Raw genomic sequence first — 56,263 nt, forward strand, 5'->3', positions numbered from 1 at the left:
AAACAGAAGACGGAAAACTAGAAGCACAACAGTCACAAGATTTGAATCTTAAATTAAACATCACAAAAAAAATATTCAGTTGGAAACCGCCATGACCACGACCACCATGACCATGATCCAGGCCCTGCGCTCGGCCATGGATGTGATGCTTGAGCGTGACGACAATGTGGTGGTGTTCGGTCAGGACGTCGGTTACTTCGGCGGCGTGTTCCGTTGCACCGAAGGTCTGCAAACCAAATACGGCACTTCGCGGGTGTTCGACGCACCGATCTCCGAGAGCGGCATCGTCGGCGTTGCCGTCGGCATGGGCGCTTACGGTCTGCGCCCGGTAGCGGAAATCCAGTTCGCCGACTACGTCTACCCTGCTTCCGACCAGATCATTTCCGAAGCCGCCCGCCTGCGTTATCGCTCGGCCGGCGAGTTCACCGCACCGATGACGTTGCGCATGCCTTGCGGTGGCGGCATCTACGGTGGCCAGACCCACAGCCAGAGTATCGAGGCGATGTTCACTCAGGTCTGTGGCCTGCGCACCGTCATGCCCTCCAACCCGTACGATGCCAAAGGCCTGCTGATCGCCTCCATCGAAAACGATGACCCGGTGATCTTTCTTGAGCCAAAACGCCTGTACAACGGCCCGTTCGACGGCCACCACGACCGCCCGGTAACCCCGTGGTCGAAACACCCGCAAGCCCAGGTCCCGGATGGTTACTACACCGTACCGCTGGACGTCGCGGCGATCACTCGTCCGGGTAAAGACGTGACCGTGCTGACTTACGGCACCACCGTGTACGTCTCGCAAGTTGCCGCCGAAGAGTCCGGCGTCGATGCTGAAGTCATCGACCTGCGCAGCCTGTGGCCGCTGGATCTGGAAACCATCGTCAAATCGGTGAAGAAAACCGGCCGTTGCGTGGTGGTTCACGAAGCCACCCGCACCTGCGGTTTCGGCGCCGAACTGGTGTCGCTGGTGCAAGAGCATTGCTTCCATCACCTGGAAGCGCCGATCGAACGCGTCACCGGTTGGGACACCCCCTACCCGCACGCGCAAGAGTGGGCGTATTTCCCTGGGCCGTCCCGAGTGGGCGCGGCGGAAACGGGTCATGGAGGTCTGAATGGGCACGCACGTTATCAAGATGCCGGACATCGGCGAAGGCATCGCAGAAGTAGAACTGTCGCAGTGGCACGTCAAGGTTGGCGATCTGGTCGTGGAAGATCAGGTATTGGCGGACGTGATGACGGATAAGGCGATGGTCGATATTCCGTCGCCCGTGCACGGTAAAGTCATTGCCCTCGGCGGTCAGCCGGGCGAAGTGATGGCGGTCGGCAGTGTACTGATCAGTATTGAAGTGGAAGGCGCGGGCAATCTGAAGGAGTCCGACAAACCGGCTCCAGTTGCGGCGAAAGAACCTGTTGCACCGAAAGTCGAAACCGTCGTCGAGAACAAACCTGCTCCAGCCGCCGCACCGCGTCCGGCTGCTGTTTGCCAAGGTCCGATGGTGGCTCGCGAAGCAGACGAACGCCCATTGGCCTCGCCGGCAGTGCGCAAGCATGCGCTGGATCTGGGCATCCAATTGCGTCTGGTCCGTGGTTCCGGCCCGGCCGGTCGCGTGCTGCACGAAGACCTCGACGCCTATCTGGCGCAAGGTCAGTCGAATGCATCGGCACCTGCATCTGCCGCTTACGCCGAGCGCAACGATGAAGAACAGATCCAAGTGATCGGCATGCGCCGCAAGATCGCCCAACGCATGCAGGACGCCACCCAGCGTGCAGCACACTTCAGCTACGTCGAAGAAATCGACGTCACCGCGATCGAAGAACTGCGCGCGCACCTCAACGAAAAACACGGCGTCAGCCGTGGCAAGTTGACCTTGTTGCCGTTCCTCGTACGTGCATTGGTCGTTGCCCTGCGTGACTTCCCGCAAATGAACGCTCGCTACGACGACGAAGCCCAGGTCATCACCCGCCTCGGCGCGGTGCATGTTGGCGTCGCTACACAAAGCGATGTCGGCCTGATGGTGCCGGTGGTGCGTCACGCCGAGGCGCGCAGCCTGTGGGACAACGCGGCGGAGATCTCGCGTCTGGCCAATGCCGCACGCAATGGCAAGGCCAGCCGTGATGAACTGTCGGGCTCGACCATCACCCTTACCAGCCTCGGTGCACTGGGCGGCATCGTCAGCACGCCGGTGCTGAACCTGCCGGAAGTGGCGATCGTCGGCGTGAACAAAATCGTCGAGCGCCCGATGGTCGTCAAAGGCCAGGTGGTGATTCGCAAGATGATGAACCTCTCCAGCTCCTTCGATCACCGGGTGGTCGACGGCATGGACGCGGCGCTGTTCATTCAGGCCATTCGCGGTTTGCTCGAACAACCCGCCACTTTGTTTGTGGAGTAAGGCACCCATGCAATCCTTGAACACCACGCTGCTGATTATCGGCGGCGGCCCCGGCGGTTACGTCACAGCTATTCGCGCCGGACAACTGGGCATTCCGACGATTCTGGTCGAAGGCCAATCGCTGGGTGGCACTTGCCTGAACATCGGCTGCATCCCGTCGAAAGCGCTGATTCATGTGGCCGAGCAGTTTCACCAGACTCAACACCACAACCAGCATTCGGCGCTGGGTATCAGTGTTTCCGCCCCTACTCTCGACATTACTAAAAGCGTCGAATGGAAGGATGGCATTGTTGATCGCCTGACTACTGGCGTCGCCGCACTGCTGAAAAAGAACAAAGTCCAGGTCATCAATGGCTGGGCCAAAATTATCGATGGCAAAACCGTCGAAGTCGGCGAAACCCGTATCCAGTGCGAGCATCTGGTGCTGGCCACCGGGTCCACCAGCGTCAACCTGCCGATCCTGCCGATTGGCGGGCCGATCATCTCCTCCACCGAAGCACTGGCACCGAAGTCGGTACCCAAACGCCTGGTGGTGGTCGGCGGTGGTTATATCGGTCTGGAGTTGGGCATTGCCTATCGCAAGCTGGGTGCCGAGGTCAGTGTGGTCGAGGCCCAGGATCGCATCCTGCCGGCCTATGACGCGGAACTGACACAACCGGTGCATGACGCGCTGAAGCAACTGGGTGTAAAGCTGTATCTCAAGCACAGCGTTTTAGGCTTCGACGGCACGTTGCAAGTGCGCGATCCGAATGGCGATACCCTGAACCTGCAAACCGATCAGGTGCTGGTTGCCGTCGGGCGCAAACCTAATACTCAGGGCTGGAACCTCGAGGCGCTTAATCTTGAGATGAACGGCTCGGCAATCAAGATCGACAGCCGCTGCCAGACCAGTATGCGCAACGTCTACGCCATCGGCGACCTCTCCGGCGAGCCGATGCTGGCTCACCGTGCAATGGCTCAAGGCGAAATGGTTGCCGAGTTGATCAGCGGCAAAACCCGCGAATTCAATCCGACCGCCATTGCCGCCGTGTGCTTCACCGACCCGGAACTGGTGGTGGTCGGCAAGACTCCGGACGAGGCCAAGGCTGCCGGACTGGACTGCATCGTTTCCAGTTTCCCGTTCGCCGCCAATGGCCGGGCGATGACCCTGGAATCGAAAAGCGGTTTCGTGCGGGTGGTCGCTCGTCGCGACAATCATCTGGTTGTCGGCTGGCAAGCGGTGGGCGTTGGGGTTTCGGAATTGTCCACGGCGTTTGCGCAAAGCCTGGAAATGGGTGCGCGACTGGAAGACATCGGCGGCACCATTCATGCGCACCCGACTTTGGGTGAGGCGGTGCAGGAAGCGGCGCTGCGTGCTTTGGGGCATGCGTTGCACCTGTGACACAAAAACCTGTGGCGAGGGAGCTTGCTCCCGCTGGGCTGCGAAGCGGCCCCAAACCCCGCCACCACCGTGCATCTGATGCACCGCAGTGTCCGGTTTTGCCAGTGCTGCGCACTGGAGCGGGAGCAAGCTCCCTCGCCACAAAAGAGCTGGGGCATGCAGGAATGATGGGGATTTAGTAAGCAAGCTAATATTTTTGCCAATCCCTCCATCGTCCGGGCTGCGAAACCGCGCAAGAATGAAGTATTGTTGTGCCCATCCAAAAAACGTCAGAAGCCTTGAACCGTTTCGACGGTTGTTCAGTGATAGAGGGTGTCATGGGTAACGAAAGCATCAATTGGGACAAGCTGGGTTTTGACTACATCAAGACCGACAAACGCTATCTGTCGTACTTTCGCGATGGCGAGTGGGACAAAGGCACCCTGACCGAAGATAACGTGCTGCACATCAGCGAAGGCTCGACTGCCCTTCACTATGGCCAGCAGTGCTTCGAAGGCATGAAGGCCTATCGTTGCAAGGACGGCTCGATCAACCTGTTCCGCCCAGACCAGAACGCCCTGCGCATGCAACGCAGCTGTGCGCGTCTGCTGATGCCGACGGTCGACACCGAGCAGTTCATCGAAGCCTGTAAAGCCGTGGTTCGTGCCAACGAGCGCTTCATTCCGCCCTACGGCACCGGCGGCGCGCTGTACCTGCGTCCGTTCGTGATCGGCGTGGGTGACAACATCGGCGTGCGCACCGCTCCCGAGTTCATCTTCTCGATCTTCTGCATTCCGGTCGGTGCCTACTTCAAGGGTGGCCTGACTCCTCACAACTTCCAGATCTCCAGCTACGACCGCGCGGCCCCACAAGGCACCGGCGCAGCCAAGGTCGGTGGCAACTACGCCGCCAGCCTGATGCCGGGCTCGAAAGCGAAAAAAGCCAACTTCGCCGACGCGATCTATCTCGATCCGATGACCCACACCAAAATCGAGGAAGTCGGTTCGGCCAACTTCTTCGGGATCACCCACGACAACAAGTTCGTCACCCCGAACTCGCCGTCGGTACTGCCGGGTATCACCCGTCTGTCGCTGATTGAACTGGCGAAATCACGTCTGGGCCTGGAAGTGGTTGAAGGCGACGTGCTGATCGACAAACTGTCGGACTTCAAGGAAGCCGGCGCCTGCGGTACCGCTGCGGTCATCACCCCGATCGGCGGTATCAGCTACAACGATCACCTGCACGTTTTCCACAGCGAAACTGAAGTCGGCCCTGTTACCCAGAAGCTCTACAAAGAGCTGACTGGCGTGCAGACCGGCGACATCGAAGCGCCAGCGGGCTGGATCGTCAAGGTTTGATCTGACGACTGCTGATGCACAAAAGCCCCCATCGAGTGATCGCTGGGGGCTTTTTCATGGCCGCTGTTTGTGCAACCACTCGATGAACACGTTGCTGTACGCAGACGCTTGCGGCGCCACACCGTAGTAATAGCGCGGCAGTGGCATGCGCAAGTCCGGCAACGGGCAGATCAACCGACCGCTCGACAAATGCGTGCCAAGCAATGTGGTCGGACACAGCGCCAGCCCATCGCCCGCCACCGCTGCCTCCAGCACCCGGTGCATGTAATCGAATTGCCGGATCACCTGCGTGGTGCTTTGACTTTGCCCGAAATGCATGGCCCAGTGGTGCCAGTCCTCGCGACGCGCCCTGACGGTCAACAAGGTATGTGCGCTGAGGCCTGCGAGGTTCGCCAGCGGCAGTCGCTCAATCAATCCAGGCGCCGCGACCAGAACCAACTCATCCTCGAACAATGCGTGCGCCTCGAGCGCCGGCGCCCAGTCGTCGCGGCCACGACGGATGACAATGTCGAAATCATCGCGGGCCGGATCCGGCGATTGCGTCTGCGTGACGACTTGGGCGTCGATATGCGGATGCTGCGCCGCGAAGTCCGCCAACCGAGGCGTCAGCCATAACAGCGCGAAGGACGGCCGGACATTTATCTTGATCGTCGGTCGCGCCGCCTGCTGTTTCAATTCGGCAGCGGCGTCGGCAATCTGCGCCAGACCAGCGCTGACTTGCTGATAAAAACGCTGACCGGCCGGCGTCAGCAGCGACTGCCTGACACGCCTTTCAAACAGCAGAACACCCAAATGTTCTTCCAGCAGTTTGACGTGGCGGCTGACCGCACTGTGACTGACATGCAGTTCATCGGCCGCCAGGCTGAAGCTCTGGTGACGCGCGGCCACAGCGAAGGCACGAACCGCGTTTAGCGGGGGAAGTGGATTTTTCATGCGTCTAATTTAGTTACATGTAGGCTGCATTTAAAGCGTTTGTCAGCATTTTGTCGTCACGCCAATCTGCCTGCACGCAGACATGCGATTCGACGGAGCACCACCATGCACAGCTACGGACTCTTTGTCCTGTTCGCCACCCTGATCATCCTAAGCCCCGGTCCGGGTGTGATCCTGACGCTTTCCAATGCCGTGCGCCTGGGCTGGACCGGCGCAGTGCCGGGGATTCTGGGGATCGCCTCGGGGGCTTTTGTGGTTGCAGCTCTCAGTGCTACCAGCCTCGGCCTGATCCTCAGCGCCTCGGCGACGGCCTTCAGTGTGCTGAAATACGCTGGGGCTGCCTACCTGTTGTACCTCGGTTTCAAGAGCTGGCGTTCGGACCGTTTCCGTACCCTGCAAGCGGTTCGCCCTTCTCGTGCGGGCTACCGCTTTCTGGAAGCAGCGTCTTTGCAGTTTCTCAATCCCAAAGCCATCTTCTTCTTTCTGGCGGTGTTCCCGCAGTTCATCGACACGGAACAGGCCTTTTACGCGGTACTGGTGATTGTGGTGCATGGCAGCTACGCCCTGCTTGCCAATGCCGCCAAAGGTTGGCTGTCGAGCCCGAAAGGATCGTGGCTCGCGGCGAAAGTCTCGGGCGTGACCTTTGCCGGTTTTGGTCTGCTGATGGCTTTGGCAACTCGCTGAGCTGACGACTGCATCCAGACTATTTCAATGCGATGCGCTTGCCCGCCCGCGAGGCGATTCCGCTGGCCTGCCCGTTCTGTTGCTTGCCCATCCGCGCCTGGGTGATCAATCCGGGAATCAACTCTCCCTCCGGCAGGTTCTTCCAGAACCGCACCGGCAAATGCCCCTGCATGACCTTCGGGTTCAACCGCGCCGGGTTGAAGATGTGGCTGTAATAGGTCAACCACAATTCGCCGTGGGGATCGTCGACGTTCTGCGCCATTTGCTGCCATTCAACCGGGCAGTGGCGCTGATGAATCAGTTGTTCGCCATCGTAGTAAACGCCATCGCGTGGTGTCGCAATCAGCCAGCGGTGCCGTCCCATACGTGCAACGAAATGCTCACTGGCGCTGTGCAGGATGTCGTGAGCAGGTTCGTGCCAGGCGACATATTGTGGGCCTGGTAAATCTTTCGGGCGTTCGATGAAACGCACGAACGCATGCAAATGATGGGCTTCACGGCTCACTTGCTTGATCCGTCTCTGCAACTCGCTACCAAGTTTGTCACCGGCCATCATTGCCGTACGATCACCGTGGCTGACTCGCCACAGCACTTCATACAGCAGGCTCCAGCGTTGATCGCCCCGGTATTGCGCGGCCTGTTCCAGTGTGTCGAGCAGCGTACGCGGAATCCGTGCCTGAAATGGCCCCTGGCCCTCAGGCACGTGATCATCACTGGCAAACAGATCGGCCACGCCTTCCGAGGCCCAACTCACCACGCTCGGATCGATTTCATGACTGAGCAGCCAGCGCGCCTGCTGGCGCCAGGTGTCGAACAGGTCATCGCAATCGAGATTGATCATCCCCACAACCCCATCTGCTGTGGCATTGGCCGGTCGCGCAATTGCTGGTAGAGCAAATGGCTGGTGACCTCGCCCTGCTGCGGGTGGTAATCGCTGGTGATCATGAACGGCTTGGCCTTCGCCAGCACGCAGCGCATGCGCGCCACATCCTCGTAGCGGATCCGCCGCTGACGACGCAACTCCACCAGCCGTTCGGTGGTGCGCAGGCCAATGCCGGGAATGCGCGCGATCAACGCTGGCTCGGCACGGTTCAGGTCCAGTGGGAACACCTCGCGGTTCTGCAACGCCCACGCCAGTTTCGGATCGATGTCCAACGCAAGATTACCCGGACCGTCGAGCAACTCCCCGGCGCTGTAGCCGTAGCTGCGCAAGAGAAAATCCGCCTGATACAAACGATGCTCGCGCATCAATGGCGGCGCGGCCAGCGGCACGCTTTTCGGGCTGTCGGGGATCGGACTGAACGCCGAGTAATAAACCCGGCGCAGACGGAAGTTGCCGTATAGAGCCTGAGCGCCGTGAAGAATTGTGCTGTCGTCCGTGTCATCGGCGCCGACAATCAACTGCGTGCTTTGCCCCGCCGGAGCAAATTTTGGCGCGCGAGGTTCGTTGAGTACAGTCTGCTCACCGGTGTAGATGGTTTGCATCGCCTGCTTGATCGACCCGATGTTTTTCTCCGGCGCCAGGGTTTGCAGGCTGGCATCGGTGGGCAATTCGATATTGACGCTCAAGCGATCGGCGTAGCGCCCGGCCTCGGCGATCAGCGCTGGGTCGGCATCGGGAATGGTCTTGAGATGAATGTACCCGCGAAATTCGTGCTCTTCACGCAGCAGCTTCGCCACGCGGACAAGCTGCTCCATGGTGTAGTCCGCCGAGCGGATGATGCCGGAACTGAGAAACAGCCCGCTGACGCAGTTTCGCCGGTAGAAATCCATGGTCAGCGCCACGACTTCTTCGGGCGTGAAGCGAGCACGCGGTACATCGCTGGAACGGCGATTGACGCAGTATTGGCAGTCGTAGAGACAGAAATTGGTCAGCAGAATTTTCAACAGCGAGACACAGCGCCCGTCCGGCGTGTAGCTGTGGCAAATGCCCATGCCATCGGTCGAGCCCAGGCCGCTCTTGCCTTCGGAACTGCGCTTGGGCGCACCGCTGCTCGCGCAGGAGGCGTCGTACTTGGCGGCGTCGGCGAGGATGCTGAGCTTGTCGATGATTTGCATGGCTACGACTCAATACTGGTTATGCGTACAGTATCGAGTCTGATGAGTGAGTTCAAGGTGCAAGACCAGATCAAAAGATCACAGCCTTCAGCAGCACCTACACGATTCAGGTATATGCAGTCCCTGCAGCAGCTGCCGCAGGTTGCGATCTTTTGATCTTCGCCTCGACCGGCAACTCGACACCGAATCGCGCGCGGATTTCCCTGCGCCCCACCGCCGTCAGCGCCAACGCCCGACTGTCCAGATCCTGTGTCAGCCATTTGCGCTTCAACGCCATCTGCAACACCGCAGCCCCCAGCGAACCCCCGAGATGCGGCCGGCGCATGCTCCAGTCCAGACATGGGCAGGCGAATTTGCGACGCATCGTCGACAGGTCGCCGACCTCAATACCCAACCCGGCAAAAAACCCTTCGCCACTGGCGCTCAAGCGGTACGCCTGCTCATCGGTTGCCACCAGCCACCCCGCGTCAATAAAGCGGTCATGCAGCAGCACCGCCAGCGTCCCGGCCATGTGGTCGTAACAGGTGCGAGCAAATTGCAGGCGATCCGGCGTGTGCGGCTTGAAGGCCGGCGTGGCGTTCTGGCCGATCACCATCAACGCTTCCAAAGCCTGAGCAACACGTTTGTCGGCCAAGCTGTAATAACGATGGCGCCCCTGGATATGCAGACGCACCAGCGCCAGCTCCTTGAGTTTGGCCAAGTGCGCGCTGGCGGTGGACGCGCCAACTTCAGCGATGGCCGCCAGCTCGGTGGCCGTGCGGGCGTGGCCGTCCATCAACGAGCAGAGGATTTTCGTGCGCGCCGGCTCGGCGATGGCGGCGGCCACCTGCGAGACGCCGATGTCTTGATGTTCTGCATGCATGGTTCGCTCCCGGACGAATCATCGCCGTTAAGGAGTGGAGATAGTAGCAACACTTTTCCCCACGACAAGGCTGCGAACCATGGACCCGATCATCGCTGCGACTCATGCCGATCCTTATCCCTACTACGCCTCACTGCGCGCCGAAGGTGGGCTGACGTTTCACCCCGGCCTGAAATTGTGGGTCGCCAGCAGCGCTCGCGCCGTTTGCGCCGTACTGGCACATGCCGAGTGCCGGGTGCGTCCAGCGCTGGAACCCGTGCCCAAGGCGATCGTCGAGGGCATGGCCGGCAATGTCTTCGGCCAGTTAATGCGGATGAGCGACGGCGAACGCCAGCGCTGCCCGCGTTCGGCCTTCGAGCCTGCTTTGGAGTGGATCGATCACGACGAGGTCCGCGCAAGAGTGAGCGCACGCCTGATCAGCACAGACGCCGACGGTCTCTACAAAGCCATGTTCCGTGGCCCGGTGTGCGTGGTCGCGGCATTACTCGGCTTCAACCCGGCGCAGGGTCGGGCAATCAGTGACCTGACTGCCGACTTCGCCGCCTGTCTGTCGCCGTTGAGCAATGACCTGCAACTGGCGGCGGCCCACCGCGCGGCGGAACAGCTGCGGGGTTACTTCATCGAGTTGCTGGCCGAATCTGAAGGGAACAGCGCTTTGCTTGCGCGAATCCGGCAGCGTTTCAATGGCGATGAAGAAACCCTGATCGCCAACCTGATCGGCCTCTGCTCGCAGACGTTTGAAGCCACCGCCGGACTGATCGGCAATGCGCTGGTGGCGTTGCGGCGCAATCCTCAGCTATGCACTTACCCCGTCGAAGCCCTGCTGAGCGAAGTCCAGCGCTTCGACCCTTCAGTACAGAACACCCGGCGCTTTGTCGCGGCATCCTGCGAAATCGATGGCGTACGCCTGGAGGCTGGCGATGTGATTCTGGTGCTGCTGGCCTCGGCTAATCGCGATCCGGCGCTGAACGAAAACCCTGACCTGTTTCTGCCGGATCGAGCAAACCGCCGCAGTTTCAGTTTTGGCAGCGGTCGGCATCAGTGTCCGGGGCAAGCGTTGGCGATGGGCATTGCCAGTGCGACGCTGAGGCAGATTCTCGATCATGGCGTGGAACTGGATCGCCTGAGCTGGCATTACCGGCCTTCGCTCAATGGGCGTATTCCATTGTTCGGTTCTGTCGGCGCCTGAACGGACGTCTTCGCGAGCAAGCTCGCCCCCACAGGGAATTGCATTCCAGAGGTGGGAGTGGGCTTGCTCACGAAGACGTCAGGTCAGTCACCACACAATTGACGGTCAGACCGCCAATTGCAGAATCAACCAGCTATTGGCCCCGCTGATCAGCACAAATAACCCCCACGCCAGCACGCGGGTCGGCCAGCGGTTCACAAACGGCCCCATGAGCTGCTTGTCATTGGTCATGCGGATCAAGGGGTACAAGGCAAACGGCAGTTGCAGGCTCAACACCACCTGGCTCATCACCAGCAACTTGCCCACCGCGTTATCGCCCATCAGCCACACACCGATAAACGCCGGGATCAACGCCAGGCCTCGGGTGATCAGACGCCGTTGCCAGCAGGGAATCCGCAGGTTCAGATAGCCCTCCATGATCACCTGCCCGGCGATGGTGCCGGTGAAGGTCGAACTCTGGCCGGACGCGAGCAGCGCCACGCCAAACAACACACTGGCGAGCGCGCCGCCAACCAACGGATCGAGCAAGTGATAGGCATCCTGAATGTCCACCACGTCGGTGTGCCCGGACTGGTGAAACGCCGCCGCAGCGAGAATCAGGATCGCCGCGTTGACCAGCAGCGCCAGCGCCAGCGAGCCAATCGTGTCGATGCGTGCCAGTTTTACCGCGTCCTGTTTGCTCACCAGATCCTTGCCGATCATCCGCGTCTGCACGATGGAGGTATGCAGATAGAGGTTATGCGGCATCACCGTGGCGCCGAGAATGCCGATCGCCAGGTACAACGGCGCTGCATCGCTGATGGCCGACAAGGACGGTTTGAAACCCTGAAAGACATCCGGCCAGTACGGTTTGATCAGCACCAGTTCAACGAAGAAACACACACCAATGGTGGCGACCAGCACCAGCATGATCGCTTCCAGTCGGCGGAACCCACGGTTCTGCAAGGCCAGCACCAACAGCGTATCGAACGCGGTCAGGGCAATGCCGAAGGTCAGCGAACAACCGAGCAGCAAATGAAACGCCAGCGCGCAGCCGAGGACTTCGGCGAGGTCGGTGGCGATGATCGAGATCTCCGCCAACACCCATTGCAGGCGCGCCGTCGGCGTGCTGTAGCGCTCGCGGGACAATTGCGCCAGATCGCGCCCGGTGGCGATACCCAGCCGCGAACACAGGCACTGCACGACCATGCCCGCCAGACTCGCCAGCAACACCACGAACAGCAGGCTGTAGCCAAAGCGCGATCCGGCTTCGATGGCCGTCGCCCAGTTGCCCGGATCCATATAGCCGATCGACACCAGCAAACCGGGGCCGGCGAAGCGCAGCACCCGCTTGAAAAACGCGGCATTGGGATCAACCGTGACGCTGCCGGCCACTTCCGGCGGGCAAAACGGCGCGGTGGCGATTTTAGGCAAACTGAATTTCACGCACACATCCAGAAACAAGTCGAAAGACGCAGCTTAGACGTTTCGGGCTGCGCCATGAAGAGCAAAAGATCGCAGCCTTCGGCAGCTCCTACCGATTTACCGAGTCATCCCCAGCAACTGCTGACGCAGCTCGGGGCTGCGCGTTCGCGGATCCAGCCAGATATCAAAAAATGCCCGGGCAAACTGCGGATCATCAATCTCATGTTGCAACTGCTGCCCGACAAAAAACCGCGCGCCCTGCCCCGGCAGATAAACCCCGGTAATGCGCGTGCCGGCCTGTACATCGACAAACGACTGCTGCATCTGCATCTGCCAGCCTGCAAGTTGCGCGGCGCTGATGTTGCTGCCAGCCAGACGTTTGATTTCATCGACACTGGCTTTCACCAGGTCGTCACGAGAGATGGTGCGGCGGTAGATCAGTTCCAGAGCAAACGGTTGGTCCGGCGCCAACGGTCGCGCGGCGCTCCACAAGCGAGCGTTGTACACATCAAAACCCCATACGCTGAAGTCGCCGGTGCCAATAATCTGCGCGCCCGGCACCGCGTCCTGCCAATTGGCCCAGGTCGGGGTCAGCAGCAAAGCCCACAAACCGATGCCGCAGCATCCACGCAACACCTTTGGTGTTCTGTTCATCGCGGCATCGACTCCGGCAAAACCCTGATAATCAGAGCATAGCCACGAATCGCCAACGCAACTTTGTATACAGTTTCTGTATAACAATGCAGCAATCCATCAGCGCCAATGCTAACGTGGCCCACTCTCACCCGATGGAGACACCTGCGTGCTGATCCTCAAACTGCTGCTGATTCCCGGTTTTCTGCTGCTGATTTCGCTGGCCGGCAAGCGTTGGGGGCCAAGCGTGGCCGGGTGGCTGTCGGGCTTGCCGGTGGTGGTCGGGCCGATTCTGTTTTTCCTCGCCATTGAACAAGGGCCGCAGTTTGCCGCGCATTCGGCGGTGGCTGCGTTGTCGGCGATGTTCGCGATGATTGCCTTCTGCATCACCTACGCGCAGGTCGCCCAACGCGCGAACTGGCCGTTAGCGCTGACGGTGTCGCTGTCGGTGTGGGCCGTGATTGCTTGGGTGTTGTCGCTGATCCCGGCGTCACTGCCGTTTTCAGTGGCAGCGGCGGCGGTTGCGTTGTTGGCATCGCCGTACCTGTTTCCTACGGTGCAACCGATGCTCAACGGCCCGGCGCCGAAGTCGGACAAACTGATCTGGCGGATGATCGCCGGCGCCGCGTTGACCCTTGTGGTGACGATGCTGGCCAGCACCGTCGGCGAACGCTGGAGCGGGCTGTTGGCAGTGTTTCCGGTGCTGGGCAGTGTCATGGCGGTGTTTTCCCAGCAGACGCGCGGCCCAGCGTTTACTGCGGCATTGTTACGGGCGACGGCGACCGGTATGTACTCGTTTTCGGCATTTTGCCTGGTCTCGGCGCTGACCTTGCCGAGCCTGGGTCTGAGTGGCTTTGCCATTGGCGTGGCCGTGTCGGTGGCCATGCTTGGCGTGACGCGCAAGTTGCTGGCCAAACCGGCGCCGGTGAGATCAACGCGAACGTCTGACGCCTGAAGCGCTTCTATCAATAAGTCCGGACGAGCCGGGCTGGAGTGCCAAGGCGCTGCGTGGGATGATCGCCCGCCTGGCACGACCACTTCCCGGAGATTCGAATGACATTGTTGAGCAAAAAAGCCGTCGTCCTGTTGCTGGCGGCAGTCGCCGGCCTCGGCGCCATCAACGCTCAAGCCGCCAAGGCCAAGGAAAAAGCCGACACCGAGAAGGTCTCGATGCTCAATGGCAAATTCACCTTCACGCTGCCAAAAGGCTTCGTTGCCGATCCGCTGCCGGCCAGTTCGACGGGCGCCAAGGGCACGATGTACACCAACCAAGCGACCAAAACCGTGGTGATTGCCGCCGAAAACCAGATTCCCGAAGGCAACAACGTCAAGGACAACGACAGTGAGTTCCTCGACGGCACCGTCGCTGATTTCATTGATGCCCAGCGCAAGGCGCTGCCGGACTTCAACAAGCTCAGCGAAAAAAGCCTGACCCAGAAAGGCACCGGCCTGGGTCTGCGTCAGGTCGACAGCACCGCCACTCAGGGCGGCGGGCAGACGCTCAACACGACGTTGATGGCCGGCTCCGGTACGCGTATGGCGCTGGTCCAGGTGATTTCCCGGGTCAGCGACAAGAAAGGTCACGACGCACTGGTGAAAACCATCCTCAAGGATTGAGCTGCTGCAACCAGGCGTTCAAGTCGCGCAATTCGGCAGCACTGATGCTGTGACCGACGCCGGGATAGGCGTGAAACTGCGGTTTATAGGCGAGTTTCTGCAACAGTTCGTTGGCCGCTGTGCCGTCGTGGTACGGCACACGATCATCGGCGGTGCCGTGACCGATGAAGATGCTCAGTGGCAGCGGTGGTTGCGCGGTCTTCAGTTCAGCTTTCAACACTGGCAATAAACGCCCGCTCAACGCCGCGATACCACCCACGACAACGGGCGGCCGCAGCCCCACCTCGTAGGTCATCATCGCGCCTTGGCTGAAGCCGATCAGGTACACCTTGTCCGGTGCGGCGTGATACTTCTTCGCCGCTTGCGCGATAAAGTCCCGTAACTTCTGGCCGCTGGCCTTCAGATCATCGGTCTCGCCGTTGTAGGCACCTTCGCCTTTCTTGCGAAACCATTGGAAACGCCCTTCGCCCAATGCCAACGGTGCCTGCACCGACAGGTAGTTGTATTGCGCCGGCAGCTGGAATTTCATGCCGATCAGATCGGCCTCATTGCTGCCGTAACCATGCAGGAAAATCACCAGCGGACGCGGATCGGCGTCGGCGTGGACCTGTTCGATGTACTTGAGCGGCAGATCGGATTGCAGGGTGGTTTGAGCGTGGACGGCGCTGGACGCCAGGAGGGTCAACAGGGCAAAGACCTTCAACATAGAGCCTTCCTTTCACAGAGTGTCGGGTTCGGGGGGAGCCTAACATCCCGGGTCAAGGATCCAAATGTCGGATGTTGCTGATGCCGCCATCGCTGGCAAGCCAGCTCCCACAGGATTTGTGTGAATCCAATATTTTTGAACACCTCCAATCACTGTGGAGATGGCTGTCAGCTCACAATAAATTTGTGTGAACACCTTCAACCACTGTGGGAGCTGGCTTGCCAGCGATGAGGCCATCAAATCCAATGAAGGGCTATGAATTGGGTGTTGTTGATGGCCCCTTCGCGAGCAGGCTCACTCCTACATTTGGAATGCGTTCCCCTGTAGGAGTGAGCCTGCTCGCGATGAGGCCTTTAGATGCGACTAAAATCCGTCAGTCGTTAGTCAGTTTGCCCGTACGAAACGGCACCCGTCCCGCCACTTTCGCCTGCCAGATTCCCGGCTCGGTGTAACGCCCGCGATCAATCGCGAACAACACGCCACTGGTCCCTGCACGCACAGTGCTCACGCGGTCCTGCAGCGGATCAACCACTTCAAACAACGCATCGCCCTCCTCCACCCACTCGCCCGCATTGCGCAGGAAACTCACCACGCCATGGTGCGGCGCAAACAGGTATTCGGTGCCCGCAAACGGCATCCCTTCGCAGCACTCGCTCGGCGCCGCCGGCCATTCGCCGTTGATAAAACCCTGTTCTGCCAGAAAACCGAGAATCGCCTCGCAGTTGGCCTGGGCCTGATCGACCCGGGTGTCGCCCATACTGCCCAGCTCCAGCGTGGTGGCGAGGTTGGCCGCTGGAATCGCCGCATTCGGGAAGGCTCGCGCCAGACGCAACCACGGCGTCGAGCAGGATTCATCGAACGAGCTGCCGCCGGAGTCTTCACACAGTAGCGCCACGCCAGCCTTCAGCCGCGCCGCCAGGGATTGCCACTGCGGCCAGTGTTGCGGCAACGCATACAGGTGAATCGCCGCCTCGAAATCGCAATGCAGATCGAGGGTGATGTCGGCGTCGCAGGCATGACGCAGCAGCAAGCGATGCAGTGCCTCCAGTTGCGACGCCGCTGGCGGCAGTTCATCGAAAACCTGGCCCATGGCCTGGCGGATCAGCGCAATGTTGGCTTCGGCATCAGCGCCCAATTGATCACCGATCAATGCCGCTACCGGTGCGCTGAGTTCAACGAAGGCCCGGTTGAAATTCTTGCCGCTGCCCAACTCGAAGCGGCCCATGTGATTGCCTTGCAGATGCTGGTCGAGCCCGATCGGGTTGGCGACCGGCACCAGTTCGATCACACCTTGCAAGCGGCCCTGCGCTTCCAGTTCGTTGAGGCGTTGCTTGAGTTCCCATGCGGTACGCATGCCCGGCAGTTCATCGGCATGCAGGCTGGCCTGGATGTACACCTTGCGAGTGCCCGCGCCATAGCGGAACACGCTGAGTGAACGTTCGCTGCCCAAGTGGCTCCAGGGCAGAACGTGGTCGATGCGTTGCATGGGTAACTCCTCAATATCTGGATCACAAAGATCCCCTGTAGGAGTGAGCCTGCTCGCGATAGCGGTTTAACATTCAACATCATCGTCGTCTGATACTCCGCTATCGCGAGCAGGCTCACTCCTACAACGGTCTCACCACAATTAGAGCGCAAAAAAAGTGGCCACCGCGCAAACGGGGCCACTTTTTTTACGGCGTATTAATGGCCGTACACGTCAAAGTCGAAGTACTTGTCTTGCACTTGTTTGTACTTGCCGTTGGCGCGGATTTCGGTGATGGCCTTGTTGAATTGCTCAGCCAGCACGGTATCGCCCTTGCGCACTGCAATGCCGGCGCCGCCGCCGAAGTATTTGGCGTCTTCATAGGTTGGGCCAACGAATTCGAAGCCTTTGCCAGCGTCGGTTTTCAGGAAGCCGTCACTGAGGTTGACCGAGTCGGCCAGCATCGCGTCGAGACGACCGGAGGTCATGTCAAGGTTGGCTTCCTGCTGCGAGCCGTAACGGACCAGATCGATCCCGGCCGGCACCAGCACTTCAGTGGCGAAACGGTCGTGGGTACTGGCACGCAGCACGCCGACTTTCTTGCCTTTGAGCTGGGTCAGCGGGTCAGTGATGTTGGAGCCGGCCTTCATCACGAAGCGCGCCGGGGTGTGGTAGTACTTGATGGTGAAGTCGACGTTTTTCTTGCGATCGTCGGTGATGGTCATCGAGGACAGAATGGCGTCGATTTTCTTCACTTTCAGCGCCGGGATCAGGCCATCGAATTCCTGCTCGACCCAGGTACATTTGACTTTCATCTGCTCACACAACGCATCGCCGATGTCCACGTCAAACCCGGCCAGTTTGCCGTCCGGGGTTTTCATCGAGAACGGCGGGTAACCGGCTTCGATACCGATGCGGATCGGCTTGGCGTCTTCGGCCACAGCGGTCAGGGACAACATCGACAGTGCCAGGGCACCGAACATCACTAGCTTCTTCATTTATTACTCCTGTGTGCGGAGGCTTTTATTGGCAGCTTTCGATTCAGCGTTCGGTCATGGCCAATTGGCTATAAAAACCGAAGTGGCCGGCAGTCTATGGCGGCGCGCACAGGGTAAATTGTGTTTAAGCGACAAATACTTACGAAAGATCGGCGCACCGATTGACCGGGGTCAACGGTGAGCCGTTGTGGTGCAAAGGCTGTAGGACAGAACCTTATTTCGCGCAGGAAATCTGCGATGAGTACTACCCTTTGTGGCGAGGGATCAGCATTCACAGCCGATTGCGGTTTTGCCGACTGGTTCAACACTCAGTTGAAAGCCTTCATCAAGCCATCCGGTAACCCCACCCATCATCTCTTTGACCGGGTAACCCAGCGCTGCCAGTTTCACCGCTGCCTTGTTCGCGCCATTGCAATGTGGGCCAGCGCAATAGACCACGAACAGCGTGGTTTTCGGGTAACCCGCCAGTTGCTCTGCCGTCAGCAGCCGGTTCGGGATATTGATCGCGCCAGGCACATGCCCGCGCTCAAAAGCCAGCGGGCCGCGCACGTCGACCAGAACAAAATCAATCTCGCCAGCCTCCTGGCTGCTGAACACGTCGGAACAATCGGTTTCGAAGGTCAGACGATTGCTGAAATGCATCAAGGCAATCGCCGATGGAGCGGCGGGAATTTCGCGAACCAGGCTGGTCATGCGTTTTTGCTCCTACATCTGAGTGGGTGTGAACAGACTTTATCGAGCCGCCGCTTACCGCTACAGTGGCGCACAAGACACTCACCGGGAATTTTCCGCCAAATGCCGACATCACCAGGTCTGGTCGCAATTCTGGCCTACGACGGCCTCTGTACTTTCGAGTTCGGTATAGCCGTGGAGATTTTCGGCCTGGCCCGGCCGGAGTTCGATTTCCCGTGGTACACCCACGCCATTGCGGCGGTTGATCAAGGCCCGATGCGTGCCTTGGGTGGCATTCAAGTATTGGCCGATGGCGGTCTGGAACTGCTCGCCGAGGCGCGCACCATCATCATTCCCGGTTGGCGCGATCGAAATGCCGAGGTGCCTCAAGCGCTACTCGATGCACTGCGTCAGGCCCATGCCCGTGGCGCACGGTTGTTGTCGATCTGCTCGGGTGTGTTTGTGCTGGCGGCCAGCGGCCTGCTCGACGGGCACCGCGCCACCACGCATTGGCGCTACGCCACGGAACTGGCGCAGCGCTTTCCGGCGATTGCGGTTGATGCGGATGTGCTTTACGTCGACGCCGGTCAGTTGATCACCTCGGCGGGCAGCGCGGCTGGGATAGACGCCTGCCTGCATCTGGTGGCGCGGGACTTCGGCACTCAGGTGGCCAACTCGGTGGCGCGGCGACTGGTGATGTCGCCACAGCGTACCGGCGGGCAGGCGCAGTTTATTCCGACGCCGGTCAGCCCGACGCCGCGCAACGATCTGTCACGGGTGATGCAGTGGGCGCGCGAGCGTTTGCATGAACCGCTGGAAGTGCGCGATCTGGCCAGTGAAGCGGCGATGAGCGAGCGTACGTTTTTGCGGCGGTTCACCGAGGCCAGTGGCCAGTCGCCCAAGGCGTGGCTGCAGCATGAACGGCTGGCGCGGGCGCGGGAGCTGCTTGAGAGCACGCCGCATAACACCGAACAGATTGCCGAGCGCTGCGGGTATCGCTCGGTGGAGAGTTTTCGCGTGGCGTTTCGCGGGGTGGTGGGGGTGCCGCCGTCGGTGTATCGGGAGCGGTTTGGGCGTGGGGTGAAGGTCAGTTCTTGAGTGAGTTTTGAAGGCCCCATCGCGAGCAGGCTCGCTCCTACAGTTTGGGATGCATTGCCCCTGTGGGAGCGAGCTTGCTCGCGAAGGCGTCAGGAAAAACGCAGCATCATTTAGACATCAGCCATGAGGCTACAGCGCCTTGCGCCTTTGCCTACAACTACGCCAGAATCCGCCGGCTTGTGCGGCTTGGGGGCTGCCGGTAACTTGGTTCGCGTCACTGAAGGGTCAGTGATCGGGTTTAGTCGCTCGGTGTTTTCTCAAGTTCGCAAGCTGTTATTCAGTCTGGCATTTCCATGCCTGCACTCAATGGCGGCTGTGCGCAGGGCGCTTTCGAGCGCGCCGGTAATGCTTGGGATGCCGGTCGACTAACCTGCGTATAGCTGCCACCTAATGTTTAGTCGCAGAACGGTGTCAGCCTCATTGAGGTTTCCCAGCATATGTTCAAAATTACTCCGAATCCGCCCGAAACAGGCGCAGAAATCGATCCAAATCCTACGTCCCCCTATTCCACGCCGGGCTCCAGAAAACTCCACGAAGCCGCCGAACGCGCCCTCGATCACTACCTGAAACCCACGCCTCCTTCGCCACCGCGCAGACCCAGCACGATGTTCCTCGTTGACCCGAACACCGGCACCGAAGACCTCATGGCCCACGCCTGCGAATCGATGGCCTCGGCCAGCATCATGCTCAGCGACTTCGCCGCCCTGCTCGACTCGCCCTACCGCAACACCGTGCTCGGCATTCAACAGGTCGTCATGCTCGGCGAACTCGCAGTCAACCGCGCCCTCGACAAACTCGACCCCGACCTGAGGCAATGACCATGACTCACAAAACAGATGCACAAGTCGTCGCGGCATTGGTGGCCATGGGCTTCAACGAACGGGACAGACGCTGGGCACAGAACACCTGCCTGGTGCTGTTCGAAAGCGAACGAGAAACCATCGTCGCCTCCGCCGTCACCGTCCTCGCCCAACTCGATGAACTGGAAATCGACGCCGTCCTGCCGGCGCTGCGCCGAGTCAGCCGCCGATTCCCTTCACTGCAAAGGACGGTGGCCGACACCTTGGCCGAGATGGCGCACGCAGCCTGATTGACCGAGTGACAGCTCTTCGCGAGCAGGCTCGCTCCCACACGGGATCTGCAGTGCACTCAAATCCCATGAGCCACCGCAATCACTGTAGGAGTGAGCCTGCTCGCGAAGCTTTCTTTCTGCTGACAAATATCTGAATGTTTAATCCCTGCTTGCTTTATATCTGTTCTGATATAACCTGTTTTCAAAGTCCTTTCCGCCATTCCTTGCAACACAACACCGCCTCACAATTTCATCTGGACGATTACGCTTTTCCTATCAACAAAGGAGAAGTCGATGCAAAGACACAAGGATGTGGTGTTTGTCGGGAATGCGCTTAAAGACCTGAAAGAGCTCCCACTCGATGCCCGCAGAGCAGCGGGATTTCAGTTGGATCTCTTGCAACAGGGCGACGAACCCTTTGATTGGCGTCCAATGAAAACAGTTGGACGGGGCGTCAATGAAATCAGAATCACCGAGGATTCAGGGGCGTTTCGAGTGTTCTACGTGGTCAACCGACCTGAGGCGATCTATGTGCTGCATGTCATGCACAAGACCACACGCAAAACTGAAACGCGAGATATCGAACTGGCACTCGCCAGATACCAGGAAATAAGGTAGGCCATGATGGATCATCAAAATATTTCCCAGCGCTACTCAAGTGTCTGGGATGCACTCGAAGACACGCCGCGGGACGCCGCCAATATGCGTCTGCGGGCCAAGCTGATGCGCACGCTTTGCGAGACCATCCGAGCTTGGGAGCTTCCTCAGCAAGAAGCAGCCAAACGCTTGGGTATCACCCAGCCGCGACTCAACGATGTGCTCAATGGCAAAATCAACAAGTTCTCTTTGGATGCGTTGGTCAATCTGTCAGCCGCAGCAAAACTGGAGGTAGACATCTGCTTCCCGCTGGGCCAACCGTTGCAATGGTCTTGAAAGAAAGCTGACCCGCCGCCAACCAACTGTCCAGACAAATGATGAGGGGCATCGCCCCTCTCACGCCCATAGCGATCGCCACCCACCTCAATCATCCCGCGTCAGCACTTCCAGCAACTCAATCTCAAACACCAGATTCGAATTCGGCGGGATCTTGCCCATCGTCCGCTCGCCATACCCCAGGTGCGCCGGCACCAGCAGTTTGCGTTTGCCGCCGACTTGCATGCCCATCAAGCCCTGATCCCAACCCTTGATCACCCGCCCCGTGCCAATCACGCACTGAAACGGTTTGCCGCGACTGTGGGAAGAATCGAATTCGCTGCCGTCTTCCAGCCAACCGGTGTAGTGGGTGGTGATCAGCGCGCCTTTGACAGCGGCTTTGCCCTCGCCCACCTGAAGATCAATTACCTGCAGTTCATCATTCATGACATTCACTCTATTGTTCAGCTGGCCGCCGTTTTCCCAGAATTGCCGGTCGATGGCAACCCGTAAGCGCAGATCAACGTGGTATCCGAAGCGAGTGCGGAACAATTAAGATAGCCAACCGCCATTACTTCTCGGATCGACTCGCCATGCTGGCAGCTCCTCAATGATTCAGCTCTGGATCAGCCTCGTCATCGGCGGGGCTTTGCTTGCTGTCATTATTCTGCTGAGCTGGCGTCAGCGCAGTTTGCGCAAGCAGCTTGCCGAATACCGTGAACTGCTGACCAGGGCCGCAGAGGGTCAGAACATTCATCAGGACGGCGACGTCGAGCGTTTCAAGCGCAGCCAGTATTTTGCGCGCATCGGCACCTGGGATTGGGAAGTTGACTCCGACCGGCTGTACTGGTCAGACGCGATTTACGGCATGTTCGGCTTCAGGATCGGCGAAATCACACCGTCCTATGCGCTGTTCTGTTCCTGCGTGCACCCGGACGATCGTGTCAGGGTGCGCGCCGGTGAACTGCGTTGTCTGGAAACCGGTGAAAATCACGATGAGGAATACCGCGTGGTCTGGCCCGACGGCACGATTCGCTGGCTGCGGGAAACCGGCAACGTGGTGCGCAATGACCACGACGCGGTGATCAAGATGATGGGCGTGGTGCGCGACATCACCGAAGAAAAAGCCTCGGCCAGCTACCTGCAACACCTCGCCCATTTCGATCCGCTGACCGGTCTGCCCAATCGTCTGGTGCTGGAACAAAAACTGTCAGAAGCACTGGATCACGCGCGGCAGACTGACACGCGCGTAGCCTTGGTATTTATCGACCTCAACGGCTTCAAAACCATCAACGACCACTACGGCCATGCCGCCGGCGACCGGGTGTTGATCACCACGGCCACGCGGCTGAAACGTATCCTGCGCGTCACCGACACCGTTGCGCGCATTGGCGGTGATGAGTTCGTGGTGATCCTGCAAGGCCTGGCACCGGGCCTCGACCTACAGGACGAAGCCCGCAGCATCTGCCAGAAAATCTTCATCGAACTGTCGCCCCCGATCAGCATCGGCAACGACCAGCGGCACATGGGTAGCAGCCTTGGGGTGGCGGTATTTCCGGATCATGCGACAGCCATGGACCGCCTGCTGCACATCGCCGACCTGGCGATGTATGAGGCCAAGCGCAGTGGTAATAATCAGTATCGGTTGGGCGGGGAAAGCCCTGCGCGCGTGCAGACGCAAGGCTTTTGAAACGCGGGCTTAACGCTCGACCGGTTGCATCTCGACGATCGTCCCGTTGGTGATCATCACCATTACGTACTTGTCGTTGATCTGCACCCACTGCGCCTGTTCGATCGGTGCTTTCAAGCCTTTCTGCTTCCAGTTTTTCAACGCTTTGTCGCTGCGCTGATAAACGTCCGGAGCACGGTCATTGACCTTCAATTCACGGTCGCTGACCGGAGATTGAACGGCGGGTTCGCTTGAGGTTTGCGCCGCTTGAACAAGGGGGCTGATCCCGGCAATGCCGGCGACGAGGGCCAGGCTGGCGATTAGGGTTTTGCTGTTCATCGGTGAACCTCCTGTGGTGTGTGATACCTGAACTCGGACTGCCAGGTACGGGAATCATTCCTTGTTTTTTGCTTGGGCTGGCCAGGGATTGTAGTTGCCGGTGAGGCCGCCATCGCTGGCAAGCCAGCTCCCACAGGTTTTTTGGTGTTTGCAAGAGCAGTGAGGACACTGCGCAAATTGTGGGAGCAGGCTGGCTGGGGGATTGTAGTTGCCTATAAGGCCGCTATCGCTGGCAAGCCAGCTCCCACAGTGGATCAGGTCGTTTACAAAGGTTGTGTACACCAAAGAAACCTGTGGGAGCTGGCTTGCCAGCGATAGGGCCAGCTCAGTCGACATCTTCATTGCCAGACTCACCGCTTTCGCGAGCAGGCTCGCTCCCACAGGGTCCAAGGGGTGTCCGACCCGGATTGATCCACTTTGCACATCAATCCATACCAACAATGCAATTAACAGATTGTTACATCTGCGCCACCATCCGCCTCAATAAAAACCGTGCGCCGCCCTCCCGTAGCGCACGTCATAAAAGCGGTGGAGTACTTTTCTATGACAGCCTCAATCCCACACGGCGGCTCGCGGGCCGGCGCCATTTTCCGGGTGACCTCGGGCAACTTCCTCGAACAGTTCGACTTCTTTCTGTTCGGCTTTTACGCCACGCAAATCGCGGCGGTGTTCTTTCCGGCGAGCAGTGAATTCGCCTCCCTGATGATGACCTTTGCCGTGTTCGGCGCAGGCTTTTTGATGCGTCCACTCGGGGCCATTGTGCTCGGTGCCTACATCGACGACGTCGGCCGGCGCAAAGGGCTGATCGTCACCCTGTCGATCATGGCCAGCGGCACGATATTGATTGTGCTGGTGCCCGGTTACGAATCCATCGGTCTGTTGGCCCCGGCGCTGGTGCTGATCGGGCGCTTGCTGCAAGGCTTCTCCGCCGGCGCGGAATTGGGTGGGGTGTCGGTGTATCTCTCGGAGATCGCCACGCCGGGCCGCAAAGGTTTCTTCACCGCCTGGCAGTCGGCCAGTCAGCAAGTGGCGATTATCGTCGCCGCCGCGTTGGGCTACGCCCTGAACGCGTGGATGGCGCCGGATGTGATTGCCGACTGGGGCTGGCGGATTCCGTTTTTCGTCGGTTGCATGATCGTGCCGTTCATCTTTTTCCTGCGGCGCAATCTGGCGGAAACCGAAGAGTTCGCCGCACGTAAACATCGCCCGAGCATGAAGGAAGTGTTCCGCACCCTTGGCCAGAACTGGGTGGTGGTGCTCGGCGGGATGTTGATGGTCGCCCTGACCACGACCGCGTTCTACCTGATCACCGTGTACGCGCCGACCTTCGGCAAAACCGTGCTGCACCTGAGCACTTCTGACGCGTTGCTGGTGACGCTGTTGGTCGGTGTGTCGAACTTCTTCTGGCTGCCGATTGGCGGCATGCTGTCCGACCGTATCGGGCGTCGTCCGGTACTGATCGCCATGTCGCTGCTGGCGTTGGCCACGACCTATCCGGCGCTGTCGTACCTGGTGCAGGCGCCGAGCTTCAGCCACATGTTGCTGTCGCTGTTGTGGCTGTCATTTATCTACGGCTTGTATAACGGCGCGATGATTCCAGCGCTCACCGAAATCATGCCGGTGGAGGTCCGGGTCGCCGGTTTCTCCCTCGCCTACAGCCTGGCCACGGCGATTTTTGGTGGTTTCACGCCGGCAATGTCGACCTTCCTGACCCAGTACACCGGCGACAAAGCTGCGCCGGGTTACTGGATGAGTGTCGGCGCGCTGTGTGCCTTGTGCGCCACTCTTTATCTGTACCGCCGTGCCGGTGGTCGTCTGCAACCTGTCGCGGCCTGAGGAAAACTCGCCATGAAAAAACTGTTTACTGTCACCGCCCTGCTCGCCGGTCTGGCGTTCAACCTTGCGGCCCAGGCCGAAGAATTGAGCGTGATGACCTCCGGGGGCTTCACTGCCGCCTACAAGATTCTCGGACCCAAATTCGCCGCCAGCACCGGCAACACACTGACTACCAGCCTCGGCCCGTCGATGGGCAAAGCCCCCGAAGCGATCCCCAATCGTCTCGCGCGCGGTGAACACGCCGACGTGGTGATCATGGTCGGCTACGCTCTCGATGACTTGATCAAACAGGGCAAGGTCGACCCGGCCTCGCGGGTTGAACTGGCAGATTCGCGGATCGGTCTGGTGGTGCGTGAAGGCGCACCGAAACCGGACATCAGCAACGTCGAAGCGCTCAAGCAAACCCTGCTCGGCGCGCAGTCGGTGGCCTACTCCGACAGCGCCAGCGGCGTGTACATCGAGCAGCAGTTGTTCAAGAAACTGGGGATCGAAGATCAGCTGAAACCGAAGGCCAAAATGATTCCGAAAATCCCGGTCGGCTCGGTGGTCGCCACGGGCGACTATCAGTTGGGCTTTCAGCAAGTCAGCGAGTTGTTGCCGGTGCCGGGGGTGAGTTTTGTCGCGAAGATTCCAGAGTCAGTGCAGTCGGTGACGCGGTTCGCGGCCGGGATTCCGGTGGGTGCGCAACATCCACAAGAAGCCAAGGCGCTGCTCGCTTACCTCGCGGCGCCTGCCGCCCAGACGGACGTGCAAGCCACCGGGCTGGATTCGGTCAAGCGCTAAGAGTCGGCGGCTGGACTTTCATGGCCACCACCAGCCGCTCCAGTTCCAATGCCGCCGGGGTCAACGTACGATCCCGGCGCTTGATGATGCCGACACTGCGCATCACCTGCGGGTCGGTCAACGGCACCCGCGTCAGGATCGGATGATCCGGCCCCGGCATTGCCATCAGTGGCACCGCTGCCACGCCCAACCCCGCCTCCACCAGACCGATCATCGTTGTGACGTGGCGGGTTTCGCAGATACTCGGACGCTGCGGCACCACACTGCTCAATGCCTGATCGAGCAGAAAACGGTTGCCGGAGGTCTTGTCCAGCGAGATGTAATCCTGCTGATAAAACTCGTCCCACGTCACGCTGCTACGCCCGGCCAGCGGATGATCACGGCGACAGGCGACCACGTAGCTTTCCTGCACCAGCGGTTCGAATTCGACTTTGGCTTCCTGAGTGCCCATGAAACTCAAGCCGAAATCGGCCTCACCATTGACCACCGCACTCAAGACGTCGTGGGCGCTGGAGTCGAGCACTTTGACTTTGATTCGTGGAAATTGCTGGTGATAACGCGCAACGACGCGAGGCATGAAGTAGTACGCGGCGGACGGCACGCAAGCGACGGTGACGTGGCCCAGACGGGTCGAGGCGACTTCGCTGATGCCGAGCAACGCCACGTCGAGGTCATCGAGCAGTCGTTCGACGCTGGGCATGAAAGCGCGTCCGGCCTGGGTCAGGCTGACTTTGCGCGTGGTGCGCTCGAACAGTTTCACGCCGAGGGCGTCTTCGAGCTTTTCGATGCGTCGGCTCAGCGCCGGTTGCGACAGGCGCACCGTGTCGGCGGCCTTGCGGAAACTGCCCTGCTCGACCACCGCGCGAAAGGCTTGCAGGTCGTTGAGGTCGAAGTTGATGGCCATGGGCGGACTCGGAGATTGATTCGCAGAGGTTATAAATGTAACCAATTGATGCAATTTGTTACAGCCTCGCCGCGCAGTAAAAACCCGCCACTAGGGCGGGTTTGGGTCATGCCGCGTCAGGCCATCAGCGACGGCGGAAACAGGCTCTGTCACTCCAGCCACTCACCGCCAGACAGTTGGGCTCGACCTGCAATTGCAGATCCTCGAACATCGCCGCCAGCTCTCCGGGACCGTGCTCGGCCTGCCACTGCACCTTCAGTAAACGCGTGTCAGGGGCGACGTCGAACCACTGAATTTCCTCAGCCGATCCATGCGTGCGCAGGCCAAGTTTCTGCAAGGGACTGGCGCCGGTATAAGGCAGCGTCAACCGCGCCTGACTCGAGTCGGTCCAGCTCTGCTGCCGAGTCGATCCATCGGCAAACTGCCAATACACGTCGACCGGTTTGATCGGCGGCGCGGGGATCGGATCGTAATGGAATAGCTCGATCAGGTAGTGATTCTGGATACGGCCTTGCTCATCCTCGGGTAAAAATCGTTGCGCATCGGCCAATCTATCTTCCTGCGGCGTGTCGACCACGATGGATTGAAGCTTGGGTTTTTTCCAGTTGAAGCTGAACAGACGCGTGTCGGGCGAGACCTCCAGCCATTGTTTGGGCGCGGTGTCTTTCAGGGCACTGAAGCCGATTTTGCGAATGGTTTTCTGTGGATCGTAGGCAGCCAGAGTCTGGCCGGGACGCCGGCTTCCAACGGCAAAGGACCGCTGACGCCATGGTCGAACTGAAAATAGACAAAACCCGGTTGGACCTTTGGCGCCTCACGCAAACGGGCATGGCGCATCTCTAAAAGATAGTGATCGCGCCATACACCAGCGCGCTCATCCGGATAGTGCGTGGCATTCTCTTCCAGCTGCGCCAGGCTGATTTCCCCGGGCTCTTCAAAAGCCAGCGCCTCGGCGGGTTGCGTACTGGCCTGGCTTTCCAGCGTCACGACGTCATCCTCGACGTACCACTTGCCGTTGGCCATGCCGCTGGCGGAACCATATTCGACGCCAGCCTTGAACGTGCCGTCTGCCTGCAACAGCAACTCGGCGCCCATTTCCATGACGCCGGACAGGTAGTAATGCCCGGGCAGTGTCGAGGATTCGGCGTTGGCGTCAATTGCGGTCATACATACAAGCCCGGCACACAGCAGGGTTCTAAAATCCATTCCGGAGAAGCTCCTTGTAACGTCACGAAGTATCGAGATGAACCTGACGCTTCGGCTGCACCTTGCGTCGGGGCCCGCACGATACCACCGGACGTGCGCCGCGTGATCAGTGCAACCCGTTCTGCGGCGGGATCTTCAGTGGATCTTGAATCGATTCAGCCCTTATCCTTGTCGCCCCCGCCGTACCGCTGTCAGGAGTCAATCCATGCCCCATGAAGGCAATCTGTTGCAAGCCGCTGTCGTGTTTCTGTTCGCCGCGGTGCTCACCGTGCCCTTGGCCAAACGTCTGCAATTGGGCGCGGTGCTGGGTTATCTGTTTGCCGGGGTGATCATCGGCCCGTCGGTGCTGGGCCTGATCGGCAATCCGCAAAGCGTCGCGCATATTTCCGAACTGGGCGTGGTGTTGCTGCTGTTTATCATCGGTCTGGAGCTGTCGCCGCGACGCTTGTGGGTGATGCGCAAATCGGTGTTCGGCGTCGGTCTGGCTCAGGTGTTGTTGACGGCTTCGGTAATTGGCGTGCTGGCGTTGTCGGTGTTCGGCCAGCCGCTGAACAGTGCGATCGTATTGGGGCTGGGTCTGGCGCTGTCGTCCACCGCGTTTGGCCTGCAAAGCCTTGCCGAGCGCAAGGAACTGACCAGCCCCCACGGGCGCCTGGCGTTCGCCATTCTGCTGTTTCAGGACATCGCCGCGATTCCGCTAATTGCATTGGTACCGATGCTTGCCGGCGGTGATCACACCACCAGCAATGCCGAGAGTCTGAATCACGGTTTGCAGGTACTCGGCGGGATCGCCGTGGTGGTGGTCGGCGGGCGTTATCTGTTGCGCCCGGTGTTCCGCGTGGTGGCGAAAACCGGCCTGCCGGAAGTGTCCACGGCCACGGCGTTGCTGGTGGTGATCGGCACGGCGTGGTTGATGGATCTGGTCGGTGTGTCGATGGCGCTGGGGGCGTTTCTTGCCGGCCTGCTGCTGGCGGACTCGGAATACCGCCATGAACTGGAAGCGCAGATCGAGCCGTTCAAGGGCCTGCTGCTGGGGTTGTTTTTCATCAGTGTCGGCATGGGTGCCAATCTGAGTCTGCTGCTCAGTGCACCGATCACCGTGTTGGGGCTGACGCTGCTGTTGATCGGCCTGAAACTGCCGCTGTTGTTTGTGGTGGGACGCCTGGCCGGCGGCTTGAACAGAATCAGCGCAATTCGCCTCGGCATCGTCCTCGCGGCGGGCGGTGAGTTTGCTTTTGTGGTGTTCAAGATCGGTCGCGATCAGGGTCTGTTCGAACCGCGCCTGTACGACTTGCTGGTGCTGACCATCACCCTGTCGATGGCGCTGACGCCGTTGTTGCTGTTGATTTGCGCACGGCTGGTCAGCCCCAAGGTACAGCCCGTGGAAGTGCCCGAGAAATTCCGCGAGATCGACACCGAAACCCCGCGTGTGGTGATCGCCGGCATGGGCCGGATGGGCCAGATCGTCGCGCGGATTCTGCGCGCGCAGAACATCAGGTTCGTCGCGCTGGACACCTCGGTGGAAACCATCGAACTGTCGCGCAGCTTCGGCGGGGTGCCGGTGTTCTATGGCGACCCGATGCGCCCGGAAATCCTCAATGCGGCCAAGGTTGGCGAAGCGGAATATTTCGTGATTGCCACGGATGACCCGGAGACCAACATCAAGACCGCCGAGGTGGTACGCAAGCTCTACCCGCGCATGAAAATCATCGCCCGGGCGCGCAACCGTCAACACGTCCACCGCTTGGTCGATGTCGGCGCGGAGGCGATTCGGGAAACCTATTATTCGAGCCTGGAAATGAGCCGACGCACGCTGGTCGGTCTCGGCTTGACCCAGGCGCAGGCCGATGCGCGGATCAAGCGCTTCAAGCACCACGACGAACAAGTGCTGGAGGCGCAACACGCGGTGTACGACGACGCCACCAAAGTCCTGCAAACCGCCCAGGAAGCCCGGGCGGAGCTGGCACGGTTGTTTGAATCGGATCAACTGGAAGAAGAATCGCGCAAAATCTGAGCCCTTCCCGGGCCAGCTCCATGTAAGAGCTGATGAAGGCTGCGATCTTTTAACCTTCGCTTTTTGGTAATGACCGTTCGTCGAAAAACCCTCCGCACCTGTCAGATCTGACAGGTGCGCATTCCGCCAATCCCACGTTCAATCACTCCGTCGCCCCCACCATCGACCGGAGCCCGCCGCCATGACCACGTCCCAACACCCGCTAGCCCTCAAACCGCTGTACTTTCCCGCGCTGGTCGCCTTGAATCCCGCCGAGCATTACAGCGGTGGCATTCCCATCCGGGCGGTGGAAGACGATCTGCAAGGCATCATTCCCGCCTGGTTCAACATGAACATTGGCGACAAGGCCGAGGTGTTCTGGGGCAATGCCAATTCGGCGATCTGGAGCAAGACCCTCGATCTCGATATCGAACTCAACAAAGACCTGTCGTTCACCATTCCCAAAGCCCACGTGCTCGACGGCGAGGCCAAGCCGGTGTTTTACCGGATCACCTACAAGAACCAGACGTCGGAAGATTCCAAACCCGAACTGATCCTGCTGGTCAAGCTCACGCGTCCCGGCGAATACGATGACATTCCCGGCGATGACGGCCACTCCGATCTGAAGTTTTCCCTCGACCATGACGAGGTCGATGAAACCCTGCCGGCCAAAGGCGTGACGATGCGCATCGTGCCCTACCGCAACCTCACCCGCTACGATCGCATCCTCGCCCGCTGGGGCAGTCAGCAGGTCACTCACGTTGTCACGCCGGAACAGGCCCTGGACCCGGCCCGCCATCCGATCGACGTGGTGTTCAGTCGCGCCGTGATCGAGACGGCGGGTGATGGCCCGGAAGTGGCGGTGGCTTATCAGGTCGTCGATCGCTGCGGCAACTACCCGGACGAGCGCGCGCCGTGGTCGGCCATTCGCAAAGTGCTGGTGGATCTGGGCGGCAATCGACTGAAGGAGCCCTTGGTGCTGGTCAAAGGCCAGCCGACCAACAGCATCAATCTCGACCAGCTCGGCGATGACGATGTGGTGGTTCTGGTCAATACCCCGGAGGCTGATTTCAAGGTCGGTGACAAGGTCTTCCTGACCTGGACAGGCACCCCGGCGCAAGGCTCGCAAATCATCGTCGGGCCACTTGAATCGCCCGTCAACTTCGTCGACCTCCCGCTCAAGTTTTCCATTCCCAATGCATCGGTCAGGGCCATCGCCAAGGGCAGCGCCTCGGTAGGCTACATCCGTCAGCGCAGCGGTGCAGCCGACCGTCCTTCGAAAAATGCCAGCGCCACGGTGATTGGTGACATCAGCCAACTGCGCGCCCCTACCGTGGACGAGGCCCCGGGTGGCAACTTGCCGCCGGAGACAACCTGGGCGACGGTGAACATTCCCTGGTATCCCGGTCGCAACAGCAGCGACCAGATCAATCTGATCTGGCAAGCCCAGGCACCGGGTGGTAGCACGGTCTATTACGAAGACCCGCGTCCGGTTGGCGACATCGCGGAAAACCAGCCCGTCCAACGCAACGTGAGCAATGCCGAAATCCGGCGCTTCAACGGCCTGAACGTCAAGGTTTTTTACATCGTCACCAACAGCGAAACCGCATTACTGAGCGTGCGCGAATCGCTGGTATTCCCGATGCAGGTCGGCGTGCCCTTGCCAACCTTTGACCGACCGGAAGTCGAAGGTGCAGACAATGATGCGCTTGATCCGGACAAGGTGCCGCCCACCGGTGCGACGCTGGTGGTGCCGTATTTGGGCACCCGCGACAAGGACCGCGTGACCTGGCGCTGGCGCGGTTCGGCCAGCGGCGGCAGCACCAGCGGCCATATCGACCTGATACCCGCCACCGCCGGCAAACCTGTGCGCATCACCGTAAACAAGCAATACGTGACGGCCAACCTCAACGGCACGGTGGTCGCCGATTACAGCATTCAGCGGGCGGGGGTGATGCTGGGGAATTCGCATGAATTGACGTTGCGTATTGGCGCGGCGCTGGATCTGGACGCGCCGAAGATCAAAGAGGCCAATGGCAGCACCAGCCTCAACCCGTTGGCGGCCAAGGACAGCCTGACTGCCATCGTCGACTACACCGGTATGGCCATCGGTGATGACATCATCGTCACCTGGACCGGTACGCCACCGAACGGCTCGGACACCTCCGCGAAAAAAACCGTGACCACGCTGGGACCACAATCGATCCCGCTGAAAAACGCAGTCGTGGCCTTCAACCTGGGCAAAGCGGTGACGGTGAGCTACACCGTGACGCGCGCGGGAGCGCCTGTGCCTTCGAAAGAGTTGGCGCTGACGGTGCTGGCGATTCCGCAAGAAGACCCGGCATTGGGCAAGCCCTTGATCACGCAAGCGGCGAACAACGGCGAGGGGCCGGAGCTGGACGTCAGAGCCTTGACCGCTAACGCGACGATACGCATCAACAGTTGGCCGCTGATTGCGCTCAAGCAATACGTCTGGTTGCGCGTGGAAGGCACCAACAAAGACGAAAGCAAATACGACAAGACGTTCTTGCAGCCACCGGGCTCACAGACCAACCAGGGGTGGGTCGACCAAGGCTATTACCTGCACCAGATCCCGCTGGCCGACCTGCAAAACCTGAAAGACGGCTCAGACCTGACCCTGTATTTCAAAGCCGGATTGGGGGGCAGCCAGGACGTGAATGAGGCGGTGAGTTTTCCTGTGCGGAAATATACCGTCAAGGTCGCCTTGGCCCAGCCGATCAAACCTTCCATTAAGGAAGCCCCGGGCAGCAGCAGCACACTGAACCCGATCGCCGCCAAGAATCGCTTGACCGTGTTGGTGCCGCACTACACCGGCATGGCCAGCACCGACCAGCTCAGCGTGACCTGGACTGGCGCTGCCAATACGCCGGCCGGTGGTTCGCACACCTCGGCGGCGGTATCCGTGGGCACCGTAGGCCAGAAAGAAATTGCGATTCCCAATACGGTGGTGGCCTTCAACCTGGGCAAGGCGGTGAAGGTGTTCTACACCGTCACTCGCAACGGTACGCCGACCAAATCCGTCGAATTTGCCTTAAACGTGCAGGTCATCCCGGCTGGACATGCAGAACTCACCAAACCGACCATCGATGGGGCCGCCGGAGATGTCCTGGATGTCACGGCCTTGCCGGCTGGTGGTAGTACTCGTATCGCCCGTTGGCCGCTGATTGCCGTGGGACAAACCTTGTGGTTACGGTATTTCGGGACCAACGCCGATGATACGGTTTACACCTCGGCGCCTTATGTGGCGACTCCATTGGCCCAGGGGGGGCTGCCCAATGGCCCAGGACCAATTACCCCCAACCTGCGCGGTTTGAAGGATGGCTCGTCACTGCGGGTGGAATTCAGGGTCGGGTTTGATCGCAATACCGATGAAACCAAGGCCGTGAGTTTTCAGCTGCGCTCCTACACAGTCAAGGTCCCCTTGGCAACGCCGATCAAACCTTCCATCAAGGAAGCCCCGGGCAGCAGCACACTGAACCCGATCGCCGCCAAGAATCGCTTGACCGTGGTGGTGCCGCAGTACGCCGGCATGGCCAGCACCGACCAGCTCAGCGTGACCTGGACTGGCGCCAACGGCACTCCGGCCGGGGGCTCGCACACCTCGGCGGCGGTACCCGTGAGCACCGTTGGCCAGAAAGAAATTGCGATTCCCAATACGGTGGTGGCCTTCAACCTGGGCAAGGCGGTGAAGGTGTTCTACACCGTCACTCGCAACGGTACGCCGACCAAATCCGCCGAATTTGCCTTAAACGTGCAGGTCATCCCGGCTGGACATGCAGAACTCACCAAACCGACCATCGATGGGGCGCCCAACGACGAACTCGATGCCATCGCCTTAGCCAACGGCGCACTCACCCGAGTTGCGCCATGGCCGCTGATCGCCGCGAATCAAAAGATCTGGCTGCGCTATGTCGGCACCAATGCAGATAATTCGGCATACAAAAAGACCACCTATGAAGGGGCCCCGTTGGTCGGTAGTGGCGTGATCCAAGGACCTTACCCAGCGACTCCCGTGGCCGATTTGCGCGGTCTTAAAAATAACACGACGTTGAACATCGAGTTTAAGGTGACCTTTGATGGCAGCACCGATGAATCCAAGGCCGTGACCTTCCCGTCGCGCGTCTACAACGTCAAAGCCGTGCAGGATGTGAAACCGGTAATCAGCACGGTGAAAGACTCCAAGGGTGAAGACATTCCGCATGAAGGTGGCACAGTCGATCCGAAGATCAAACTGACCGGCACCGCAGCATCGCTTCAGGAAGTCGAAGTCTTCGACAATAGGGCTTCAAAAGGTAAATACACGGCCAATACCGCTGGCATCTGGACCTGCGATATCACGCTGACCGGTATTGGTACTCGCACGCTCACTGCCAAGGCGCTGTACGGTACGGGGCAGGTATCGCTTGGCAGAATCTTCACCCTTTCCAATGCCATCAAGCCAACCATCACTTCGGTGAAAGACTCCAAGGACGTGGAGATCCCCGATAAAGGCACCACGGTCGATACCACCGTCAAGTTGACCGGCGGCGGCACACCGCGTCTGAAAGTCCAGATCTTTGATGGCACGACACCCAAAGGCATAGCGGAGGTGGGCGCCAGTAATGGCAGGTGGGAACTTGAAGTGCCAGGCCTGAACCTGGCAGCGCACAGCTTTACCGCCAAGGCGCTGTATGCTCCCGGGGAGATTTCCGTCGCCAGAACGCTGACCGTAACCACCCCACTTATCGTGGATACCTCACCGCTCACCCTCAACGGGTTTAACATTTCGATCACAGACGCTGGACTGAATTGGCCGCGCACCGGCGTCGACCCGGCCAACACAACAGCGGACCGCAAGGCGCAAGGCGGGGCCCTTCCTTACACATATAAATCTTCCGCCCCGCTAATCGCCTCTGTTGACTCGAATGGCATCATTAGAAGCGAAGGAAACGGGACAGCGACAATCACTGTAACCGATGCAGCCCACCAATCAAGGGAGATTCGTGTAACGACCAGCCGCGTCATCAGATTCATTTTCAGCAGGGAGCGCCGTGTGACTCGCGCACAATACAAACCATGGACAATGGAAGTCGGCGGCCGGCCCGTCAAACAATCCGAAGTCCGCCGCATCCTCGAAATCCTTACTGCCAAATTCACACCAGAAAACAACAACATTGCTGATAAGTACTTTACATGGAGTGATGAGGCACCATTTAGCAACACTGTATACAGTCTTTCCGCCGCCTACCCCTTGTTCACCCAACGAGATGACTTCTTGTCAGGCCAAGGAATGAAAGCCATAGCGTTGGTTGGACCGATGTTCCCGTAGAGCACTCAGCCACCGTCTCTCCCGACATAAGTTATTAAGGAAAAACGTTACCCACCTCGTCCACTTTCTCGTCAGGGGAAGCGGATGAGGCTTACCCCTAGAGTTGACGTTCTTTCGAAGCTGAGAAACCAACATAAGAGGCTATTGGACGGGGTAACGCTTTCCCAGGAATGTGAAGCCCCGGCTGATTGGCCCGACATAGGTTTTGTCGAGATGTTTTATCAAACCGAGCTCATCAAACCGGAGATCGACCACACGCACCGCCCGAGTTTTTTTTTGCGTGTCGGGACTAATACCAGTAAGTGATTCATGTAGCGCGAACAAAACATGTCAGGCCACCTCAAGGCCAGATCGAAACGGCATAAGCAAGCACAGCCCAACAGGAGGCCGAGCGAGCATGCCAAGGCCCCCCTGCGTGTGTTCCCAAAATATATCGATTGAAACAGGGCTGCGATCTTCTTACTTTTAAACACTCGCGTTTAAATGACACGCCAGGACACGTAATCAGGCTACACGACCTTGCGTAATTGCCTACAGCTACGCCAGAATCCACCGGCTTGTGCGCCTTGGGGGCGGGTTCTATTGTGGTGCGGTCGCTGACGAATCAGCGATCGGGTTTCGCAGCCCGGATCAATCAAGGCGCACAGCGCTCCCTATCGTTGCTCTCAAGATTTATTGCAACGGTGCTTCATGGCGGCTGTGCGCGGGATACCTTCGGGTATGCCGGGTTCCTTGATTCCCGGTCTGCGAACCTGCGTACAGCTGCCACCTCTCTTCGTTTCGCAGCGAAATGTGGCGGCTCCGACAATCAAGGAGTTTCACCATGATCAAACCAACACCCAACCCACCCGAAACCGATCTCACCTCCCCCTACGAATCCCTCGATTCGAAAAAACTCAACGACGCCGCCGACCGCGCGCTCGATCACTACCTCTGCCCGCCTGGGTCCACGCCACCGCCCCGTAGAACCCGCAGGATGTATGCCGTCACCGCCGACTTCAAAAACGAGGAGATGCTGGCCGATGCCTTCGAGACCCTTGCTTCAGCAAGAACCATCGCCAGTGACTTCGCCCACCTCTTGCCAGTGTCGCAACGCCGGACGTTGTTGGGGATTGCGCAGCTGATCATGCTCGGGGAGTTGGCGGTGAATCGGGTGTTGGATAATTTGCAGATTCCGGACTAAGCCCCAGCACAGAACACCTGTGGCGAGGGAGCTTGTCGAATCGTCGCACCGTCCCGCTCGACTGCGCAGCAGTCGTAAATCCTGAGTACGCGGTATTCCTGTAGGTTTGAATTCTCAGGTTTTGGGCCTGCTGCGCAGTCCAGCGGGAGCAAGCTCCCTCGCCACAAGTGCGCGGTTTTTCTGAAAGATTGAATTCTCAGATTTTGGGGCTGCTGCGCAGCCCATCGGGGATAAATCCCCTCACCACAGGTACGCGGTAATTCTGAAAGATCGAGGTCGCATGTTTAAGGTCCGCTTCACAGCCCAGCGGGAGCAAGCTCCCTCACCACAGGCACGCGGTGTTTCTGAAGGATCGAAGTCGTGGTTTTTTGGGCTGCTGTGCAGATTGTCAGGTCGGTGCGGCGGTTTGCTAGATCCGCTCACCACGATGACTGTGTAGGAACTACCGGAGGCTGCGATCTTTTGATTTTGAAGATCAAGATCAAAAGATCGCAGCTTTCGGCAGCTGCTACAGGGGGTTGCAGGGGGATTGTGGTCAGGCTGGTTCCAGCTCGGGTGCTAGCTTGACCGGGGCCTTCTCGAAGCGGTCTGCGAGGAATGGCGTGATGTCCAGCGGCAACGGTTCGTCATTGACCAGTTTGTCCAGCAGCACACCGGTAATCGCCGAGGTCAGAATGCCGGTACGGAAGTGCCCGCAGGCATTGAGATACCCCTCCACTCCACGCATCGGCCCCAGAATCGGCAATTCATCCGGCGAGCCCGGGCGCAGGCCGGCCCAGGTGCGTTTGAGGTTGACGTCTTTGAGCTCCGGCAAGCAGCGCACCGCGCCCTGCACCAGCCCGGCGATTTCCGGGTAGGTGGTGGTGACGTCGAAGCCTTTGTCTTCGGTGGTGCTGCCGATCAGGATCTCGCCGTTGTCCTTTTGCGCCACGTAGCAGTCGCTGGTGGTCAGGCAGCCGTTGAGGATTTTCGGCATGCGCTCGGTCAGCAGGATCTGGCCTTTGACCGGTTTCACCGGAATGCGGATGCCGGTCGCCCACTCGCTCAAGTCTGCGGCCCAGGCACCGCTGGCGTTGATCAGTGTCTTGCAGTGGAACACGCCCTCCTCGGCCGTCTGTACGCCGGTCACCCGTGTGCCGTGATGCAACACGCCGGTGACGTTGGTGTTGACGAAGATATCCACGCCGTTCTGCCGCGCACCTTCCATGTAGGCATCGGCGAGTCGGAACGGGCTGACCTGGTGGTCGCAGAGAAACTCCAGCGCCCCACGGGCTTCATGGCTGACGCTCGGTTCGGATTCGCGCAACGCGGCCTGATCGAGCCAGCGCACCTGATCGGCGAGGTGCGGGATGCAGCCGACGATATGCTCGGCGTAGAGCCGATCCTCGTCGTCATAAATCACGAATTTCAGCCCGGTCTTTTCGAACTTGAAATCCATGCCGTGGTTGTCTTGCAACTCACGGTGCAGCTCTGGGTACAGCGCGTTGGACTGCAAGGCGAAATCGAAGAATGACTCCGGCAGGATGTGCGGTGTGCTGGCGTCCACGGCCACCGCCGCGCCCTGGGTTTCGCGCTTGCGGTTGGCGGACATCATGCGGAAGAAAATCACCCCGCAGCCAAGGCCGACCGACTCGCCGATCGCCCACAAACCGCCGGCCGATGCGCGCGTCGCATTGCCCGGGCGCTTGGCGTCGATCAGCGCGACTTTGAGGTTTTTGCGTTTGGACAATTGATAGGCGCATGACGCCCCGATCACGCCGCCGCCGGCGATGACCACGTCGTAGAACTTACTCATGGGAAGCGGCCTCCGTGCCGATGGACTGGAACGCGGAAAAAGGGATCGGATCAATCGGGAAACGCGGGCGCAGCCAACCGACGTCCTTGCGTCCGGTGGCCTGGCGCAGACGGTCGCTGCAATAGCCGACGCACATCCGCCCCTGACAATCGCCCATGCTTACGCGGGTGCGCATTTTCAGGCTGGCGATGTCTTGCACGCCCTGCTCCAGCGCCCGGTCGATGTCGGCGCGGGTCGCGTGTTCGCAGCGGCAGATTACCGTGTCGGCGGCCGGCAATGCGGTCTGGCCGACGCCGCGTTCGGTGTAGCGGTCCACGGCTGCGCGGAAACGCACGATGGCTTTCAGTTTGCCCAGATAGCGGTCGCGGCGAACGCGGGCCAGGTCTTCTTCCAGCACACCGCGTTGCAGCAGGATCGAGGTCGCGGCGATCTTGCCGGCCAACATCGCTGCTTCACCGCCGCGAATCCCGCCCATATCACCGGCCAGATGCACGTGAGGTTCGTTGCTTTGCTGCCAGATGTTCGCGTTGGCGCGCAGATAGCCGTCGTCGCTGAAGCCGTGATCGAGGCCCATTTGCTGACTGAGCTGGGTGCGCGGGATGAAGCCGTAACCGACGGCCAATGTCTGCGCTTCAAAACGCTCGACGCGGGTCATGTCCGGCTCCCAGGTGTCGGAATACGGTGCGACGCTGACGCTTTTCAGCTCACCCTCGCCATGCGCCTCGACCACGCCCCAGCCGTAGTTCATCGGGATGCCGTGCAGTTTCAGGTAGGCGAGCATGCTCAAGCCGTCGAGGAACAATTGCGGCTTGTTCAGCAGCGCCAGGCTTTCGCGGGCAATCTTGCCGAACGCGCAGGCCTCATACACGCCCGCGACCTTGACGCCGGATGCATGCAGTTGCGTCGCCACCAGCGGCAGCAACGGCCCGGTGCCGGCGATGATCACCGGCCCTTGCGGCTTGACCACGCCACTCTTGATTTGCAGTTGCAGACCGCCGAGCAGAATTACCCCGGGCAGCGTCCAGCCGGGAAACGGCACGCTGCGTTCGTGGCAACCGGCGGACAACAGCAGTTGCGAATATTCGTACTCGTGCAGTTGCTCGTCGCCGTCCAGCACCACCAGGGCACGGGTGCCTTCGGCGCCGACCACGCGATGATTGAGGTGCACGTCGATCAGGCCGGATTGCTCCTGGAATTCGCCGTGCAGTTTGCCCAGCGCTTCGGAATAACGCGGCCCGAGATAATCCAGTTGCACGCCGTCACGCAGCGGGCCGCGATAGACCACACCGCCGAGGCGCGAAGCCTCTTCCAACAACGTGCAGCGCACGCCGTGGCGGGCCAGTTCGATGGCCGCCGCCATGCCCGCCGGGCCACCGCCGACGATTACCGGTTGCAGGCTCATACGACCTCCTGCCCGGCGATGCGGTTGACCTGGGTTTCGATGTGCATGCCGTCGCGCACCACGGTCTGGCAGGCGCGGCGTTTGTGCCGGCCATTGATTTTCACCAGGCAGCACTGGCACACGCCCATGCCGCAGTAGGCGCCGCTGATCTGGTCATGATCGTTGCGGGCGATCTGGCGCACGCCGAGGGACTGAATCACGCTGAGGACGGTTTCGCCAATGGCGGCGGTGACCGGTTGACCGTTGATATGGACAGTCATATCCGCCTGCGCCAACGGCTGGATATCGAAGGTTCTTTCTAGGCAGTGCATTGCGGTGTTCATCCGTGAAAAGGTTCAGGGGAGTGTCGCGTCAGCTCCTTGCTGCACTACACCTTGCGGCCCGTTTAATTCTTCGATCGGGCGGGCTCGCGGGGTACTCCGTCAGCGCTACAAGATGCGCGCGAGGACAATGTAGTTCATGTCCCGGCTAAGGCTTGGATCATTTACGTTAGGCGAGATTGCCAACGGAAATATTGATCCAGGCCAGTGAAACGGTCGGATTGTTCAACGATCAGTTGGAAAAGACAAACTGGCCCTTGATCTTTTTTGGCCCGATAAGGGCGAGGTCCGGGAACAGCAGCGATTTGACCCACGCGGCGTAGAACATCATGGCCAGCGTGAAGGCCACGCCGACCACCGTCGACACGGGTTCTTCGCTGTAGCCGACAAACAGGCGCGGAACCTGACTCATCGTGAAAGTTATGTAGATCGTGTAAACCAACGCGATCCCTTTGTAGAAGCCCCATGCAAAAAACAGCGGAATGGCACCGGCAATCAGCACGATGGCCACCGCCATTGCGACGCCGCCCTCGTTGATTTGCACCAGCCCGGCGAGCATCCCGAGCAGCCCGAGAATAGCCGTCAGCACCACCAGAACAGTGACTTTGAGCGAATGGCGTTTTCTCAGGGCCGGATCCAGACGACTACCGATCCAGGCCGCCAGCACGCGATCCTTGACCTTGCCCCCCGACAGCGCCTTGAAGGTTTCGCTCTTTGAGCGGCCAGCGTCGAGCATTTCTACCAGTCGCCGCTTGATGTCCTTCTTGTCCAACGTGCTCATCCTTAACTGCCAGCGAAAGCGGCCCATCCACTTTCGCTGGCGATTCTCGCCGCTGCTCCGGCAGAAATCAAAAAGCCGCTTCCACCAGAGCGAAAGCGGCCAGAGCACACACCCGGCATCGTACTGCGTCAAACCAGATAGCGTATGACCCAGCCCCCAATCAAAGGTCCCACCCAAGGATCGAGTTCGTGAAAACCACACGCAATGATTCGTCCATCCTCCATCACGCTCATGCTCTTGTAATAGCTCGTCTTTTCTTTATCGGCGAAAACGGCAAACCCTGTTCCATTAAATGCTGGATCAAGAGATCCGTCAGCCCGATAGCGAGCAACTACGCAGCTGTCACCACCGTTGATAAGTCCACCGCTACCATGTCCCCCGACGACAATTGATCCATCTGTGTGCGCCACGCAGTTTTTCCAATGAGTACCCGACTCCAGCAATGGCGAATACAACGGTTTCCCGCCGTTAAAGACCAGATTGAAGTGGCCATTGGCATTGAGCACTACCAGCGCCCCTTGCACGACGCCCACGGGGGATGCGGCACCGGCGGCGACGATCAGGCCATCGCTTTCCCTGACCGATACAGCGTTGAGTTCCTCCCAGCGGGTTTTCAGTTTGAAAACCTCACCGCCATTGAATGTGCTATCGATACGCCCGACCGCATCGAAACGCGTCAGATATCCACCTTGAAGTCCCGGTTGGTCGTCGTTATATCGGCCACAGACGAGAATCTTCCCGTCTGACTGAATGGCGACACCCAAGGCAAAATTGGAACTGTTGCCGAACTCGATCAGGGCAAATCCGTGGTCATTGAATGTCTTGTCGCTGGACCCGTCGGCGTTGAGTCGCAGAACAATGCCACGCCACTTCTCGGTCTCATAGTTATAGAGATAGAAGACCACGACAATTTTGCCGTCGGACTGCTGGGCCATGGAAACGCTTGATGCCGCATTCGCCTGTGAAGAAAAGGCTTTCTTCCAACGCTGCGAGCGTGATTTCAGATGAGTGGATGTACCTGAATCAGGCTTATCCATTTGATCGAAACGTAGGTAACGAACACCTTTTTCAGCGAAAGACTGATCTTGCTGCCCGTCAGAAAGACAGCGTACAAGCGCAATACCCTCTACACCAACGTCTTCTCGCTCATAGGTGCCCCGCAACAGCCATGCGCCATCCTCCAGGAGGCTGAGCCCGATAACATGCGCCATGATTGCGTTTTCCAGAGCGATTTCTATAAACCCCTTTCCCTCGCCGAATTGAGTGTCCAGCGTTCCGTCCTCGTGGAATCGGGCAACGGTGGCCGGGCCATACAATTCAAACGGGTAAAACCCAACCAGAGTCTTTTTGTCCGGCAGTGCCAAAACGGCTACCGCCTCAAGATCAGGCAATCCGTTCAATGGAAACGTTAAAACCCCCGCATCAGCAAAAGCAGGATCAAGCGTTCCTGCGCTTTCAGGTCTCAACCGCGTATTCATGTCCAGTTCCTCGAAGCAGAATCTGAATAAACGTCGTGTTCATTCATGCCTCGATTGCAGCAGTACCCTCACGCAACAACACCTGTCAGAAATACTAGTTCGACTACCCGTTGAAGCCAAATTGATGACCCGCCGAGCCATACATGAAAAAGCCGCTTCCACCCGAAGGTGGAAGCGGCCGAGGCAAGAGGCCCCAATAGAGCAATCAGTGCACGAACAGGGCGATCAGGATGATGATCGGGATCGGTACGCCGAGGAAAAACAGCAGTAATGAGCGCATGGTGATTCTCCCTATTTAACGGACTGGGGGCAGTGTGGTGGTAGCGGTATAGGTTTCGACTTCGACGTACTCGACCGCATCGCGACGACGACCGCCGAAAGTAGCGGCGAGGCTGGCGAAGAACGCACCGGCCAGCAGCGCAACGAACATCCACAGCGAGGTCCAGGCAGCGACTTTCGCAGCGGTATCGGCCGCTTGCTGGGCTTTCAGCTTGGCGTCGGCAATGGCTTTCTGAGTGCGGGCGTAAACCTCATCGACACGACGTTCGGCATCGGCTTGGCTCAGGTTGGTCCGTTGCGCGACGAGTTGAGCGAGGTAGGTGCGGTCTTCAGCGCTGAGCTGACCGTTGGCCAAGCTCTGAGCGAAGATCCGCGCCACTGCGCCATGGGCCGCGTCATCGCTGACGGACGCCGGACGATCATCGCGGAACAGGTTGTCGATGTAGTAACCGTACTGGTTGCTGTCGGTGTTGGCCGCTGCAGTACCGGCTGCTTGTGTCACAGCACTGGCTGCACCGCCGGCAACACTGGCACCAGCCTGAACGCCACCGCTGATGACGCTGCTGACCGAACCGACCACCAGAATCGCGGTGACCAGTGTGGCCACGCACCAGGCAAGGAAGCCATGGGCGGTATCACGGAAATACACTTCATCACCGTGCATGTTCGCCCACTTCACTCGCAGGCGACCGGCAATGTAGCCACCCAGCCCGGAAGCGATGATCTGCGTCGCCGCCAGCCAGACAATCGTCGAAATGCCCAGGCCCTTGGCGCTGATGCCCTCCCCGGCCCATGGCGAAACGGCAGAGAAACCCAGACCGAAGCCAAGCAGCACCAGAATCATCGACAAGGCAGCGGCGGCCGCCGCACCGGCGAAGATCGCGCCCCAGGACACGCCTGAGACGTTGCTCGACTCTCCTTCGTAGGCAGGATAAAACCCATCAGAGGATCTATTCATTGTTGTAGTGCTCCAGGCATGAAAAATGGTGTTACAACTCGTCGCAAGATGAATTGCAGTGACCGTGCCAGTCGCCATCATTAAATAAATCGTTATTTTTCAATCAATTAGAAAAGATGAACTTCTTAGGACATTGCAAATTGCAACAAGAGGCGGTTTGCAGCGGGTTTTATGCATTGGCACAAAGCCGATCACTTACGTCTGTAGCTCTTGTTACCGCTGGGTGTCAGGCAATAGACGCCACCCCGTGGGCCGGTGCAAAACGAGCCCGTGCCACAGGCACAGCCATCGTTGCTTTGAAGAAGGTTTTGCGGGCGAACCTGACGCTCGTTGCCGAACATGACTGCGCAGCTTTTCTTCGACCCGCTGATGGACCCGTCATTGCACAGGAACAGATCGCCGTCGCAGCGAGCAATACCGCCCTTTTTGCCGGAACAGGGCGTATTGGCGGCAAAGGTCGAAGCGCTCAGCAGAGCCAGTAATAAAGCGGTGATCGGCATCCAGCCACGGCGAATCAAGATACGCACGGAACCACTCCTGCTTGAAGTTATGGCCAGATGATATCAATGTTTCGACAAATTTATTTCCAGGTCACGTGAATGCCAGCTACAACATGAAAGTTAATTTAAAGCGTCACGGAAATTTCTTGGCAAAATGCTGCCATTCCGTTTGAACCGATCAAGGCCAGCCCTATGACGCGTATTTTGACCATCGAAGACGACGCCGTGACCGCCCGCGAAATCGTCGCCGAACTGAGCAGCCACGGCCTCGACGTGGATTGGGTCGACAATGGCCGCGAAGGCCTCGACCGTGCCGTGAGCGGCAATTACGACCTGATCACCCTCGACCGCATGCTGCCGGAGCTGGACGGTCTGGCCATCGTCACCACGCTGCGCACCATGGGCGTGGCTACGCCGATCCTGATGATCAGCGCCCTTTCCGATGTCGACGAGCGCGTACGCGGCTTGCGCGCAGGCGGCGATGACTACCTGACCAAACCGTTTGCCACCGACGAGATGGCCGCACGGGTCGAAGTGTTGCTGCGCCGGCAGAACAGCGGCGCCACCCAGGCCACCACGTTGCAGGTGGCGGATCTGCAGCTGGACTTGATCAGCCATGAAGCACGCCGCGCCGAACAGGTGCTGACGCTGCTGCCGACCGAGTACAAACTGCTGGAATTCCTCATGCGCAACAGCGGCCAGATCCTCTCGCGGATGATGATTTTCGAAGAGGTCTGGGGCTATCACTTCGACCCTGGCACCAATCTGATAGACGTACACATCGGGCGTCTGCGCAAGAAAATCGACGCAGCAGGCAACGTGCCGCTGATTCGCACGGTACGGGGCTCGGGTTATGTCATTGCCGAACCCGTCTGACGGTTGGCGTTCCTCCAGCAGCCGTTTGCTGGCGCTGTACAGTTCGTTGTTTGTGGCCTGGAGCGCGATCCTCATGGGGGTCATGTATTACGAGGTCTCCGGCTACCTCGATAACCTCGCCAAACATTCGCTGATGCAACGTCAGCATCTGTTTTCACACTTTCGTGGCGAGCAACTGGAAGAAGCCCTCGCCGCGAGCATGACCTTCGACATTCGCGGCATCGACGCCTATGGCCTGTTCGATGCCAAGGGCGTTTACCTCGGCGGCGCACTCCAGCAGATCCCCGACGGCCTGCCGCTGGACGGCAAGATTCACATGCTCGCCGACTGCGCCAACTCCGATGACCCGACCTTGCCCAATGACAGCTGCGACGCCGTCGCCACGCAGACCCGCGATGGGCGCTGGCTGGTGTTGCTGCGTGACAACGGTTCCTTGTTCGCGGTGACGCGAATCATTTTGCATGCGCTGTTCTGGGGGGTGTCGCTGACGATTCTGCCAGGCATTGCCGGTTGGCATTTGCTGCGGCGCCGGCCGTTGCGGCGCATCCGCGCGATTCAGGCCAGTGCGCAGTCGATTGTCGCCGGCGACCTGACTCACCGATTGCCGCTGTCCAATCGCCGCGATGAACTGGACATGCTCGCCGCCATCGTCAACGCCATGCTCGAGCGCATCGAGCGTTTGATGAATGAAGTCAAAGGCGTGTGCGACAACATCGCCCATGACTTGCGCACACCGCTGACCCGTCTGCGTGCGCAGCTGTATCGCATGCAGCAGCAGGCGGGCGAAGGCTCGCAGGAGGCGGCGCAACTGGATCTGGTGCTGGCCGAGGCGGATACGCTGATGGCGCGGTTTCGCGGCTTGTTGCGGATTTCCGAGCTGGAGGATCGCCAGCGTCGCTCGGGGTTTGTCGAGCTTGATCCGGTGTTGTTGCTACAGGAATTGCACGAGTTTTACCTGCCGCTGGCCGAGGAAGGCGAGCTGCGTTTCGAGTTGAACATGCCGGAGACATTGCCGCCGCTCAATGGCGACCGGGCCTTGCTGTTTGAAGCGCTGGCGAATCTGCTGAGCAACTCGATCAAATTCACCCCACCCGGCGGCACGGTGATCTTGCGCGGGGTGAATGACGCCGGGCATACGCGGATTGAAGTGCACGACTCCGGGCCGGGCATTCCGGAATCCGAACGTGAAGCGGTGTTTCAGCGTTTCTATCGGGCCGAGGGCGGACAGCCGCACAGCGGCTTTGGCCTGGGGTTGTCGATTGTCGCGGCGATTGTCAGTCTGCATGGTTTTACGCTTGAAGTGAACAGCAGTGACCTGGGTGGGGCGAAACTGGTGCTGGATTGTCGGCAGAGTTTGATCTCGCAATCTTGAAAACACCGCGGAACCCTGTGGGAGCTGGCTTGCCAGCGATGGCGGTGGGTCAGTCGGTATAAATGTTGACTGGAGCACCGTCATCGCTGGCAAGCCAGCTCCCACAGTTTTTTGTGTTGGGTGATTAAGCCGGGTAATTGGCGCGCAGTGCTTCGAGGCCGCCCTGGTAGATGCCGTTGAACAGCGCCACCACTTCTTCATCGCTCACGCCGTTGGCCGTGAAGCGTCCTGACCAAGTCACCCGTGCGCCCTGCCCCTGAGCTTCAACCTTGATCGTCGCCAGATAGTCAGTGGCCGGAAACGGTGCCTGTTCAATCGAATAGCTGTAGCTCTTCGCTGCGTTGTCGAACGCTTGCAGGCGCTCGATCACCACGCCGCCATCGGCGGTTTGCAAAGTACGCACGCGGCCGCCGTCGCTCAGCTCGCTGTGGGGAATGAACGGCAGCCAGTCCGGCAGCGTGTTGAAGCCGCCGATCAATTGCCAGACCTGATCGGCCGAAGCCGGAATGTCGATAGTTGCGGATGCAGTTGCCATAAAAATCTCTCTTCAAATACTCAAATGGTCAGGCTGTCTACCACACCGCCATCAACGCGCAAAGCGGCGCCGGTGGTGGCCGAGGACAGCGGCGAAGCAATGTAGGTCACCAGATGCGCAACCTCTTCGACATCCGCCACGCGCTGAATGATCGAGGTCGGCCGGGCCCTGCGCACAAACGCGTCAGCCTCGTCGCGCAAGCTGCGGCCAGACTCGGCGGCGGCGTCCTTGAGCATCGCCTCGACACCGTCGGTGTAGGTCGGCCCCGGCAGGATCGAATTGACCGTAACCCCGGTGCCCGCCAGGCGTTTGGCCAGACCGTGGGACACCGCCAGATTGGCGCTTTTGGTCACGCCGTAGTTGATCATGTCGGCCGGTGTCGCCACGCCCGATTCCGAAGACAGGAAGATCACCCGCCCCCAACCCTGCTCGACCATCGCCGGCACGTAATGCCGCGACAGGCGCACGCCGGAGATCACGTTGACTTCATAGAAGCGCGTCCACTCCTCGTCGGGTGCGTCGAAGAAATCCACGTTGTTGTAGATGCCGAGGTTGTTCACCAGGATGTCGGCTTTCGGCTCGGCAGCGAACAGCGTCTGCGCGCCTTCGGCGGTACCGAGATCGGCGGTCAAACCGCGCAATTGTGCGCCCGGCACTTTCTGGCGAATGCTCGCCAGTGCCTGTTCGACCTTGGCCGTGTCGCGGCCAATCACCACCACCGTGGCGCCGGATTCGGCCAGCGACTGGCTGATGCCCAGACCGATACCGGCCGTGCTGCCGCTGACGATAGCCAGTTTTCCACTCAGATCAATCTTCATGCTTTCACCTCATCGATAGGTAATGGTGCGCGTTCGGAGACCAGTTTTGCCTCCCGCATGGCCTGCCAGAAACCGGCGGGAATGGTGGCTGACAGCGCCGCAACGTCTTCGGCGATGCGGCCCGGTTTGCTCGCACCGGGAATGACAGCGGCGACCGCCGGGTTGGCCAATGAGAATTGCAGTGCGGCGGCTTTTACGTCGACGTTAAAAGTAGCGGCGATGCGCTGGATCTGCCCGACTTTGGCGATGACTTCAGGGCTGGCTTTCTGGTATTCGAAGTGCGCACCACCGGCCAGAATCCCCGAGCTGTAAGGACCGCCGACGACGATTTCGACGTTTTGCGCCCGCGCCGACTCCATCAAGCGTTGCAACGGACGTTCATGGTCGAGCAGCGTGTAGCGACCGGCGAGCAGGAAGCCATCGGGCTGTGCTTCGGTCAGATCCAGCGTCAGTTCACAGGGCTCGACCTTGTTGACACCCAGGCCCCAGCCCTTGATCACGCCCTCCTCACGCAGACGCGTCAGCACTTTGAACGCGCCGGTGCGGGCCTGATTGAAGTATTCCAGCCACTGATCGCCGTAAAAGTCCTGAGCGATGTCGTGCACCCAGACGATGTCGAGGCGATCGGTTTGCAGGCGCTTGAGGCTGTCTTCAATCGAGCGCAGGGTCGCGTCGGCGCTGTAGTCGTTGACGATCTTGTTCGGGCGGCCGTGTTCAAACACCCCGCTCTTTTCGCCGAGGTCGCGAGCCGCCGCGTCTTCGACTTCATCGAGAATCACCCGGCCGACTTTGCTGCTCAGGACATAGTCGTCACGGTTGTACTGTTTCAGCGCTTCACCGAGGCGGATCTCCGACAGGCCCGAGCCATAGAACGGCGCGGTGTCGAAATAACGAACGCCGGCCTCCCATGCCGCATGCACGGTGGCCTGCGCTTCGTCTTCGGGAATGACGCGGAACATGTTGCCCAGTGGCGCGGTGCCGAAGCCCAGTTGACCGGGCAGTTTGTCTTTCAAACTCATTGGATTGTCCTCATTCGTTCTTGGTCTGTGTGACCGTTGAGCAAATCCTAGATTGCGACGCCGAGACCGTCCAAGACATAATGTGCAGCACTTGAGTCCTCAGAGGTCTGACATGATCGACATCCGCCAATTGCGCTACTTCGTCGCCGTCGCCGAAGAAGAGCACGTCGGCCGTGCCGCCGAACGGCTGCATATTTCCCAGTCGCCGCTGAGCCGGCAGATCGCCCAACTGGAAGAACGCCTCGGGTTGACGCTGTTCGAACGCAGCCAGCAGCGTATTCGCCTGACCCGTGATGGCCAGACGTTCCTCGCCGAAACCCGCGCCTTGCTGACCCACGCCAATCGCCTCGAATCCTTGGGCAAGCGGCTGGGCCGGGGCGAAGAAGGCGGGTTGTGCATCGGCTATATCGAAAACGCCATGCACGCCGGCGTTCTGCCCAATGCCCTGCGCGTATTGCGCGTGGATCGACCCAATGTGCATGTCGCGCTGTACAACCTCAGTTCCGCCGAACAACTGGAAGGCCTGCGACAGCGTAGTCTCGATATCGCCCTGGTGAGCGAGCCGCCGACCGATGACGATCCCGATTTGCTCGGGTTTCAAGTGCTTGATGATCCGATGCTGCTGGCGTTGCCCGAGCAGCATCCATTGGCCTACGCGGCATCGTTGAGCCCACAGGATCTGGCCGATCAGGAATGGATCGCCGTGCAGCCTCGGCAGGATGCCAGCGACGAGTTCGTCAGCGCGTGCATCCGCGCAGGCTTCACCCCGGATGTGCGCATGCAGGCGACCGAGCCGTTTACCGCGCTGGGGCTGGTGGCGTCGGGATTGGGCATCGCGATGATCCAGAAAGGCTTGAGCCATAACGCGCCGCCGGGCGTGGTCTTGCGCGAGGTGCCGTGGCTGACGTTTACCACGCCGCTGTGGGCAGCCTGGCACCGGATCAATTTGCGGCCGCTGGTGGAGACCTTCAGAAAAGTCCTCACCGACTCCGTCCCCCGTGGCAGCGAGCTTGATCGCGAAAGTACCGCGCCATCCCGCATCGCTGTCGACTGACCCGCCGCATTCGGGAGCAAGCCCCCTCCCACAGTTCTTCGGTGACACGCACTACACTTCACTCATCAGTTCCCTCGATGAGGTGACCATGAAAATGTCTGCGCAAATGACCGTGGTGGCGGTACTCGCCACCCTCGCCTACCTCGGCCTGGCGGTCTGGGGGATCGGCGGCGTGGCGGTGTTTTTCGCCCACGGCTCGCTGGTGGTGGTCGCGCTGGCGACGGTGGCCATGGTGGTGGCGTCGCTGTTTACCGACGTCAACATGAGTTCCGGCGAGCGTGAGGACCGCGCCAATCGCTGGGTGCTGCCAGCGTTCGGCGTCATAGGTTTGCTCAGTGGCTTCTTGCCGGCGTATTGCGACCGCGTCGACTTCTGGACGTTTGGCGGCGAGGGGGTGCGCTGGCTCGGGGCTCTGCTGTTTATCATCGGCGGTGCATTGCGCTTGTGGCCGGTGTTTGTGCTGGGGCGGCGATTCAGCGGGTTGGTGGCGATTCAGCCGGGGCATCGACTGGTCACGGACGGCATCTACCAGCACCTGCGCAATCCGAGTTATCTGGGGTTGGTGGTGAATGCCGTGGGTTGGGCGCTGGCGTTTCGATCGGTGCTCGGATTGCTGCTGGCGGCGCTGACATTGATCCCGCTGATTGCCCGGATTCATTCGGAGGAGGCCTTGCTACGCGGCCAGTTTGGCGCCGAGTACGACGCCTACTGCGCGCGGAGTTGGCGCTTGCTTCCCGGCGTTTACTAACCGAAAGATCACCGATAAACCTGTGGGAGCTGGCTTGCCAGCGATGAGGCCAGCACAGCCGGTTCTTCAAGTGACTGACACACTGCAATCGCTGGCAAGCCAGCTCCCACAGGGTCTGCGTTGTATCAGTTCTTATGCAGGTGAAGCTGGCCGGTGTTGTCGATGTTGACGCTGACCTCAGCGTAACTGGCCAATGTCGCGTGGGACGTTTCCAACGGGTGCTGGTGCGTTGTGGTGATGATCATCAGTGCTGCGCCGGCAGCTTCGGCGGCCTGAATGCCGACGGTGGCGTCTTCGAAGATCAGGCAGTCGCGGGGTTCAAATCCCAGGCGCTTGGCAGCGAGGAGGTAACCGGCCGGATCAGGTTTGCCGGCCTTGACATCCTCCGCCGTGATCATCACCGCTGGCGTCGGAATGCCCGCTGCGGCCATCCGGCGCAGGGCCAGATCACGCGGTGCCGAAGTGACCATGGCCCAGCGTTCGACGGGCAAACTGTTGAGAAATGCCGCCGCGCCCGGAATCTCGACGATGCCTTCCACATCGCCGATTTCCGCCTCGGTGATAAACGCGGCTTGCGCCTCGGCGTCCACGCCCGGCAGGTTCAGCCGATTGATGGTATCGATGGCTCGGGCGCCGTGAATGGTCGGCAAGAACGACGCGACGTCCACGCCCTGTCGCACGGCCCAGGCTGACCAGATGCGCTCGGCGGCGGCGATGGAATTGAGGACGGTGCCGTCCATGTCGAACAGGAACGCGCCGAACGCGCGGTCGAAAACACAATCGTGAGCAGACAAAAGTCGCTTCCTCTGGCAAGGGGCCGGGCAAATGTGCCCGGCAATGTAGCACTTGTCAGTGCAGGCGCGGAGCCTTGGGCTTGAACGCGCTGGCGACGCAATCGAGCAACTGGCCGATGGCCCAAGGCTTTTTGATGAACACCACCGGATGCTTGACCCCGGACGTCTCCGGCGTTTCATAGCCCGACATCACCATCACCGGTTTTTCCGGCCAGCGATCACCGACCAGATTAGCCAGATCGGCGCCATTGAGGGTGCCGGGCATGGTGATGTCGGTCAGCAATAAAGCGACTTGCTGCGCGTGATGCTCGAGATAGACCGAAGCCGCGTCAGCGCTGGTTTGCGGCTCGACCTTGAAACCTTCCTCCTGAAGAATTTCGCAGAGAAACTCCAGAATCAACGGATCATCCTCAACCACCAGAATCAACCCGTCAGGAAGGTGCGTGTCCGCCGTCGGTGTTGGGCACATGAAACTGCACTCCCTGAATTGCATTAACGATTTAGCGGCTTGAATCCGCTGCTTATCTGGTATGAGCGGCGGACTTTGCAGAAATTCATTTTTGATACAGGTCTTTTCTCAACGGCCGTATTTACCCGGTCGCGACAGACGTTCGCACGGCTGTATTTGTGGTTAAAATGCCGGCCCTTTTGCTTGCCGACCGTGACCGATGAACCCTGAAGCCCTCGCCACCCTCCACGCCCATTTGCTGCCCGCGCTCGCGGCGGCACCGAGCGAAACCCGTCGTCTGTTCCACGGGCGCGGGCGTTGCTGGCCGGGGCTGGAGCAATTGACCGTGGATTGGCTGCAAGGCGTGGTGCTGGTGTCGCTGTTCAAGGAACCGGTGCCTGAACAGCTTGAAGATCTCAAGCATTTGCTGCTCAACATCAGCGGTTCGGCCGAGTGGCAGCAGAGCGGCGCGCATACGCTGTTGATCCAGCATCGCTACCTGCCGCAAAGCACTGCCGAATGGCTGGTCGGCGGCGAAATCGACGAGATGACCATTGTCGAGGGCGGTCTGCAATATCGCGTCGACCTGGGCCGCAAACAAAACGCCGGGCTGTTTCTCGACATGCGTTACGGGCGCAACTGGGTGCGCGAGCAAGCCACGGGCAAGCGCGTACTCAATCTGTTCGCCTACACCTGTGGCTTTTCCGTGGCGGCCATCGAAGGTGGTGCCAGTCATGTGGTCAACCTGGACATGTCCCGCGCAGCCTTGAGCCGCGGCCGCGACAACCATCGGCTGAACGGGCATGACCTGAGCAAGGTCAGCTTCCTCGGCCACGACCTGTTCAAGTCCTGGGGCAAGGTGATCAACAGCGGCCCGTATGACCTGGTGATCATCGATCCGCCGTCGTTCCAGAAAGGCAGTTTCCTGCTGACCAAGGACTACCAGCGCGTGCTGCGCCGTTTGCCGGAACTGCTGACCGCTGACGGCGTAGTCCTGGCGTGCATGAATGATCCGGCGTTTGGCCCGGACTTCCTGATCGATGGCGTGACGCAGGAAGCGCCGAGTTTGCGCTTTGAGCAGCGCCTGGAAAATCCACCGGAGTTTCCCGATATCGATCCGCAAAGCGGCCTAAAAGCCTTGGTTTTCCAACGCATCGATTGACGGACAAAACTCTCGGAACAACACAAATCCCTGTGGGAGGGGCGGTGCGACGATTCGACTTGCCCGCGATGCCGGTGTGTCAGTCGGAATTAAGGTTGACTGGACCACCGTCATCGCTGGCAAGCCAGCTCCCACAGGTTTTGGGTAAGACCAAAAGTCACAAGGGTCTCAGCACCAGCGCAAACAACTCGCCATGCCCGTTCACGTTGAGCTTGTGATAGAGATTGCGCCGATGGACTTTGACGGTTTCCGGCGAAATCCCCATCTGCTGGGCCATCGCCTTGCTGGAGAAGCCCTGCAGAATCAGCCGCGCCGTGTCGACCTCGCGCACCGTCAGCCGCGCATCGAAACGATCAAGCAACGTCGCCAGATCTCCAGCCACCGCTTCAGCGACCGGACCTTGCGGCGGCAACAACTGCACATGCCGACGCATCGCTGCCAGCACCCAATCGCGCACGCACAAAAGTCGCCCCTGCTCCGCCAATTCGAACGTCGTCGATCGGCCCAGTGACAAACCGAGCACGCCGCCTTCGACGTTGATCATGAACTGCAACTCGTCCTCGCCCACCACCGAACGAAAGTAACTCTGGTAATACTCGCTGTGCAGGAACTGGTCCGGCGCCACCGAGGCCAGGCTGTGCAAACCGTCGTGGATGCCGGTCGAGGCGGCTTGATAAAACGGATCGAGCAGGTACATCCCTGCGGTGTAATCCGCCAGTTCCTCCTGTTCGTCGGCGCGGCCCTTGCTGTCGAAATCAATCAACAATTGCGGCGCCTGGCCGGGTTTCATCAGCGCTACCAACGCGTTATCCAGCGGCACCAGCAAGCGCAAGGTGTCCACCAGAGCGCGCCAGAAACCGTCCTGCCCGACAGCGGCAAACACCCGCGCCAGACTTTGATGCACTGGCAATTCCTGCAACAACGCGTCCACGCACTACCCCTTTTGAGTAACCCATGATGGGAATGGGTCAGGCGAGATCGGCCCGATAGGCTGACCGCTCCTGTTCATCACCGGCCTGCACAGGCCAGGAGTGCCGCATCATGCGTCGTCATCGTGGCTATATCAACTTGGGCCTGCTCGCCTGTCTGGGCGTGACATCCGCCGCCAATGCAGTCGATGCGCCGAGCGTGCATGTCTACAACTGGTACGACTACATCGGCCCGAACACGCTGCACGATTTTCAGCGCGACAGTGGTATTGCGCCGGTGTATGACACCTTCGACAGTGCCGAGATGCTTGAAGGCAAACTGATGACCAGCCGCAGCGGTTACGACGTGGTGGTGGCGAGTAACTTCAGCCTGCCAACGCTGATCAAGGCGGGCGCCCTCGCCCCGCTGCCGCGCGATCAATTGCCGGGCTGGAAGAACCTCGACAACGGTCTGCTGAGCAAACTGGCCAACAACGATCCCGGCAATCAATACGCGGTGCCCTACCTGTGGGGCACCAACGGCATCGGTTACAACGTCGACAAGGTCCGGGCTGCGTTGGGCGACAAGGCGCCGGTGGATTCCTGGGATCTGGTGTTCAACGAAGAGAACCTCGCCAAGCTCGGTCAGTGCGGCGTGGCGATGCTCGATTCGCCGTCGGAGATGCTCCCGGTTGCCCTGCATTACCTGGGGCTGCCACCGAACAGCACGAATGCCGAAGACTATAAAAAAGCCGAAGCACTGCTGCTGAAGCTGCGCCCGCACATTGCCTATTTCAATTCGTCGAAATTCATCAGCGACCTCTCCAACGGCAACATCTGCGTGGCGGTCGGCTGGTCGGGGGCGATGCTTGAAGCCAAGACCAATGCCGAGCAAGCCAACAACGGCGTGAAGATCGCCTACAGCCTGCCGAAGGAAGGCGCGCCGGTGTGGTTCGACACGCTGGTACTGCTCAAGGATGCGCCGAATCGGGCTCAGGGTCTGGCGTTCATCGATTACCTGTTGCGCCCCGAGGTGATCGCCCCGGTCAGTGATCATCTGTCGTATCCAAACGGCAATCGCGCAGCCACGCCGCTGGTGGCTGAGGCGACCCGGGACAACCCGGCGGTTTATCCATCGGCCGCCGCAATGGCCACGCTGTACACCCTTGAACCCTTGCCCAAAGCCACCGAGCGCGTGCGTACGCGGGTGTGGAGCAAGGTCAAGAACGGCCAATAACCCCCCTAAAAACACCATAAGACCTGTGGGAGCGGGCTTGCCCGCGATGACGGTGTGTCAGACAACGAATGTATTGACTGAATGGACGCCATCGCGGGCAAGCCCGGCTCCCACAGGTTTTGTGATCAACCTGCCTTCCTTATTTCTGCCTGAGAGAGACAACATCCATGAAACCTCGCGCCCGAGATCTGAACATCCGCATCGGCCAACTGCCGACCGGCCCGCTCAACGCCATCACCGATGTCCCCGGCGTTCGCGTCGGCCACAGCAATGTGCGTGGCCGCAGCAGTGCCGGTCGCGACATCTGCACCGGCGTCACCCTGATCGAACCACGCCACGGCTCGACCAACCAGCAACCGTGCTTCGCCGGTGTCCATGTGCTCAACGGCAACGGTGATGCCACCGGACTCGAGTGGATTCGTGAGGCCGGGTTGCTGACCAGTCCGATTGCCTTTACCAACACTCACAGCCTCGGCGTGGTGCGTGATGCGCTGATTGCACTGGATCGCCAGCAGCAACCGGACGACGGCCGCCTCTACTGGAACATGCCGGTGGTGCTGGAGACCTTCGACGGTTTGCTCAACGACATCAACGGGTTTCACGTCAGGCCCGAGCATGTCGCCGAAGCCCTGCACAGCGCTTTCGGGGGGCCGGTACAGGAAGGTGCCGTCGGCGGTGGCAGCGGCATGATCTGCCATGAGTTCAAGGGGGGCATCGGCACCGCTTCGCGCCAATTGAGTGCCGCACAAGGTGGCTGGACCATAGGGGCGATCGTGCAGGCCAACCACGGCATTCGCAGTGAGTTGCGCGTTGATGGCTATCCGGTCGGGCGCTACATGGAACAGGTGGATTCGCCGTTTCTGCGAGCGTCGTTGCCGCATCCGGGCATGGGCTCGATCGTCGTGTGCCTGGCAACTGACGCGCCGCTGTTGCCGCACCAATGCACGCGTCTGGCGCAGCGCGCCAGCCTTGGTCTGGCGCGGACCGGCGGCGGCAATGAAGACCACAGCGGCGACATCTTTATCGCCTTCGCCACCGGCAACGATCACGTGCCGCCCGCGGCCTATGAGGGCAAAGGCGCACCGGCCTGTGAGGGCTTGCGCATGGTCAACAACGACCACATCAGCGA

The 56,263-nt window shown here is 59.8% G+C and carries 53 protein-coding genes and 1 pseudogene (1 of these 54 only partly in view); 26 read left to right on the forward strand and 28 right to left on the reverse strand.

Annotated elements, in window-relative coordinates:
• Window positions 1-91 precede the first annotated feature (91 nt).
• From ACIONG_RS09805 to ACIONG_RS09820, 4 genes and pseudogenes are all read left to right on the forward strand, one after another.
• Window positions 92-1,109, forward strand: a pseudogene (locus ACIONG_RS09805) (alpha-ketoacid dehydrogenase subunit beta).
• Entirely contained in the window at window positions 1,110-2,387 is a 1,278-nt protein-coding gene (locus ACIONG_RS09810; RefSeq protein ID WP_401298641.1) for a dihydrolipoamide acetyltransferase family protein, read from the forward strand. It abuts the pseudogene before it with no gap.
• A gap of 7 nt (window positions 2,388-2,394) precedes the next feature.
• Window positions 2,395-3,768, forward strand: a complete 1,374-nt coding sequence (gene lpdA / locus ACIONG_RS09815) for a dihydrolipoyl dehydrogenase (protein WP_401298644.1) — start codon at window positions 2,395-2,397, stop codon at window positions 3,766-3,768.
• A gap of 317 nt (window positions 3,769-4,085) precedes the next feature.
• Window positions 4,086-5,105 (forward strand): branched-chain amino acid aminotransferase, encoded by a 1,020-nt coding sequence (locus tag ACIONG_RS09820; RefSeq protein ID WP_024013350.1) that lies wholly within the window; start codon window positions 4,086-4,088, stop codon window positions 5,103-5,105.
• A 54-nt stretch (window positions 5,106-5,159) separates the two neighbouring features.
• On the opposite strand, the gene ACIONG_RS09825 is transcribed toward ACIONG_RS09820, so the two are convergent.
• Entirely contained in the window at window positions 5,160-6,038 is an 879-nt protein-coding gene (locus ACIONG_RS09825) for a LysR substrate-binding domain-containing protein (RefSeq protein WP_401298647.1), read from the reverse strand.
• A 105-nt stretch (window positions 6,039-6,143) separates the two neighbouring features.
• On the opposite strand from ACIONG_RS09825, the gene ACIONG_RS09830 reads away from it, so the two are divergent.
• Entirely contained in the window at window positions 6,144-6,722 is a 579-nt protein-coding gene (locus ACIONG_RS09830) for a LysE family translocator (RefSeq protein ID WP_401298650.1), read from the forward strand.
• Between the two features lie 19 nt (window positions 6,723-6,741).
• Here the strand turns inward: ACIONG_RS09830 and ACIONG_RS09835 are convergent, their stop codons facing one another.
• The 3 genes from ACIONG_RS09835 to ACIONG_RS09845 form a co-directional block, all read right to left on the reverse strand.
• Window positions 6,742-7,563, reverse strand: coding sequence for a TIGR03915 family putative DNA repair protein (locus tag ACIONG_RS09835; RefSeq protein ID WP_401298653.1), 822 nt, complete (start codon window positions 7,561-7,563; stop codon window positions 6,742-6,744).
• Window positions 7,560-8,780, reverse strand: coding sequence for a putative DNA modification/repair radical SAM protein (locus tag ACIONG_RS09840; RefSeq protein WP_103305876.1), 1,221 nt, complete (start codon window positions 8,778-8,780; stop codon window positions 7,560-7,562). The genes ACIONG_RS09835 and ACIONG_RS09840 overlap by 4 nt, the downstream gene beginning before the upstream one ends.
• Before the next feature lie 106 nt (window positions 8,781-8,886).
• A complete protein-coding gene (locus tag ACIONG_RS09845; protein ID WP_401298658.1) occupies window positions 8,887-9,642 on the reverse strand; it encodes an ArsR/SmtB family transcription factor in 756 nt (251 codons plus the stop codon).
• Between the two features lie 79 nt (window positions 9,643-9,721).
• On the opposite strand from ACIONG_RS09845, the gene ACIONG_RS09850 reads away from it, so the two are divergent.
• Window positions 9,722-10,831, forward strand: coding sequence for a cytochrome P450 (locus tag ACIONG_RS09850; protein WP_401298661.1), 1,110 nt, complete (start codon window positions 9,722-9,724; stop codon window positions 10,829-10,831).
• A 105-nt stretch (window positions 10,832-10,936) separates the two neighbouring features.
• On the opposite strand, the gene ACIONG_RS09855 is transcribed toward ACIONG_RS09850, so the two are convergent.
• Window positions 10,937-12,205 carry an Nramp family divalent metal transporter gene (locus tag ACIONG_RS09855; RefSeq protein WP_401298856.1) on the reverse strand — a complete coding sequence of 423 codons (1,269 nt, stop codon included), beginning with the start codon at window positions 12,203-12,205 and terminating at the stop codon, window positions 10,937-10,939.
• Window positions 12,206-12,352: 147 nt separating this feature from the next.
• Window positions 12,353-12,889 carry a chalcone isomerase family protein gene (locus tag ACIONG_RS09860; protein ID WP_103305872.1) on the reverse strand — a complete coding sequence of 179 codons (537 nt, stop codon included), beginning with the start codon at window positions 12,887-12,889 and terminating at the stop codon, window positions 12,353-12,355.
• A 148-nt stretch (window positions 12,890-13,037) separates the two neighbouring features.
• On the opposite strand from ACIONG_RS09860, the gene ACIONG_RS09865 reads away from it, so the two are divergent.
• Together ACIONG_RS09865 and ACIONG_RS09870 are read left to right on the forward strand one after the other, a co-directional pair.
• Entirely contained in the window at window positions 13,038-13,823 is a 786-nt protein-coding gene (locus ACIONG_RS09865) for a hypothetical protein (RefSeq protein WP_212809340.1), read from the forward strand.
• A 98-nt stretch (window positions 13,824-13,921) separates the two neighbouring features.
• The gene (locus ACIONG_RS09870) at window positions 13,922-14,485 is read left to right on the forward strand and encodes a hypothetical protein (RefSeq protein WP_401298665.1); all 564 of its coding nucleotides are present in this window, start codon (window positions 13,922-13,924) and stop codon (window positions 14,483-14,485) included.
• Here the strand turns inward: ACIONG_RS09870 and ACIONG_RS09875 are convergent.
• The 4 genes from ACIONG_RS09875 to ACIONG_RS09890 all read right to left on the reverse strand — a co-directional run bounded on the left by ACIONG_RS09875 (window position 14,475) and on the right by ACIONG_RS09890 (window position 18,347).
• The gene (locus tag ACIONG_RS09875; protein WP_401298668.1) at window positions 14,475-15,191 is read right to left on the reverse strand and encodes an alpha/beta hydrolase; all 717 of its coding nucleotides are present in this window, start codon (window positions 15,189-15,191) and stop codon (window positions 14,475-14,477) included. The genes ACIONG_RS09870 and ACIONG_RS09875 overlap by 11 nt on opposite strands.
• A gap of 373 nt (window positions 15,192-15,564) precedes the next feature.
• A complete protein-coding gene (locus ACIONG_RS09880; RefSeq protein ID WP_401298671.1) occupies window positions 15,565-16,677 on the reverse strand; it encodes a succinylglutamate desuccinylase/aspartoacylase family protein in 1,113 nt (370 codons plus the stop codon).
• Window positions 16,678-16,874: 197 nt separating this feature from the next.
• Window positions 16,875-17,654 (reverse strand): ABC transporter substrate-binding protein, encoded by a 780-nt coding sequence (locus ACIONG_RS09885; protein ID WP_401298674.1) that lies wholly within the window; start codon window positions 17,652-17,654, stop codon window positions 16,875-16,877.
• Between the two features lie 264 nt (window positions 17,655-17,918).
• Window positions 17,919-18,347 carry a rhodanese-like domain-containing protein gene (locus tag ACIONG_RS09890; RefSeq protein ID WP_401298677.1) on the reverse strand — a complete coding sequence of 143 codons (429 nt, stop codon included), beginning with the start codon at window positions 18,345-18,347 and terminating at the stop codon, window positions 17,919-17,921.
• A 102-nt stretch (window positions 18,348-18,449) separates the two neighbouring features.
• Between ACIONG_RS09890 and ftrA the strand changes: the two genes are divergently transcribed.
• The 5 genes from ftrA to ACIONG_RS09915 all read left to right on the forward strand — a co-directional run bounded on the left by ftrA (window position 18,450) and on the right by ACIONG_RS09915 (window position 21,429).
• The gene (ftrA, locus tag ACIONG_RS09895) at window positions 18,450-19,424 is read left to right on the forward strand and encodes a transcriptional regulator FtrA (protein ID WP_401298680.1); all 975 of its coding nucleotides are present in this window, start codon (window positions 18,450-18,452) and stop codon (window positions 19,422-19,424) included.
• Window positions 19,425-19,861: 437 nt separating this feature from the next.
• On the forward strand, window positions 19,862-20,242 hold the full coding sequence (locus ACIONG_RS09900) for a DUF6124 family protein (protein ID WP_103305864.1): 381 nt from the start codon (window positions 19,862-19,864) through the stop codon (window positions 20,240-20,242).
• A 2-nt stretch (window positions 20,243-20,244) separates the two neighbouring features.
• On the forward strand, window positions 20,245-20,514 hold the full coding sequence (locus tag ACIONG_RS09905) for a hypothetical protein (RefSeq protein ID WP_103305863.1): 270 nt from the start codon (window positions 20,245-20,247) through the stop codon (window positions 20,512-20,514).
• Between the two features lie 276 nt (window positions 20,515-20,790).
• Window positions 20,791-21,114, forward strand: coding sequence for a type II toxin-antitoxin system RelE/ParE family toxin (locus ACIONG_RS09910; RefSeq protein ID WP_401298684.1), 324 nt, complete (start codon window positions 20,791-20,793; stop codon window positions 21,112-21,114).
• A gap of 3 nt (window positions 21,115-21,117) precedes the next feature.
• A complete protein-coding gene (locus tag ACIONG_RS09915) occupies window positions 21,118-21,429 on the forward strand; it encodes a helix-turn-helix domain-containing protein (protein ID WP_401298686.1) in 312 nt (103 codons plus the stop codon).
• Between the two features lie 87 nt (window positions 21,430-21,516).
• Here the strand turns inward: ACIONG_RS09915 and ACIONG_RS09920 are convergent, their stop codons facing one another.
• Window positions 21,517-21,855 (reverse strand): FKBP-type peptidyl-prolyl cis-trans isomerase, encoded by a 339-nt coding sequence (locus ACIONG_RS09920; protein ID WP_103305861.1) that lies wholly within the window; start codon window positions 21,853-21,855, stop codon window positions 21,517-21,519.
• A 163-nt stretch (window positions 21,856-22,018) separates the two neighbouring features.
• Here ACIONG_RS09920 and ACIONG_RS09925 point away from each other — a divergent pair, with 163 nt between their 5' ends.
• Complete coding sequence (locus ACIONG_RS09925) at window positions 22,019-23,098, forward strand: diguanylate cyclase domain-containing protein (RefSeq protein WP_401298689.1); 1,080 nt, start codon at window positions 22,019-22,021, stop codon at window positions 23,096-23,098.
• Between the two features lie 9 nt (window positions 23,099-23,107).
• Here the strand turns inward: ACIONG_RS09925 and ACIONG_RS09930 are convergent, their stop codons facing one another.
• Window positions 23,108-23,416, reverse strand: coding sequence for an RcnB family protein (locus ACIONG_RS09930; RefSeq protein WP_103305859.1), 309 nt, complete (start codon window positions 23,414-23,416; stop codon window positions 23,108-23,110).
• A 543-nt stretch (window positions 23,417-23,959) separates the two neighbouring features.
• Between ACIONG_RS09930 and ACIONG_RS09935 the strand changes: the two genes are divergently transcribed.
• Together ACIONG_RS09935 and ACIONG_RS09940 are read left to right on the forward strand one after the other, a co-directional pair.
• Window positions 23,960-25,252, forward strand: a complete 1,293-nt coding sequence (locus ACIONG_RS09935; RefSeq protein ID WP_401298693.1) for an MFS transporter — start codon at window positions 23,960-23,962, stop codon at window positions 25,250-25,252.
• A 12-nt stretch (window positions 25,253-25,264) separates the two neighbouring features.
• Window positions 25,265-26,035 (forward strand): substrate-binding domain-containing protein, encoded by a 771-nt coding sequence (locus tag ACIONG_RS09940; protein ID WP_212809356.1) that lies wholly within the window; start codon window positions 25,265-25,267, stop codon window positions 26,033-26,035.
• On the opposite strand, the gene ACIONG_RS09945 is transcribed toward ACIONG_RS09940, so the two are convergent.
• The 3 genes from ACIONG_RS09945 to ACIONG_RS09955 all read right to left on the reverse strand — a co-directional run bounded on the left by ACIONG_RS09945 (window position 26,025) and on the right by ACIONG_RS09955 (window position 28,106).
• A complete protein-coding gene (locus ACIONG_RS09945) occupies window positions 26,025-26,939 on the reverse strand; it encodes a LysR family transcriptional regulator (RefSeq protein WP_103305856.1) in 915 nt (304 codons plus the stop codon). The two genes, ACIONG_RS09940 and ACIONG_RS09945, sit on opposite strands and share 11 nt — an antisense overlap.
• A 124-nt stretch (window positions 26,940-27,063) precedes the next feature.
• Window positions 27,064-27,489, reverse strand: a complete 426-nt coding sequence (locus tag ACIONG_RS09950; protein WP_401298698.1) for a hypothetical protein — start codon at window positions 27,487-27,489, stop codon at window positions 27,064-27,066.
• Window positions 27,490-27,605: 116 nt separating this feature from the next.
• Window positions 27,606-28,106: a hypothetical protein gene (locus ACIONG_RS09955; RefSeq protein WP_401298701.1), complete on the reverse strand. Its 501-nt coding sequence runs from the start codon at window positions 28,104-28,106 to the stop codon at window positions 27,606-27,608.
• A gap of 244 nt (window positions 28,107-28,350) precedes the next feature.
• Between ACIONG_RS09955 and ACIONG_RS09960 the strand changes: the two genes are divergently transcribed.
• The 3 genes from ACIONG_RS09960 to ACIONG_RS09970 all read left to right on the forward strand — a co-directional run bounded on the left by ACIONG_RS09960 (window position 28,351) and on the right by ACIONG_RS09970 (window position 36,650).
• A complete protein-coding gene (locus tag ACIONG_RS09960) occupies window positions 28,351-30,159 on the forward strand; it encodes a monovalent cation:proton antiporter-2 (CPA2) family protein (protein WP_401298704.1) in 1,809 nt (602 codons plus the stop codon).
• Window positions 30,160-30,340: 181 nt separating this feature from the next.
• Window positions 30,341-35,467, forward strand: coding sequence for a hypothetical protein (locus ACIONG_RS09965; RefSeq protein ID WP_401298707.1), 5,127 nt, complete (start codon window positions 30,341-30,343; stop codon window positions 35,465-35,467).
• Window positions 35,468-36,290: 823 nt separating this feature from the next.
• Complete coding sequence (locus ACIONG_RS09970; protein ID WP_401298710.1) at window positions 36,291-36,650, forward strand: DUF6124 family protein; 360 nt, start codon at window positions 36,291-36,293, stop codon at window positions 36,648-36,650.
• A 535-nt stretch (window positions 36,651-37,185) separates the two neighbouring features.
• Here the strand turns inward: ACIONG_RS09970 and hcnC are convergent.
• The 7 genes from hcnC to ACIONG_RS10005 form a co-directional block, all read right to left on the reverse strand.
• Entirely contained in the window at window positions 37,186-38,445 is a 1,260-nt protein-coding gene (gene hcnC / locus ACIONG_RS09975) for a cyanide-forming glycine dehydrogenase subunit HcnC (RefSeq protein WP_401298713.1), read from the reverse strand.
• Window positions 38,438-39,847, reverse strand: coding sequence for a cyanide-forming glycine dehydrogenase subunit HcnB (hcnB, locus tag ACIONG_RS09980; protein ID WP_401298716.1), 1,410 nt, complete (start codon window positions 39,845-39,847; stop codon window positions 38,438-38,440). Before hcnB ends, hcnC begins: the two co-directional genes overlap by 8 nt.
• Window positions 39,844-40,158, reverse strand: coding sequence for a (2Fe-2S)-binding protein (locus ACIONG_RS09985; protein WP_103307239.1), 315 nt, complete (start codon window positions 40,156-40,158; stop codon window positions 39,844-39,846). Before ACIONG_RS09985 ends, hcnB begins: the two co-directional genes overlap by 4 nt.
• Window positions 40,159-40,399: 241 nt before the next feature.
• A complete protein-coding gene (locus ACIONG_RS09990; RefSeq protein WP_401298720.1) occupies window positions 40,400-41,080 on the reverse strand; it encodes a hypothetical protein in 681 nt (226 codons plus the stop codon).
• Window positions 41,077-42,426 carry a hypothetical protein gene (locus tag ACIONG_RS09995; RefSeq protein WP_401298722.1) on the reverse strand — a complete coding sequence of 450 codons (1,350 nt, stop codon included), beginning with the start codon at window positions 42,424-42,426 and terminating at the stop codon, window positions 41,077-41,079. Before ACIONG_RS09995 ends, ACIONG_RS09990 begins: the two co-directional genes overlap by 4 nt.
• Before the next feature lie 295 nt (window positions 42,427-42,721).
• A complete protein-coding gene (locus ACIONG_RS10000) occupies window positions 42,722-43,663 on the reverse strand; it encodes a hypothetical protein (RefSeq protein WP_315449069.1) in 942 nt (313 codons plus the stop codon).
• Between the two features lie 191 nt (window positions 43,664-43,854).
• Window positions 43,855-44,190: a hypothetical protein gene (locus ACIONG_RS10005; protein WP_401298725.1), complete on the reverse strand. Its 336-nt coding sequence runs from the start codon at window positions 44,188-44,190 to the stop codon at window positions 43,855-43,857.
• Window positions 44,191-44,355: 165 nt separating this feature from the next.
• Here ACIONG_RS10005 and ACIONG_RS10010 point away from each other — a divergent pair, with 165 nt between their 5' ends.
• Window positions 44,356-45,039: a response regulator transcription factor gene (locus tag ACIONG_RS10010; protein WP_042559723.1), complete on the forward strand. Its 684-nt coding sequence runs from the start codon at window positions 44,356-44,358 to the stop codon at window positions 45,037-45,039.
• Complete coding sequence (locus ACIONG_RS10015) at window positions 45,017-46,411, forward strand: sensor histidine kinase (protein WP_401298728.1); 1,395 nt, start codon at window positions 45,017-45,019, stop codon at window positions 46,409-46,411. Before ACIONG_RS10010 ends, ACIONG_RS10015 begins: the two co-directional genes overlap by 23 nt.
• A 124-nt stretch (window positions 46,412-46,535) precedes the next feature.
• On the opposite strand, the gene ACIONG_RS10020 is transcribed toward ACIONG_RS10015, so the two are convergent.
• The 3 genes from ACIONG_RS10020 to ACIONG_RS10030 are packed head-to-tail and all read right to left on the reverse strand — an operon-like array spanning window position 46,536 to window position 48,783.
• Window positions 46,536-46,946, reverse strand: a complete 411-nt coding sequence (locus tag ACIONG_RS10020) for an SRPBCC family protein (RefSeq protein WP_103307229.1) — start codon at window positions 46,944-46,946, stop codon at window positions 46,536-46,538.
• Between the two features lie 20 nt (window positions 46,947-46,966).
• Entirely contained in the window at window positions 46,967-47,764 is a 798-nt protein-coding gene (locus ACIONG_RS10025) for an SDR family NAD(P)-dependent oxidoreductase (protein WP_401298732.1), read from the reverse strand.
• Entirely contained in the window at window positions 47,761-48,783 is a 1,023-nt protein-coding gene (locus ACIONG_RS10030; RefSeq protein ID WP_401298735.1) for an aldo/keto reductase, read from the reverse strand. The genes ACIONG_RS10025 and ACIONG_RS10030 overlap by 4 nt, the downstream gene beginning before the upstream one ends.
• Window positions 48,784-48,895: 112 nt before the next feature.
• Here ACIONG_RS10030 and ACIONG_RS10035 point away from each other — a divergent pair, with 112 nt between their 5' ends.
• Both ACIONG_RS10035 and ACIONG_RS10040 read left to right on the forward strand, forming a co-directional pair.
• Window positions 48,896-49,837 (forward strand): LysR substrate-binding domain-containing protein, encoded by a 942-nt coding sequence (locus ACIONG_RS10035; protein ID WP_401298738.1) that lies wholly within the window; start codon window positions 48,896-48,898, stop codon window positions 49,835-49,837.
• Between the two features lie 88 nt (window positions 49,838-49,925).
• Complete coding sequence (locus ACIONG_RS10040) at window positions 49,926-50,585, forward strand: methyltransferase family protein (RefSeq protein WP_401298741.1); 660 nt, start codon at window positions 49,926-49,928, stop codon at window positions 50,583-50,585.
• Between the two features lie 125 nt (window positions 50,586-50,710).
• On the opposite strand, the gene ACIONG_RS10045 is transcribed toward ACIONG_RS10040, so the two are convergent.
• Entirely contained in the window at window positions 50,711-51,379 is a 669-nt protein-coding gene (locus tag ACIONG_RS10045; protein ID WP_401298744.1) for an HAD-IA family hydrolase, read from the reverse strand.
• A 55-nt stretch (window positions 51,380-51,434) separates the two neighbouring features.
• Window positions 51,435-51,848 carry a response regulator gene (locus ACIONG_RS10050; protein ID WP_103307235.1) on the reverse strand — a complete coding sequence of 138 codons (414 nt, stop codon included), beginning with the start codon at window positions 51,846-51,848 and terminating at the stop codon, window positions 51,435-51,437.
• Window positions 51,849-52,047: 199 nt separating this feature from the next.
• Here ACIONG_RS10050 and ACIONG_RS10055 point away from each other — a divergent pair, with 199 nt between their 5' ends.
• The gene (locus ACIONG_RS10055) at window positions 52,048-52,989 is read left to right on the forward strand and encodes a class I SAM-dependent methyltransferase (RefSeq protein WP_315449084.1); all 942 of its coding nucleotides are present in this window, start codon (window positions 52,048-52,050) and stop codon (window positions 52,987-52,989) included.
• A 157-nt stretch (window positions 52,990-53,146) separates the two neighbouring features.
• Here the strand turns inward: ACIONG_RS10055 and ACIONG_RS10060 are convergent, their stop codons facing one another.
• Complete coding sequence (locus ACIONG_RS10060; protein ID WP_401298747.1) at window positions 53,147-53,920, reverse strand: LuxR C-terminal-related transcriptional regulator; 774 nt, start codon at window positions 53,918-53,920, stop codon at window positions 53,147-53,149.
• A gap of 110 nt (window positions 53,921-54,030) precedes the next feature.
• Here ACIONG_RS10060 and ACIONG_RS10065 point away from each other — a divergent pair, with 110 nt between their 5' ends.
• Together ACIONG_RS10065 and ACIONG_RS10070 are read left to right on the forward strand one after the other, a co-directional pair.
• The gene (locus ACIONG_RS10065; RefSeq protein ID WP_401298750.1) at window positions 54,031-55,134 is read left to right on the forward strand and encodes a polyamine ABC transporter substrate-binding protein; all 1,104 of its coding nucleotides are present in this window, start codon (window positions 54,031-54,033) and stop codon (window positions 55,132-55,134) included.
• Window positions 55,135-55,301: 167 nt separating this feature from the next.
• Window positions 55,302-56,263, forward strand: partial view of a P1 family peptidase gene (locus ACIONG_RS10070; RefSeq protein WP_401298753.1) — the 5' portion only. The gene runs 157 nt beyond the window's last position; only the first 962 of its 1,119 coding nucleotides appear in the window; it begins with the start codon at window positions 55,302-55,304; the stop codon falls past the right edge of the window.

Origin of the sequence: Pseudomonas sp. NPDC087817, from assembly GCF_044742875.1 — a bacterium.
Classification (GTDB): Bacteria; Pseudomonadota; Gammaproteobacteria; order Pseudomonadales; family Pseudomonadaceae; genus Aquipseudomonas.

What these genes read in the sequence shown, in the direction of transcription:
- ACIONG_RS09935 (WP_401298693.1), top strand. Translation starts at nt 23,960, where the DNA reads ATGACAGCCTCAATCCCACACGGCGGCTCGCGGGCCGGCGCCATTTTC.
- ACIONG_RS09960 (WP_401298704.1), top strand. Translation starts at nt 28,351, where the DNA reads ATGCCCCATGAAGGCAATCTGTTGCAAGCCGCTGTCGTGTTTCTGTTC.
- ACIONG_RS09910 (WP_401298684.1), top strand. Translation starts at nt 20,791, where the DNA reads ATGCAAAGACACAAGGATGTGGTGTTTGTCGGGAATGCGCTTAAAGAC.
- ACIONG_RS10035 (WP_401298738.1), top strand. Translation starts at nt 48,896, where the DNA reads ATGATCGACATCCGCCAATTGCGCTACTTCGTCGCCGTCGCCGAAGAA.
- ACIONG_RS10010 (WP_042559723.1), top strand. Translation starts at nt 44,356, where the DNA reads ATGACGCGTATTTTGACCATCGAAGACGACGCCGTGACCGCCCGCGAA.
- ACIONG_RS10055 (WP_315449084.1), top strand. Translation starts at nt 52,048, where the DNA reads ATGAACCCTGAAGCCCTCGCCACCCTCCACGCCCATTTGCTGCCCGCG.
- ACIONG_RS10040 (WP_401298741.1), top strand. Translation starts at nt 49,926, where the DNA reads ATGAAAATGTCTGCGCAAATGACCGTGGTGGCGGTACTCGCCACCCTC.
- ACIONG_RS09850 (WP_401298661.1), top strand. Translation starts at nt 9,722, where the DNA reads ATGGACCCGATCATCGCTGCGACTCATGCCGATCCTTATCCCTACTAC.
- ACIONG_RS09940 (WP_212809356.1), top strand. Translation starts at nt 25,265, where the DNA reads ATGAAAAAACTGTTTACTGTCACCGCCCTGCTCGCCGGTCTGGCGTTC.
- ACIONG_RS09925 (WP_401298689.1), top strand. Translation starts at nt 22,019, where the DNA reads ATGATTCAGCTCTGGATCAGCCTCGTCATCGGCGGGGCTTTGCTTGCT.
- ACIONG_RS10025 (WP_401298732.1), bottom strand. Translation starts at nt 47,764, where the DNA reads ATGAAGATTGATCTGAGTGGAAAACTGGCTATCGTCAGCGGCAGCACG.
- ACIONG_RS10030 (WP_401298735.1), bottom strand. Translation starts at nt 48,783, where the DNA reads ATGAGTTTGAAAGACAAACTGCCCGGTCAACTGGGCTTCGGCACCGCG.
- ACIONG_RS09985 (WP_103307239.1), bottom strand. Translation starts at nt 40,158, where the DNA reads ATGCACTGCCTAGAAAGAACCTTCGATATCCAGCCGTTGGCGCAGGCG.
- ACIONG_RS09955 (WP_401298701.1), bottom strand. Translation starts at nt 28,106, where the DNA reads ATGACCGCAATTGACGCCAACGCCGAATCCTCGACACTGCCCGGGCAT.
- ACIONG_RS09920 (WP_103305861.1), bottom strand. Translation starts at nt 21,855, where the DNA reads ATGAATGATGAACTGCAGGTAATTGATCTTCAGGTGGGCGAGGGCAAA.
- ACIONG_RS09945 (WP_103305856.1), bottom strand. Translation starts at nt 26,939, where the DNA reads ATGGCCATCAACTTCGACCTCAACGACCTGCAAGCCTTTCGCGCGGTG.
- ACIONG_RS09875 (WP_401298668.1), bottom strand. Translation starts at nt 15,191, where the DNA reads ATGTTGAAGGTCTTTGCCCTGTTGACCCTCCTGGCGTCCAGCGCCGTC.
- ACIONG_RS09905 (WP_103305863.1), top strand. Translation starts at nt 20,245, where the DNA reads ATGACTCACAAAACAGATGCACAAGTCGTCGCGGCATTGGTGGCCATG.
- ACIONG_RS09810 (WP_401298641.1), top strand. Translation starts at nt 1,110, where the DNA reads ATGGGCACGCACGTTATCAAGATGCCGGACATCGGCGAAGGCATCGCA.
- ACIONG_RS10065 (WP_401298750.1), top strand. Translation starts at nt 54,031, where the DNA reads ATGCGTCGTCATCGTGGCTATATCAACTTGGGCCTGCTCGCCTGTCTG.
- ACIONG_RS09860 (WP_103305872.1), bottom strand. Translation starts at nt 12,889, where the DNA reads ATGAACAGAACACCAAAGGTGTTGCGTGGATGCTGCGGCATCGGTTTG.
- ACIONG_RS09880 (WP_401298671.1), bottom strand. Translation starts at nt 16,677, where the DNA reads ATGCAACGCATCGACCACGTTCTGCCCTGGAGCCACTTGGGCAGCGAA.
- ACIONG_RS09965 (WP_401298707.1), top strand. Translation starts at nt 30,341, where the DNA reads ATGACCACGTCCCAACACCCGCTAGCCCTCAAACCGCTGTACTTTCCC.
- ACIONG_RS09915 (WP_401298686.1), top strand. Translation starts at nt 21,118, where the DNA reads ATGATGGATCATCAAAATATTTCCCAGCGCTACTCAAGTGTCTGGGAT.
- ACIONG_RS09820 (WP_024013350.1), top strand. Translation starts at nt 4,086, where the DNA reads ATGGGTAACGAAAGCATCAATTGGGACAAGCTGGGTTTTGACTACATC.
- ACIONG_RS09825 (WP_401298647.1), bottom strand. Translation starts at nt 6,038, where the DNA reads ATGAAAAATCCACTTCCCCCGCTAAACGCGGTTCGTGCCTTCGCTGTG.
- ACIONG_RS09870 (WP_401298665.1), top strand. Translation starts at nt 13,922, where the DNA reads ATGACATTGTTGAGCAAAAAAGCCGTCGTCCTGTTGCTGGCGGCAGTC.
- ACIONG_RS09835 (WP_401298653.1), bottom strand. Translation starts at nt 7,563, where the DNA reads ATGATCAATCTCGATTGCGATGACCTGTTCGACACCTGGCGCCAGCAG.
- ACIONG_RS09845 (WP_401298658.1), bottom strand. Translation starts at nt 9,642, where the DNA reads ATGCATGCAGAACATCAAGACATCGGCGTCTCGCAGGTGGCCGCCGCC.
- ACIONG_RS09900 (WP_103305864.1), top strand. Translation starts at nt 19,862, where the DNA reads ATGTTCAAAATTACTCCGAATCCGCCCGAAACAGGCGCAGAAATCGAT.
- hcnB (WP_401298716.1), bottom strand. Translation starts at nt 39,847, where the DNA reads ATGAGCCTGCAACCGGTAATCGTCGGCGGTGGCCCGGCGGGCATGGCG.
- ACIONG_RS09830 (WP_401298650.1), top strand. Translation starts at nt 6,144, where the DNA reads ATGCACAGCTACGGACTCTTTGTCCTGTTCGCCACCCTGATCATCCTA.
- hcnC (WP_401298713.1), bottom strand. Translation starts at nt 38,445, where the DNA reads ATGAGTAAGTTCTACGACGTGGTCATCGCCGGCGGCGGCGTGATCGGG.
- ACIONG_RS09970 (WP_401298710.1), top strand. Translation starts at nt 36,291, where the DNA reads ATGATCAAACCAACACCCAACCCACCCGAAACCGATCTCACCTCCCCC.
- ACIONG_RS10050 (WP_103307235.1), bottom strand. Translation starts at nt 51,848, where the DNA reads ATGTGCCCAACACCGACGGCGGACACGCACCTTCCTGACGGGTTGATT.
- ACIONG_RS09890 (WP_401298677.1), bottom strand. Translation starts at nt 18,347, where the DNA reads ATGACCAGCCTGGTTCGCGAAATTCCCGCCGCTCCATCGGCGATTGCC.
- ACIONG_RS09930 (WP_103305859.1), bottom strand. Translation starts at nt 23,416, where the DNA reads ATGAACAGCAAAACCCTAATCGCCAGCCTGGCCCTCGTCGCCGGCATT.
- lpdA (WP_401298644.1), top strand. Translation starts at nt 2,395, where the DNA reads ATGCAATCCTTGAACACCACGCTGCTGATTATCGGCGGCGGCCCCGGC.
- ACIONG_RS10020 (WP_103307229.1), bottom strand. Translation starts at nt 46,946, where the DNA reads ATGGCAACTGCATCCGCAACTATCGACATTCCGGCTTCGGCCGATCAG.
- ACIONG_RS10000 (WP_315449069.1), bottom strand. Translation starts at nt 43,663, where the DNA reads ATGAATAGATCCTCTGATGGGTTTTATCCTGCCTACGAAGGAGAGTCG.
- ACIONG_RS09840 (WP_103305876.1), bottom strand. Translation starts at nt 8,780, where the DNA reads ATGCAAATCATCGACAAGCTCAGCATCCTCGCCGACGCCGCCAAGTAC.
- ACIONG_RS09995 (WP_401298722.1), bottom strand. Translation starts at nt 42,426, where the DNA reads ATGAATACGCGGTTGAGACCTGAAAGCGCAGGAACGCTTGATCCTGCT.
- ACIONG_RS09885 (WP_401298674.1), bottom strand. Translation starts at nt 17,654, where the DNA reads ATGAAGAAGCTAGTGATGTTCGGTGCCCTGGCACTGTCGATGTTGTCC.
- ftrA (WP_401298680.1), top strand. Translation starts at nt 18,450, where the DNA reads ATGCCGACATCACCAGGTCTGGTCGCAATTCTGGCCTACGACGGCCTC.
- ACIONG_RS10015 (WP_401298728.1), top strand. Translation starts at nt 45,017, where the DNA reads ATGTCATTGCCGAACCCGTCTGACGGTTGGCGTTCCTCCAGCAGCCGT.